This is a genomic window from Delftia acidovorans SPH-1 (assembly GCF_000018665.1).
In the GTDB taxonomy this organism is placed as follows: Bacteria; Pseudomonadota; Gammaproteobacteria; order Burkholderiales; family Burkholderiaceae_C; genus Comamonas; species Comamonas acidovorans.
Genome location: NC_010002.1, coordinates 4,909,338 through 4,967,008, shown reverse-complemented (window position 1 = coordinate 4,967,008; position 57,671 = coordinate 4,909,338). Strand labels below are relative to the sequence as shown.

Here is a 57,671-nt window from a genome sequence, read left to right as displayed (position 1 = left end):
GGATGGCGCTGCATGCGCGTAAATGGGTCCGGTCATGTGCATGGGCTGTTGGGATTTATCGAAGGGTTTCGAGGGATGGATTCTTGAGCCAAGGGCTCAAGTGGTGCGCTGCTGTGCAAGAAGCTTTGACAGCGCACATCAAAGAAATTTAACGACTGTCAGGTTTTTTGATTAGCAAGCTAGCCAAAAACAAGGGCGCCGGGGAGGAGAGGATGGGAAATATCAAGAGAGGCATTCCAGCCATTTTTTCGCTGGCAATGCCTGGGCCATTGTGGGCCCGTGGAGATGTGTGGCTAGGCATGGCTGCAGTAGTCAGGGGTATTGCAGTCACGGCTGCGCAGATGCTGATCGCGCTCGCAGTATTTGCCCTGCCGCTGATCTCCACGGCCCAGACCGGGCAGCAAGATGGGTCTGCCGCCGCCCGGGATCGTTGGCGCTGGGCGACAGCAGATCAGGCCGAGTTGCAGGTGGTTGCGCTGGATGCGCGGCGCCAGCAGGTCGTGGTCAAGGCAGCTGGAGCGGAACTGGCCATACTCCGGCAAGGCGCCCAGGTTCCCCGTCTGTCTGTGTCGCTGGAGTCCGTATCCGGCAACACAGCCGTGTTCCGTCCCATGAACGTGCCCGGGCGGGAGTCTGTCGAGCGCATCGAGATCACTTCAACCGATGGCCGCCAGATGACCCGGAAAATCCAATCGGCGGCCCCTGCGCGGTCCATGACAAGTGGATGGATGGTTGTGTCGCCATGATGCGGGCGGCAGTGGAGAGCCTCCTGGCTGCAATGGCCCCCTGCGGGCAAATGGACCAACGGTTGATGCAGTGGCTGCGCAATGCAGCGGCACTGCTCCTCCTGGTACTGCTGGCAGGCTTTTTACAGACCGCAGCCGCGTCGTCGCAGCATCAGCAGGCTTCTGCCACTGCCCGGAAATCTTCGACCGATGAGCCGGGCATTGCGCGCTTCCTGCGCGATGACAAGGGTGTCAGCATCATCGAATTTTCCGGCAAATACGGTATTGACCTGCCTGCACCCGCCGAAACGGTGGGAAAGGAATTCTTTCGCACGCATGCCGATGTCTATGACTTCCTTGTGGTGTTTTCGAGCTTCGAATACCCCACTGCCTCAGCCGACGGAGAGAACGCGCTGGCTTTTCACCGGGGCGTGCGCAACGACACCGCTGGCATAGGCATCAAGCAATTTGACAACTCACAGGCGTATGGCAGCAAGGGCGTGTTGCAAAGCTATATCGACATGGCAGCGACCTCCCGCTGGACAAGCGCAACGTCCAGTGCCGACTATGAATCCATGTTGTCCACATTCGCGCACGAGATGCAGCACCGATGGGCAAGCCATGTCAAATTCCGGGACTGGAATGGGCAGATCAGTTCGGGGCTGCTCGGCAAGGATGGCTCCCATTGGAGCTACCTGTTGGAAAGCCATGGCTCGGTTCTTTACGGTGCGAGTTGGCGTGACAACGGCGATGGCTCTTTCACGGCGACGGATGCCGAAAGCACCTTCAGCCCGCTGGATCTGTACCTGGCCGGATTGATCGACAAGACGAAGGTGCCTCCCTTTTTTCTCATCGAGGCTCCCGACATCGATGCCAATGCACTGCCCCCTCCAGTGGGAACCACCATCCGGGGCATCAAGCGCATCGTCACGATAGACGACATCATCGCGGCCGAAGGGCCGCGCGTTCCCTCTGCCGATGTTTCACAAAAGACGTTCCGGTTCGGCTTCATCTATCTGGTCAGGCCCGGTGAAACCATCAATCCCGCAGACCTGGACGTGGTGGTGCAGGCCCGCAGGCAAGTCGGCCTGCGCTACAACGCGCTTACCCATGGCCTGGGAGCCGCCAACGTCTTTGCTGAACCGCCGAACACCACCTCGCCAGGCGTGCCCGGCACCACCTTGCCTCCGGGTGTTCCGGGAACAGGCAATCCCGGCAACAATGCGGCCGGCCTGTCCTGGCTGAAAGCCCAGCAACGGTCCGATGGATCTTTCATGGACGCAGCGGGACTTGCGCCGCGTGACACGCTGCTGGCCCGCGCGTACCTGCGAACCGCCGACCCCGCTCACAGCGGACTGGGGCCGGCCGGAGCCTGGATAGCGGCCCGCCAACTGGGCAACACCGATTTTCTGGCCCGAAGGCTGATAGAGAGCACCGCCGGCGAGCGCCGGGCCGAGGATGTCTCTGCCCTGCTGGCAGCGCGCAATGGCGATGGCGGATGGGGTCTGGGCGAACGCCTTCGCAGCAACCCGCTGGACACGGCGCTGGCCATACAGGCCCTGCGCCTGGCCAACGCCGATGAGGGCGTGATCCGGCCTGCCGTGGACCTTTTGCTGTCATGGCAGAACCTGGACGGCGGCTGGGGCAATGCGGCCGCAAGCCCCAGCCGTGTCCATGTCTCGGCGCAGGCGCTCAAGGCCCTGGCCGGCCTGGCCAATGCCCAGCCGTCCATCGCCAAGGTCCGTCCTTTTCTCAAAAGCCGGCAGAACGCCGACGGCGGCTTTGGCGACGGCGCCAGCTCCATTCACGACACGGCCCATGCCTCCATGGCCATGGGCGCCGCCGGCTTCGGCTCGGAGATCGACCTGTCCGCAGCGCAGCGCTTCGTTGCCGAGAACCAGCGGATGGATGGAAGCTGGCAGGGCAGCGTCTACAACACCGTGCTGGCACTGCAAATGCTGCGCAGCGCGGCCACCGCCAACCTGGCGATCGGAAACCTGCAGGCTTCTCCGCTGCCGATTTTCGATGGACAGCGGGTCACCCTGTCCGCCAGGGTCGTCAACGCGGGCTCCCTGCAGTCCCAGGCCAGCACGGTGCGCTTCTTTGATGGCGACCCCGCCGCAGGCGGTGTGGCCATCAGCGCACCCATCCCCATTGCGGCCCTGGTCGGTGGAGATGGCACCACTGTGCAAGCCACCTGGAACACGACATCGCGTGCCGGACCGCGCACAGTCTTCGCTGTCGTGGATTTCGAGCAGCTGACCGCCGACCTGAGCCGGCAGGACAACATCACCTCCTTGCAGCTGATGGTGGAAAGCGCCAACCCACTCGCGGACCTGCTGCTGGGTGATGGCGATGTGCTGGCCACTCCTTCGACGGTGACCACCCTGCCGGCTACGATCCAGATCGATGCGCTGGTCAGCAACGCCGGCATGGCCGCCGTGAGACAGGCCAAGGCCGTGCTGTGGAGCGGTACCGGGGCCACCCGCGTGCGTGTTGCCGAAACCACTTTCGATCTGGCCGCACGCGCCACGACGGCACTGCAGTTCAAACCCACGCTGTCCGAGCCCGGCACCACGGTCTATACCGTGGAGCTGGACCCCGATGGGCTGCTCAAGGAAGCCTCGCGCGCCAACAACAGCAGTTCCGCCACGGTCAGGACGGCAGGCGGCGTCTCGCTCGCCGTGAGCAAGGCGGACATCTCGCTGAACCCGGTCGCACCACGGCCCGGCGCAGACGCCATGTTTGCCGTGCGCCTGCGCAATGCCGGCACGCTGGACTCGGCGTCCTTCAATGTGCGCTACAGCATCAGGTCCGGTGCAGGCACCACGGCGCTGATGACCAATGTGGTGCAGATCGCCGCAGGCAGCGCCGTGGAGCAGCAGATCCCCTGGCGCGCAGGTCCGGGCGGCGACTACAGCTTCATCGTCGAAATGGATTCCGAGAAGAAGAGCGGCGACAGCGATGCCTCGGACAACACCGCAGTGCTGGACTTCAAGGTGGCCGCGAAGGCCGGCCTGAATCTGGCGGTCAGCTACAGGGACCTGGCGTTTTCGCCGAGCCCGGCGCTGGAAGGCTCGGTCATGGCGCTCAATGCGCTGGTGCGCAACGTGGGCGACGTGGATGCCTCCGGATTTGACGTGGAGTTCTTCGACGGCGATCCAGCCGCTGGAGGTATTTCCGTCGGCGCCACGCGGGTGGCATCTCTTGCTGCCGGTGCCAGCACCACGGCGACCGTGAACTGGGAAGTCCCCACGGCCAGCGAACGCCTGATTTTTGCCGTGGTCGATCCGAAGCGCTTGCAGCCCGAGGAGATCACGCTCGAAGACAACGTGGCCTTCGCGTCGCTGAAGGTGTTGACGCTGCCGGACTTTGCGGTTTCGCAGGGCGCGTTGAGCCTGGCGCCGCCATTGCCCAAGCCGGGCGAGGCCGCCACCCTTGCCGTCACGGTCGCCAATCTGGGCGACCAGGGCGCCCGAAATCTGGTAGTGAGTGCCTTCAACGGAAGCCCTGTCGCAGGTATCCGGCTGGCACCCGATGTGACCGTGCCCACATTGGCCGGAAAGGCTGGCGCCACGGTGCATTTCTCCTTCGACGCCCCGGCCGATGCGGGCCTGGCCTCGATCACGGTGGTCGTGAACTCCGACGCGGCCATCAAGGAACGTGTGAAGGACAACAATACGGCGACCATTTCTCTGGCCACCCAGGTTGGCGACTATGCAGTGTCGGAGGCGTTCATCTCGCCCAATGGGGATGGCGTCAAGGACAGCACGGTGTTCAGCTACCGCCTGCCAGAGGCTATGCCCGTGACCATCCAGGTATCGGACGAACAGTCCCGGTTGTTACGCACTGGCCGACCGGCCGGCACTGCAGCCTCGGGTGCATGGTCCTGGGATGGGCTCGACGATGAGGGCCGGCTGGTACCGGATGGTCGATACGAATTGGTGGTGCGCAATGCAGACGGCCTGGTCCTGGGAGGCGCCACGGTCGAAATCGACACCAACCGAAGTTCCCTGCTTTCGGCCATGGGGACACCGTTGGGCATCAACGCCGGCCTGACCTGCTCCCTGCCCAGAAATGTTCCCGTGGAGTCGATACGCGAAGGCTCGGGTTTCTATCTGAATGTGCCCACCGCGCAGGATGTCGCCATCGACCTGCCTGCCGGCATTTACCGCCAGGACGACTGGGGCCGGGGAATGCACCTGGTGCTTGGTGGCCTATCCCGGCCGGGCGATGTTTCCAGCGTTCCCTCCGGGTGGCGCTCCTTTGTCGCGGACGAGCAGGGTACGCGCCTTGTGGCATACAACTCGGACTTGGATCATTTGGTTGCGTCCGGCGGGGAGGGGGAGGGGCGCAAACTCATTTCCACCAAGGCTCTGCGCTCCCTGATCAGTCTGTCCCATGACGGCAGCGAGGTGTTCGTCCATTTGGGCGACGGCAACCTGGGCGCAATCCACATCGGCACGGGAGCCGTGCGTGCACTGGGGGCGGAATCTGTTTACGACGTACGACTTTCGCCCGACAGGACACGATTGCTTGCCGAGGCCAGCGCTATCGGCACGCTGTTGGTCAACCTGGTGAACGGCCATGTGAGGGCATTGCCGAATGACCACCGATACTATTGGTCGCCCGATGGGCGCCTGGTGGTGGGCCAGACGCAGACCGAACTGCTGGTGCTGAATGCCGACGGCAACGAATTGCGTCAGGTCAGCCTGGAAAACGTGGTTGGGCAGGAGGCATGGTCCGAGGATTCTGCAGAGCTCTACCTTCCCGTCGCGCCGGACTGCACTGTCTCGGAAGATGGCGCTTCCAGGCGCTGTGCCATCACGATCCGCCGCATTGAAATCGTGTCCGGCCGCGTGACCGATATCCCGCCGTTCGTCGAAACCTTTGACACGGCCAATGGCCGCCCGGGCTCGCTGATCGTGCATTTGGTGGCTGTACCGGGTCGCCATGAAGTGCTTGCCAGCGTGAGCATGGGGGGTGACATCGGCGTGTCTCGAAGTGTTGTACCAGTCACCGCCAGTGGGGCCGTCGTGCGTGCGCAAAGCGGCCAGGACGCTCCCCGTTACCGCCTGATCGATCTGCGAAGCCCCCATGCGGTTTCCTCCCTGGCTTTCGGCGAAGCGCCGCCCTTCGTCCAGCCTGGATATGAGGGACTCGACCGCAGTGGCGTGAGCCGATTCATCGAATATGGCCGCGGGATACAGTACGAAGCTTGGGACAACCCGGGGCAGTTGTCCTCGTGTGTTCCCTTTGGTGATCGCCAGCCGCGGGACACCTATGTTTTCCGTACCCTTGCCAACCTGCAGACCGACCTCGTTTTGTCGCGGCGCGCCGATGGTGTGTCTGTCAAGGTGCACGGGGGCGTGGCGGACAGGAACTTCGCTCGCTATTGGCTTGACTATGCCAGCGATGATGCGCCTGAGACTTGGCATCCCATCGCCCCGCCCAGCTCCACGCCTCTGTGGGACAAGGATCTCGCCATGTGGGTTTCGCCAGGCGTGGGCCGCTATACCGTGCGGCTGATGGCGGAGGACCGTGCCGGCAACCGCCGACAGAAGCTGCGCCGTGTTGCCATTGCCCAGGCAGGTCCGCCGATTACCAATGTGGTGCGCGAGCCGTCCCATTTCTCGCCCAATGGCGATGGCACCAAGGACGTGATGAGTCTCAGCTACCGGGTCCTGGAGCCCGTGAACCTGGAGTTCAGTGTCTTCAATCGACAGGGTGGCCTGGTTCGGACGTTTTCACGCAACCATCCGGCCGGCAATGTGGATGCCTCCATTGTCTGGGATGGCCGCGACGACAACGGGCAGATCGTGGTGGATGGCGAATACAGAATCCACGTGGTGGGCTTTGATTTCTTTGTCCATCTGGACAACTCGGCACCTGTCATCAATGAATTGAAGAACGAGACACCGTTCTCTGACTGTCTTGGAAGCCGCTGCCGGAGGACGCAATTGAGTTGGGACGTATCTGACGCCTATTTCGACTCGGTGCAGTTGGAGGTGAGTGATAGCATCAATCCCGGACGCTGGAGTCCCTATGTATTGGGCGGCGATAAGCACAAGAAGCAACGCTATGTGCACCTTCTGTCGCTGGCGGAATATGTAGGAAAGCGTTATCGGCTGACTGTCGCCGATCTGGCTGGCAATCGTACGGTTGCGCAGTTTGCGCCTGCCCAGCAGGAATTGCGGTTGATTCTGGCCGGACAGATTCTTGCCAGGGATTTGCAGGAGGGGGAGGTGCCTGCGCCCCCGAATATCCACGGACCAATGTTTGGCGAGCGGGAGTTGACGTTGCGTCCTGCTTCGGGCATTGCACTGATTTTTGCGGAAACACTTGATGATCCGGTGGTGTCCGTGTCTTTGCAGTTCAATGAGGTACAGATCGCGCAAAAGGGAGAGTGGCTTGAGCAGCCCCATCTGCAGGTGTATCCCATAAAGGATGGTCAGAATGTGCTGGTGGAGACGCGGGGCCCGGAAAACCAAGTCAATCCGATACTGATGCAAGAACGCTCGTCCTTCGAGTCTGACGGGCCCATTCCTCAGAATTATGGTCTTGTAGGTTTTTACAACTCCAGCATCGCTGTGGACAACGGGATGAGCATGCGTCTGAAACTCACCGGAAAAAGCGGGGCGCAGTACATCACGAATGAGATCGTTACGAAATCCGGCAACAAGCTTTCAATCAAGGCCACCGGCCTGGATGAGAACATGCTGGGTGGGATTGTCGATCTGACAACAAGCCGGGCGGCCAAAAGGCTGGAGGTCTTTGTCTCCAGCCCGACTGACGCCTATCACGCCATCGAGCGGCGCATCCTGCTGCAGGAACTCAACTCCATTGTTCCGCCCGATACCATCTTTGGATTCCAGCAAAGCGGCCGTTACCTGTCCTGTACTGTTTATAGGGTGCGGGCGCTTGTCACCTTTGACAATGGCAGCACGATGCAGAAGGAAGACCGCATCCAGAATTGTGGTGGTGTCGACTTCCAGATCAGACCGAATTTCGCCTCCTCCTGCGAGGCTGATGCCTCGCACCAGCTGCATGGTGTGGTAAGACCAGTTCCGGCGGGAATTGTCATGACCCCGCTGCTGTCACTGGAGGTCTTTGCCGAAGTTCCCAATGGCGGGCGGCGACTGGTTTTCAATGTGGTCAATCCACGGTACCAGGACTATGAATTCACCTTTGACCACGGCGGCCTGCCGGGGGGTCCGGCGGTCTTTACGGGAATCACGACGGACCGCGATGGTGTGAAACGGTCTGGTTCGTTCAGAGCCCCCGTGGACCACTCTCCCGCTGCATTGCGCATTACCTATCCGCAGGAAAACCAGCGTGTCTGCGCGGTTCCTGAATTGCACCCAGCCGGCCCGGACAGGGAAGACAAGATAGTCAACGCCCTGCGGCCCCAAGTGGAAATCGATGATGCCGCCGGTTTTGACTACCTGCAGGAGTTCCGCCTGGGTGATGATGAAAATGCACCCTGGCAGCCTGTTGACGGAGCATTGCCCAGCATTTATGGGCCGGACCCCCGTGATTGGAAAGGGGAGGGGGCAAAAATGCCGTATGTCTCGCAGGAATTTGCCACTTCATCCAAGAAATCGCGTCCATACATGAGCGGCAAGCGCCTCGCCGGCGCACTGGGGCCGATCGTGAATATTTCCGGTCAGGTGACAAGCCGAGTGACGGTCTTTGACTGGTCTGGCGCACAGTCTTGCCGGCAGGTCAGGTTCTATCTGGACGGAACGCTGGAGGCCGGTCCGGCATCCGTGGACAAGCGGCTGTTTGCGCCAGGCACGGCCAGCACTCTCGATTCGATGATCCTGACCATCCAGCCTCTGGAGCCCATGGCTGTGACTGTCGTGGTGCGCCGTGTGGTGCAGGGCAAGCTGGTGCCCGTGGGGAGCGGCGGGCTGGTACGGCACCTGACCAACAGGCTGTCGGTGTCCGCCGGTGCCCGTGACATTGTCTGGGATGGGCGCAACGATGCGGGCCAGTACGTGGAAGATGGCTACTACACCTTCGACGTCACTTACGAGGATGGCTGTGGCAACCTGAAAGCACCGAATCCCGACAACGAATTGAATCCGGTGCGCCGCAGCCTGCAGGTCGAGGTGGACAGGACAGCGCCCGCGCTGCTGCTGGACAAGCCATTGGCCGGGGAGGTCACGCAGTCGTTCCTGGACATTGTCGGCAGTGCCACGGACAAGAACCTGCAGCAGTGGATTCTGGACTACAGCCAGGGCGACGTGTGGACCGCGCTGGCCTCGCAGACCTCGGGAGTCGATCTGCGCAAGCTCGCAGCGCTGGATGCCAGTTCGCTGGAGGGCGTGGTCACGCTGCGCCTGCGGGCTTTCGACCGGGCGGAACTGAGCTCTGAACTCACCCGAGACCTGAGGCTCAAGGCCCCCGTGGCACTGATCCGCAAGTTCGCAGTGACACCCAGCACTTTCTCCCCCAATGGAGATGGCCGGCTGGATAGCGTGCGCGTGACCTATGACGTGCTGCAGCCGGCGTTTGTCGATCTGACAATCCGGCGAGGTGCTTTGGTCGTGCGCCGTCTGGTGTCCCAGTCCCTGGCATCTCCCGGCGAAACCGTGGTGATCTGGGATGGTCTCAATGACGCGCTCGCACCCGCTCCCGACGCGGAGTACACGGTGGAGATCCGGGCCACTTCCCGCGCCGACCAGACCAACGTCCAGAAGGAGGAAAGTGCGGTGCTGCTGGACGCCACGCCACCGCTGTTCACGCTGGATTCGGTACTGGGCGAATTCATGCCTGGAAATGCTGGACTTGTGGGCTCCGTGTCCGACAGGATGCTGCGTGACTATCAGATCTTCGTCGAGGGCCCGCTGCCATCGACCAAGCGGGCATTGATGGCCGAGGGGTCTGAGGTCCTGGTCAAGTCTGCGCTGGGCAGCCTTCAGCAACTGGGCCTGGATGACGCCCGCTATCGCCTCAAGGTCATCGCCAGCGACGAGGCAGAGAATGCCTCCAGCTACCAGTCTGCAGAATTCGAGCTGGACTCGAAGCTCCCCGAGGTCTCGTTTTCCAGTCCGGCACCGGGCACCTTTGTCAGCCGGGTGCGGCCGGCAGATGTGGCCGGCCTGGTGGCCGACCACAATCTGGCGAGTGCGCAACTGATGATCAATGGACACGCCGTTCAAGCGGTGCCCGTCGTGTCCTCGCCGGCAGCCCTGTCCCTGGCCTTCGATGGTGCGGCCCTGCAGGACGGCCGCTACAGCATGCAGCTGGTAGGCACCGACAAGGCCGGCAATGTGGGCCAGGCCACCGTCAGTATCAATGTCGACCAAACGCCGCCTGTGGCGCAGATCACCGCGCCCGTGGCCCATGCCGCCATCGGCACGATGGTGCCGGTGGTGGGTACGGCCAGCGATGAGCATATGGACTCGTGGACGCTGGAGCTGGGCAGCGGTGTTGGCGAGACGCTGGACGCTCTTACAGTCATAGGCCGCGGGACGGCCAATGTGGTCAATGGGGAACTCGCCAGATTGGTGGGCCTGCCGCCCGATGGACCGGCCACTTTGCGTCTGACGGTGCTGGACAAGGCCGGCAATGCCTCCAGGTTCGATGTGCCGCTGCAGATTGATGCCATGCCGCCCCGGCCGCCGATATTGTCGGGGCGGCGCGAGCAGCGCAGCGATGTCCGTCTGGGCTGGCTGCCGAACAACGATGTGGCGCGCATCGTGGGCTACCGCATCTATCGCAACGGCCAGAAGCTCAATGAGCAACCCTGGACGGGCACCGAGTATCTGGATGCCGGCCTGATCGACGGAGACCATGCCTACACCGTGACCGCGCTTTCCCGCAGCGGCGTTGAAAGCACGCACTCCAATGTCTTCCAGGTCCGTATCAAGGCTTCGGGGCCCCTGGCGCACATCAGCAAGCCTGCGAACGAATCGGCGGTGGGTGGCCTGCTTTCCATCGAAGGCAGCGCCTATGCGCTGACCAATTTCCTGGCCTACCGGGTCTCGATCGGGGAAGGGATCTCGCCCAAGGAATGGAAAGTACTGCGCACCTCCGCACTGCCGGTGCAAGGCGATGTGCTGGCTACCTGGCCCACTGCCGGTTTGCCGGAGGGCTCCGTCTACACCATCCGGCTCGAGGCCCAGGACACCGAAGGCGGCCTGTCAAGCGCCCAGGTGCGGGTGCTCGTGGACAACCTGCCGCCGGCCAAGCCCTTGGGGCTGCGCGCGCAGCTGTCCGGCACGCAGGATGTAAGCCTGACCTGGACGGCCAGCACGGAGCCCGATCTTGCCGGCTACCTGCTGTACCGCAACGGGCAGCTGGTTAATCAGTCCGACCCTGGCGACAACGCCATCCGCCCCTATCTGATCAATGGAACAAGCTATCTGGACAAGGCCTTGCCTGACGGCACCTTCGTCTACACCGTGGTGGCAGCCGACAAGGCGGACAACCTGAGCAGCCGCTCCGATCCGGCCAGCGTGACGGTGGACAACCGGCCGCCCAAGGCAGTCATCGTTCAGCCTTCCAATGGCGCAAACGTCGATGGCGTGACCTATGTGCGCGCAGAAAGCCCGGATTCGGACATCGCCTCCGTGCGGTTCGAGTACAAGGCCGACGCCGATGCCAGCTGGACATTGATTGGCACCTCCAGCACCAAGGCCCCCTACAGCCTGAACTGGGACACCAAGGCGCTGAAGCCTGGCCGCTACCAGTTGCGTGCCGTGGCCACGGACCTTGGCGGCCGCACCGATCCCGCGCCTGCAGCCATCAGCGTGGTCCGCAAGAATCTGCAAAGACCCATGCCGGCCACCGACCTCATCGCGCAAGTGGATGGTGGCGATGTGTCCTTGCACTGGACAGCCAGCCCGAGCAGCAGCGTGCGGGGCTACCATGTCCAGCGCATCGATGCGGTAGGTGACGTCACCCGTGTGACGACCGCTCCCGTCGTAGCCACGCAGCTGGTGGACGCAGGCCGACCCGATGGCCGCCATGGCTACCAGGTGTTGGCCGTGGATCAGGACGACAACGAGTCCGATCCCTCGTCCGAAGCGAAGGCCTGGGTCTATACCACCGCGCTCAAGCAGCCATACACCCCCCTGGCATTGGCGGCGACCCCTCTGCGGGGCCAGGGACCTGATGCCGTGCGCGCCGTCGCGGTGACAAGCATGCCGGAGACCGGCACACCCGCGACGCTGTCTCTTTCCCCGGATGCCGGGGGCGCATTCCAGGCGGATGCCGTGTCATTGGCCATGGGCGCCAACATCATCACGGCGCGCCAGACCGACGAAGCCGGCAATCGCAGCCGGGCTGGCCAGGTGCGTGTGGCGCGAGGAGAACTGCCGGCAGCCCCCGGACAGTTGCAGGCCGTGGCGTCCGGCGGCGTGCTGCGCGCCACCTGGTCCGCCAGCAGCAGCGCTGACGTGACGGGCTATGTGGTTCGTGTGGACGGCAAGCCCGATCCCAGGCCGTTTGATTTCGTTGCCGCTGTGGCCAGTACCGAGGAAGGCAGCTACGCCCGGGCCGGCCGGGCCATCGATGGCAATGACGACACGGCCTGGCTGCCCGACGAGCAAGACCCGGCACCCTGGATTGAGCTTTCGGCTGCACGCAAGGAGCTTGTGCACGAGCTGTCCATTGTGTGGAGTACCTACATGGCGCCTCCGGCCAGCTATGCCGTCGAGGCCTGGGATGGATTTGTCTGGGTGCCGCTCAAACAGGACAACACCAATCAAGAGAAGAGTCTGCAGCTCGTGCTGGATCCGCCCTATCTCACGGAGCGCATTCGCATATCTCTGGGTGCGGCTGCCGATGGCGTTGCGGCGCGGCGGGTCGGCGAGGTGCGAGGCAGGTCGCTGGCCGTGCTGGGCGGCACCGAGGCCGATGTCGCGGTGCCAGGCGGTCGCCACACGGTTTCCGTGCAGGCATTGAGCCAGCTGGGCCTGCTGGGGATGGCGGCCAACGCCAGCCCTGCAGGTATCGGCGACGTCACGCCACCGCCTCCCGTGCAAGCCCGTGTCGAAGTGGACGGGGCCATGGCCACGGTGGGCTGGACCGAAAGCGCCGCGGATGACCTGGCCTCCTATGAGGTGCTGCGCGACGGCGTGGTGATTGCCACTGTGGCCGCCACCAAGCCAAGGTTGCATGTGGATGGCCCTCTGGCCAATGGCTCCTATGCCTATGCCGTGCGTCCGGTGGATGTCGTCGGCAATGTGGGCGATCTGTCCAATGAGGCCGTGGCGCAGATTGCTTCCGTGCGTCCAGGCGCACCCCTGCAACTTGCGCTGGTGGCGCCTGCTGCCGGTGCTGAACTGCGGCTGTCCTGGCAGGCGCCAGCGCCTGCGGGCGGCACGGCATCCTATGTGCTGTACCGCGCCGCTGTAGCGGGAGGACCCTACAGCGCGATCGCCAGGACGGATGCCCGGACCCTGGCCTATTCCGACCATGAGGTGGTCAACGGAGTGCGGTACTACTACGTGGTCCGATCGCGGGATGCGGCTGGCAACGAGGGGGATTCTTCCAACGAAGTGGATGGCGTGGCGCTTGATCGCATGGGGCCTTCTGCTCCCCTGATCTTTCATCCCACCGACAGCGCCCATCCTCTTGTGGTGTCGCAGTCGAGCACGGCCGTGCGTGTCTTCAGCGAGCCTGGGGCAAGGGTGCAACTGAGCCGCGATGGTGTCGTCCTGGCATCGGCCAGTGCCCTCGCAGGCCTGCGCAAGACACGGGTGTTCGATCGCCCGCAGTCCATGGCGCTGGCTTCCAGTGCGGACCTTGTGGCAAAGACATCCTTCGACGGACTGAGCATCTTCCATGTACAGCCATTGCTTGATGGCAGTGCAACACCAGCCACCCTGTACAAGTTGCCGGGCGTTGGCATGGGAGGCATCCCCGTGTGGTCACCTGATGCCTCCCAGTTGCTTGTACAGGGCGCTGGCGGCACGGTCCATCTTGTGCAAGTGGCTGATGGCAGTGTTTCGGACCCAGGGCTGGATGGCTCTGTCCGCATGCTGGACTGGCATCCTGATGGCAAGCGCTGGCTTGGTATGACGAACGGTGGTCGAGAACTGGTGGAGGTGCCGATGGGCGCTGGAGCCAGCCGTACCGTGGCGCGTGCATCCCGATGGTTCAGCAACTTCGCGATTGCTCCCGACGGGCAGCATGTGGCGGCCGTCGATGGCGGGCAACTCGTCCTGCTGTCACTGCCGGACGGGCATGTCCTTGCGCAGTCCCAGCCGGGAGCAGACGACTACGAGCCGCTGCAATGGTCGTCGGATGGGCAGTCTGTCTATTTCCTTGCCAGGCAAGGCGATGCGCAGGCCTACCAGGTGCATCTCCAGCAGGTGGGCCAGGCGGCGCCTGTCGTGGTGACGGCCCATGAAGAGGGTGTGGACCACTTCTCCTTGTCTCCCACCGATGTGCTTGCCTTTGTGCGTGGCACTCAGCTTCATATCGTGGACGCCGCCGGTGCGGCACCGCGGTCCATCGACATGGGCATCCATCCCGAAAGCATGGCGTGGGCCCGCTCGGGGCTGCTGTTCGTCACGGACTCGGATGGCGTCACATCCCTGGCATTGCCTGGAACGGCCCTGTTCCCGCCCATCGCACTGCGAGCCGGCAGAAATCTGCTGGTCGCGCAGGCTACGGACCTTGAGGGAAATGCCGGAGCGCAGTCCGCTGCCATCAGCGTGACATATGACGCCCAGGCGTCCGCCTTGCCCGATTTTTCCGTGCAGGGCGCCGATGTCACGATACTGCCCCAGATCCCCCGGGCTGGCGAGGCAAGCCGTGTCACTGTGGTGGTGAACAACGTGGGCATCGCCGACGCCCCAGGCGCCCGTGTGCGCATGCTGGCCACCTCGCCTGGCGGAACGCGTGTCGAACTGCTGAACACTCGCACCACGGCCATGGCGGCGGGCGGCAGCCAGATATTGCGAGCCGATGCCATTTTCGATACGGCAGGCAATTGGTCGCTGAGCATCGCGGTTGACGCTGATGACGAGGTGCAGGAAGTCTCCGAGGACAACAACGTGCTGGTGCTGCCAGTGCGCGTCGTGGGTGCGACTGCCGCACGTACCGTAGCGGTGGGTGTCTTCAGTCCTGCCTATTCCGTGGGGGCTGTGCTGAACGGCAGCGTCACACTCTTCAACGGCGGTGCGGACATCTCGGGACAACTTCAGCTGGGCATCGAAGACGCCCAGGGGCATGCCGTTGCCACGCTGCCGGCGCAAGCCCAGTCCCTGCTGCCTTACGGACAAGGCCGGAGCGTGGACTTCAACTGGAGCGTTCCAGCCATCTTCGACGGCCCGTACAAGGTGCGCGCATCCTGGATGGATGGCCCGGTCGTGCTGGCCCAGGCAACAGCGCCTTTCTTGGTCAAGCCCCATGTTCGGATCGAGGCCAAAGTCCGCAGTGACAGCGTCACCTATACGCCCGGCACCGTGGCGCGCATCGTGGCGCAGGTCGATCCTGCGGGTTCCTCCCCGACCCTTGGCAAGGCGCAGTCCTTCGTCCGCGTGCTCGACCCTGCTGGCAAGGCCGTGTTGGAGACCTCGGACGAAGTCGGTCTTGTCGCGGTCACCCAGATGGCCAGTACGCTGGATACGGCCGGCCTTGCCCAAGGCGCCTACACGGCCGATCTGTGGGTCGTGTTCGAGGGGAGGGAAGTCGCGCGCAGCAACACCACATTCGACATCGTGGCGGTCACCCATCCGGTGGCCTCGCTGACTGGCAACATCGTGCTGGACCGTGACAGGCTGCCGTACACGGGCAGCATTGCCGGCACGGCCATCCTGACCAACAGCGGGCAGACCGATCTGGGCGACCTGCAGTACGAGGTGGTTGTGCTGGAGCCCCGCTCGAACACGGTGCTTGCGCGCTCGTCGCACGGCGTTGCCTCTTTGGCGCGTGGTGCCGAAACGCGCTCGGCTTTCAGCTTTTCCGCGCAGGGCATGCCTATCGGCGCGCTGTGGATCCAGTTGCGCACCTCGTTGGCACCTGCGCCTGGAGCGGGGCGGATGTCCCTTGCCAGCGCACCGCAGCCGCATTTGCTCAGGCAGCGTGAAGTGGCGGTGTTCGAACTCGATCCACCGACGGTCCTGATCAGGCAGCCTGTGCAGGGCGCCCATCTGCGCGCGGCGCAATCGGTGCAGGTCGCGGCAACGGACCTCCTGTCTGGTGTGCGCACGGTCGAGCTCCAGGTCAATGGCGGCAACTGGCAGGCAACCACCCTGTCGGACCCGGTCAGCTCCAGCTATGTGGGGGTATTGCCGTCCCTGGCCGACGGCACGCATCAGCTCGCAGCGCGTGCCACCGACCATTCCGGCAACGTATCGCAGCCCGTGCAGCGCAGCTTTGTGCTGGACAGCCAGCCTCCGGTGATCGCCATCTCAGGTGTCGCCGAAAACGTGTACGCGAACCCCGTGACGCCCACCATCGTGGTGACAGATCCGAATCTGTCCGTGGCGCAGATCCGACTCGATGGTTCGACCTTTGCATCGGGCACGCGCATCAGCGACACGGGCTCCCACGTGCTCCAGGTGGATGCCATCGACCTGGCGGGCAACACCGCCAGCCGGACGGTGCGCTTCAGCATTCAGTCCACTACCGTTGACACCACGGCACCTGTGATCGACATCAGGACACCGCTGGCCGGTGCCTACCTGCGCCGCGCCACCACCGGCCTGACCGCCGCCATCGTGGACGCCGAATCCGCTGTGGCAGAGGCGCAGTTCAGCATCGACGGCGGAGCCTTCGTGCCCCTGGCCGTCGACACCAGCCAGAGCGATGCCAACCTGTATGCGGCCTCGCTGGACGCGCTGGCCGATGGTGTTCACAGCGTCGTCGTTCGCGCCCGGGATACGCAGGGCAACGAGGCCGCCACCGATGCACGCAGCTTCACCGTGGACAACACGCCTCCCGTGATCACCATCTCCGGAGTCGCCGCAGGGCAGTACGCTGCGGCGGTGACGCCTGTGATCGGCATCACCGATCTGGCACTGCTGGGCAGCTCCATCACCCTCAACGGTTCTGCCTATGCCAGCGGCACGCCTGTGGCCGCCAATGGCGACTACACCCTGAGTGTCGAGGCCGTGGACAAGGCGGGCAACGGCGCCACGGCCTCGCTGCAGTTCTCCATCCGCCTGCCCGTGGCTGACACCACGCCGCCTGCCGTCTTCATCGATCAGCCGGCCGAGGGTGCGCATGTGCGCCGTGCGGCGATACTGAGCGTTGCGGCCACGGACAGCGGCTCCGGCGTGGCTTCGGTAGAGCACAGGCTCGATGGACAGCCGCAGTGGAGCAGCCTGGCCCTGTCGCCCACCACCGGCAAGCACACACTGGACGTGGGCGACCTGCCCGATGGCGCACACGCCGCATCGGTGCGTGCCACCGACAACGCCGGCAACGTCTCGGACGTGCAGGTCCGACGCTTCACCGTGGACAACACGGCGCCCCAGGTGGTTGTCAAGGGCGTGGCTGAAGACGGCCGGTATACCGGCTCCGCCAGCGCCGCTATCGCGATCAGCGATACCCATCTGGCCAGCAGCTCCATCATGCTCAATGGGCAGCCCTACGTATCCGGCAGCCCCGTCGGCACGCCCGGCACCTATGTCCTGACCGCTGCAGCGCGCGATATCGCGGGGAATGAAACCGTCGTGACGGTCAGATTCCAGGTGACTGCAGGCAGTGGGGGCACGCCTGCTGTCACCATCACGGCGCCAGCGGCCAATGCCGTGGTCCGATCCGGCGTGCCTGTGCTGGCCAGGGTTGTGCCTGCCGCGAATATCAGCCGCCTGGAGATGGCCATTGCTGCTGATGCTTCCTACACCGCAATGGCATCGCGTGGCGGTGGTGCCCATGAGACGGTTCTTGCCCAACTGGCCGATGGCCCTGTCCTGTTGCGCGTGCGTGCTGTCGACAGCCAGGGCGTCAGCCATCCCGACGTGGTCCGCACGGTGACGGTGGACAACACGCCGCCTGCCATCGAGCAACTCAGCGTGGCCGATGGCGGCCGCTATCCCGCCGGCCAGACCATCTCGTTCAAGGTCGTGGACGCGCACCTGGAAAGCGTTGCCAGCACCCTGGACGGGCAGCCGTTCAGCCAGGGCCAGCGCGTGGGCCGTCCGGGCTCCCATGTGCTGCAGATCACCGCCCGCGACCGTGCAGGCAACCAGGCACAGCGGACCGTCGTTTTCACGGTCCTCGGCACCGCAGTGCAGGAGCCTGTTGCAGTGCCTGCTTGGCCCTCGGACCGGGCCATGCTGGTACTGATGTGCCTGGCCATGGCATTCGTTGCCCATCGCGCTCTCGGAAAAACACGAAAAAAATGATGTCTTCAGCTTCCTTCTGCACCCGTGTCAAGACCTCGGCCTGGCTGCGCCACCTGTGTGTCGTCATGGCTCTGGCCACTTTGTTCCCGGAGAGCGCGCCGGCCCGGGCTGCGGAGCCATCGACCCCTGCGCCCGTGACGCAGGAGGACGTGATCAACGCCATCTCGGCAGGCCGCGATGCCTCGGCCCTGCTGCGCAGCGTGGACAACCGGTCAGGCGGCGGCATTGCCGCGCGCAACACCACGGGCAAGCAACTGGCCCAGGCCTTTGAGGCCATGGCCGAAGCCGTGGCCACCGGGGATGTGGCCCGCATCCGGCAGGCCCATGAGCGCGTTCGTGCGAGTGCCATGCTGGCTCAGGAAGACAGCTTGGATCTCAAGGGCCGGCTTGCCGATCCGTCGCTGCCCGCAGCCTTTGAAGCGCGCCGTGCTTCCGTGCAGACGCAGATCGACCAACTGCTGCAGAAACTGGCCGCCGCCATGCCAGGGCTGGATGGCGACAGGCAGCAAAAGGCACAGGCCATGGGGGCGCTGCGCGAGGCGCTTCAGGCGACCAGCCACGCCCAAGTCAATGCTCCGGTACTTCGCGCCGCGATGCTGCCCGTACGGCCGCTGGGCCTGGCTGTGCGTGCGCCGGTGAACGCCCCGGCCATCCTGCCCAGCTACGAGGCGGGGCAGGAGGTTTCCGCCACGCCGGAGGACGTAGCCGATGCACCGGAAGCACCGCTGAGCGAGGAAATACTCGCCAAGGCCAAGGAACTCGGCTACGACTATGTGCGCATCTACGAGTACGTGCGCAACGGCATCCGCAGCGAGTGGTATGCCGGCAGCATCAAGGGCGCCCTGGGCACCTTGCGTACGGGCGCGGGCAATGCAGTGGACCAGGCCTCGCTGCTCATCGCTCTGCTGCGTGCTGCGGGCGCACCAGCCCGCTACGTGCAGGGCGTGGCGGAGATCGGCGTGGACGGCATTGCCAGCGCTGCTGGCCTTAGCGATCCCGGCCAGGTGCCCGAAATGCTGGCTAAGGCCGGCATTGCCTACTCGCCCGTTGTGCAGGGTGGGCGCGTTGCAATGGTTCGCATCGAACACACCTGGGTGGCCGTGCAGGTCCCCTACACCAACTATCGCGGCATCGTGCTCGATGCCTCCGGCAAGACCTGGTTGCCGCTGGATGTGTTCCACAAGACCCTGCAGCCCAAATCCGCCAGCGCGGGCCTGGCAGGTCTGGGCCTGGATCTCCAGGAGCTTGCCAGCCAGTACCGCTCCAAGGTGCAGGCGGTGGACTTCGGCACCTTCATGCGCGAGCGCGTCGATGCGGCACTGCAACTCAAATCCTTCAGCTACGAGGCCGCCGTGGCGCCTGCGCCCATCAGGGCTCAAACACTGGGCTTGCTGCCCAACACCCTGGCGTTCACGGTGGTGGCCGCCACGGCGGAATCCTCTGCGTTGCCAAGCGCAGTTCGATCCACGGCCCGCCTGCGCCTGTTCAACGACGCTGCGGGAGCCGGTGAGGCCGGCCTGGATATCAGCCTGCCCGTACACGACCTGTTCAACCAGCGTGCCACCATCAACTACATCCCGGCAGAGCTTGCCGACCATCGCGCCATTTTGTTGGCAGGCGGTCTGGACCTGGCGCCGGTCTACCTCTATCAACTGCGCCCGGAACTGCGCCTGGACGGCTACCAGCACAAGGTGGGCCTGACACCCCTGGCGGGCGGCAGTCAGGTCAAGTTCCGCCTGGATATCCAGACACCGGCGAACACGCAGACCGTGGAGCAGAACTTCCTTGTCGGTGCCTATCACGCCATCGGCGTGGGGCAGTCCGGCGTGGCCCGCAGCCCCACACCTTCGGCGCGCGATGGCGAATATGACGCCGCCCGCCTGCTGGATGGCATCGTCCAGCGCTACGAATCGCAGTGGAGCGCCTTCGAGGCAGGCGCCGCTGCGCTGAGCGGCGCCGCCGTCGTGCACCCGGCGCCGTCGGTGACCATTGTCAGCAATGCCTTGAACGCCTACAGCATCAATGGTGTGCCGTACACGCTGGAGTGGAAGGGCGTCACCATGGACGCTGCAGCACACCCCACCGAGGTCATCGCCGCCGATGCGGCAGGTGCGCGCAGGTTGCAGGCGGCCATCGGGCTGGCTGGTTCTTCGCTGGAGCACAGCGTTTTCCAGTCGCAGTTCGGCGCCGAGTCCGTGTCCGCGGACAAGCTCATTACCCTGGCACGGGCCCAGAACGCCACCGTGCTCACGCTCACCTCGCCCAATGCGCCTGAGCTGGCCGCGCTGCCGGTGGCACAGGCCACCCGGGCCGAACTGCGCTCCTGGCTGCAGTCGGGCTACAGCGTCGAGATTCCCGCGCAGAGCATCGCCCATGCCGCATGGCGCGGCATGGGCTGGGTCGTCAGTGATCCAGCCACGGGCGCCAGTGGCTACTTCCTCTCGGGCGGCATTGCCGGCGGGGCCACGGTGCAGAGCCCCTGGACGCTCCAGTTCCTGACCGATGCCCTGGCAGGCGCCCATACCGATGCGGCCAACAACGACCCGTCTTCGGGTGCCAGCGTCGAGATGCTCAATGCCGGAACAGACCTTGAAGGCACGGTCGGTCAGTCGCTGGCGGGGCAGTCGATGAGCGTGCGCGTACGTGACCGCGACGGGCGGCCAGTGAAGGGGGCCAGCGTCAGCTTCATGGCTGTTCGCGGCGGCGGAAGTGTCAGCCCGGCGACCGGCACGACGAACGCATTGGGCATTGCCAGCACCACGGTCACGCTTGGCCAGTCCACCCTCGCGTCGTCGGTCTATGTCCTGGTCAAGCCTGGAGACAAGCATGTCACGCAGGCTGGCCTGAACATCTTCGATGTCTCCGTAGCCTCTGCGGCGGGAACTCTCAAGCCCCCGCAGCCTTTGCGGGTGCTGGCGCTTCCGGGCGTTGCGGCCACCCTCACCACCAAGCGGCTTGGGCAAGGCAGTCCAGTGCCTGGACTGGCCAGTTTGCAAAGCAGCTTTTCCGTCGAGGTCCTGGACAAATTCGCCAATCCTGTGGCCAACGTCCGCGTCACGGGCACGGGCCTCGCACCCTCCGCAAATTGCGACCCTGCTGTCAGACCTGTACCCGCCACGGCGGATGGTCCCCATGACACCAACACCGACGGAGTGGCGTTCCTGGAAATCACTCCAGGACCGACCAATGCCACCCGGTCACCGGTACAGATATCCGCAGGCGGCCTGTCCACCACGGTCGAGGTCCAGGTGGAAACGAGCTGTTCGGCATGGCCCAGATTGCTCAGTCTGGCAAAGGCCTACTGGGACAAGGATGGCCGGCCCAGTGCCGCGACGGGTGCGGGCAAGCGCTTTGCAAGGCCCTTCGGACTGACGCTTTTTCAGGAGCGCGCCAGCACGGGTACGGACTCCAGCGGCCGTTGTGTCTTCACCGGAACACGCACTTTCGAGCCCACCGTGGGCGCCACGGCCTCACTGCAAGTGTCCGCCGGTGGTCGGGCGGTGAATTTTTCACAGGTGGGCGCTGCCGAGTGGCAAAGCCATGTCATCACGGGTGCCAGTCCCGCCAGCAACGATTTGCTCTGGAATCTGGGGGGAACTTACACCCTTGATGTGATGGGGACGGGCTGTAACCCCGTGTCGAGGAGCGAGCCATTGACCATGGCCTCGGCAGGCGGGGCCGTATTCGGCGTACGGACCGCCATCAGCGTGATTACGTCTGCCAATACCGATCAAGGTGTGGACCCCGGGCGCCTTTATCTGTCGGATGCGGGCCTGAACGTCTACCCCATACAGGTCGGCTTCCAGGTGGAGCCTGACGACTATGTTGCCCCAGCGGTTCAGGTGCGCGTGTTCGAGGACGGGCAGCTTGTGGCTGTTCGCCCTTCCGAGAGCCGGCAGAAACAAGGCAATGCACAGATCGAGCGCGGCAACCGCTTCGACATCGCCAAAACCTACCAGGCCGACGCCTACATTGACGACGACATCATCTCCGAGAAGATGGAGCTGCCCTTCAGGCAGCGCATCGTCACCAGCTACGACCGCGTGCTGCGCTTGATGCGCGACGTGGATATTGCCAATGACCGCTTCTGCGCTCAGGGCAGTGCGCTCAACTTCATCCTGAGCCAGAACGCCAGGATCACGCTGGAGGCCACCCGCCTCAGCGATGACGACAATCCGGTGCCCACGGGCAGCCCCGTGCGCCTGGTCGATGGCCAGGCATTTGCCACGGGCGCCAACAGCATCACGCTGGCGCCCGATGCCCTGCTGCCTGCCAGGAACGGCTATGCCTTCACCCTCACGGCCGTCAGTGAAAAGGATGGATCGGTCGAGCCCAACCAGGGTTTGGTCATCTCCAAACTGATGCTCAACGACGCACTGCCGGTGGGCAACATCCTCATCCAGGGCGTCAATGTCAAATCCGGCCGCATCAATTTGTCTGGCATGGGAATGGGCGTGGCCGCACGCGGGCCGCAGCTGGCGCTGCGCCCGTCCTACTCGTCCGGAGGATCGGGCAGTGTCGGCGTACTGGGCGTGAACTGGGGGCACAACTTCGATGCCTCCCTGTCCACCACGGCCTGCGGCGACATCCTGGTCAATGCCGGAGACGGCGGCTTCATCCGCTTCCTGCCCCAGGGCAACGGCTCGCTCACACCGGCCAAGGGCTACCACGGCACTCTGATCGCCAACAACGGCGACCGCAGCTACGACTTCTATTCCAAGGATGGCACGCGCTATCACTTCGGCTTCATCGGCGGCAAGCGCCAGTGGGCCCTGCAGTCCATCACCGACACCAACGGCAACGCGCTGACCCTCACCTATGACATCGGCGTGGATGCGCCCTTGTTGCAGGTACAGAACGCCTATGGGCAGTCCCTGCAATTCTTCTACCAGACCCGGGCCTTCGTGGGCTCGGGCGCTGCGGTCAACGTCCTGCAAAAAGTGCAGGGCCCCGAGGACATGGGGCTGGCGTTCGAGTACGACGCCGCAGGCAACCTTGTCAAGATCACCCGCACCGACGCGCCGGAGGCCACCGAGAGCTATAGCTACAGCGACCACACCGGCCCGCTGGGCATGTCCAACCTGCTGCTCAGCCACACCAACGCGCTGGGCCAGGCCACGCAGTTCAAATACCACTCCGGTCCCGTCCTGCGCCAATTCGGCAATGGCCAGATTCCTTCGTTCGAATCCACCGTCATCGGCGTCACCGCCGCCGATGGTGCCCACACCGCCTTCGCCTACAACGCCAAGCCGGAGGAGCCGGCCACCGATGTCACCGACGCCCGTGGCAAGCTGACGCGCTACGCCTTCAACAAATACGGCAACCCGCTCACCATTGCCGGCCCAGCGGGCACCACGTCCATGACCTGGGCTGTGAACGACGTGCTCATGCTGAGCAAGACCGATGCCAACGGCGTCGTCACCAGCTACACCTATGACGCCAACGGCAACCAGACCAGCGAGCAGGTGAGCGGTGGCGGCGGCACCCAGGCCGTCTCCACATCGCAGACCTGGCTGGCTCAGACCGCGCCGCCCTTCATCAAGAACAAGCGCCTGAGCTTCACAGACCGCCGTGGACTGACCTCCACAGCCAGCTTCGATGCGCGCGGCAACCTGACCGGCGAGCAAATGCCCGATGGCAGCCGCATCAGCCACAGCGTAGCCGCCAACGGAGACCGACAAAGCACCACCGATGTGCGCGGCAATGTCACCCACATGCGCTACGACGCACGCGGCATGCGCAACGCCGTCATTGATGCCCTGGGCGGCACCACCGCCGTGCGCCACGACAACCGGGGCCGGCAGATCGCCGTGGTCGATGCCGAAGGTCGCACCAGCGAAATGCAATACAACACCCTGGACCAGCTGACCCATATCACGCTGGCCGCAGGCACGGCCGATGCAGGCCAGCGCATCCAGACCTGGGATGCGGCGGGCAACAAGCTCAGCGAAACCGACGAAGAAGGCCGCACCACCAGCTACCAGTACGACGCCATGGGCCGCGTGCTGCGCAAGAGCCTGCCCTCGGGCGCCATCGTCACCACCTACGATCTGCTGGGCAACAAGACCAGCGAAACCAATCTGCGTGGAGACAAGACCACCTACGCCTACGACGACGCCAACCGCCTGGTCCTGCGCACCGAGCCTGCAACCCCGCCCAAGACCACCGGCTACGCCTATGACGGCGTGGGCAACATCACCACGGAAACCGACGCGCTCGGCCGGCAGACCACCCATACCTACAACCATCTCAACCAGCGCACGGCAACCAAATTTGCCGACGGCACCACCAGCACTGCCGTCCATGACGGCAACGGCAACAAGACCAGCGAGACTGATGCGCTGGGCCGCGTCACCACCTATGTCCATGACGCGCTGAACCGGCTGCTCAGCCAGACCATCGCGGGCCGCAGCAAGCGCAGCATGGTCTATGACGCAAGCGGCAACCTCATCAGCCGCACGGATGCCAACGGCAACACCAGTGCCTTCGCCTACGACGCCCTCAACCGTGTGGTGGCGGAGACCGATGCCCTGGGCCGTGTCACCCACACCGACTACGACAAGGTCGGCAACAAGCTGCAGGTCACCAACCCGCTGCGCCAGACACAGAAATGGCAGTACAACGCGCGCAACTGGATCGTGGCGCAGCAGGACGGCGAAGGCCACCAGACCCGGTACGGCCACGACAAGGTCGGCAACCGCGTGACGGAAACCTGGCCCAACGGCAACATCGTCAACTTCGAGTACGACGCGCTCAACCGGCTCATCCGCAGCGAGGACTCCATCGGCCTGCTCGGCACCACGGCCTATGACGCCGACGGCCACATCACCAGCCAGAGCGATGCGCGCGGCAACGCCACCAGCTTCACCTGGGACGCCATCGGCCGGCAGCTCAGCCGCAGCAAGCCCACGGCAGCGGGCAATGCCGTCACCTCCACCGTTTATGACGCAGCCGGCAACATCGTCAGCGTGACCACGCCCGGCGGCAACGTCATCACTACGAAATACGACAGCCGCAACCGCCCCATCGAAGTCCGCGACAGTCTGGGCATCGCCAGCGCCACCACCTATGACGCGGTTGGCAACCCCCTGACCCAGACCGATGGGCGGGGCAGGGTGCTGACCCACCAGTACAACGACTTCAACCTGCGCACGGCCACCAGCGACGGGCTGGGCCAGGTCGGCACGGTCGAATATGACCTGCACGGCAACAAGACCAGCGAAACCGACGCCAACGGCCACGCCACCAACTACCAATACGACGCGTTCCACCGCGTCATCGCCACCACCCGCGCCGGCATCCAGCTGCAAAAGACCGAATACGACGAAGCCGGTCGCATCCAGTTTGAAACCGATGCGCGTGGCAACAAGGTCGGCTACGAATACGACAAGCGCGGCCTGCTCGTCAAAACCAACCGCAGCCTGGGCGCCATCGACCTGTTGCAGCGCGACAGCATGGGCGACGTCACCCTGGCCACCGACCCCGAAGGCCGCACCACGGCCACCGGCTACGACAAGCGCCGCCGCGCCATCAGCGTGGCAGACGGCCTGGGCAACACCACCCAAAGCACGTTCGACCTGGCAGGCAACCTCACCGAGGCCAAGGCCCCCAACGGTGCCACCGTCAGCTACGCCTACGACTCGGCCAACCGCCTGGCCACCATCACCCAGTCCCTGGACAGCGGCCAGGCGCAGGCCACCATCACCTACGACACCAGCGGCAACCTGCTTGAACAACGCGATCTCAACGGCCAAAGCACACGCCATGCCTACGACGCGCGCAACCGCCGCATCCGCACCACACTGCCCGCTACCCAGGCCGGCGAAGCCGTACAGACCAATGGCTACGACAACGCAGACGGCCTGACCGAACACACGGACGCCAATGGCAACCGTTTCGTCCACACCCTGGACATCCGCGGGCGGCGCACTCAGACCGTCACCACGGCCAGCCAGGGCAACGGCCCGGGCAGCGTGCTGCAGACCACCTTCGGCTATGACGCCAACGGCAACCTGACCAGCACCGCCCAGACCGACAGCCAGGGCACGCGTACCGAAACCACCACCTACGACGCCTTCAACCGGCCCGTCAAGGCCACCGACGCCTGGGGCAACAGTCTCACGCACAGCTACGACCCCCAGGGCAACCGCATCGGCACCACGGCCGCCACGGCATCCGCCCCGGGCGGCAGCGTCACCACCATCGAGTACGACGCCCTCAACCGCCGCAGCAGCCAGAGCGGGGCAGGCGGCACCACCCGCATCAGCTACGACAAATCCAGCCGTGTCACCCAGCTGCTGCACCCCGATGGCAGCAGCACCAGCACCCGCTACGACAAGGCCGGTCGCGTGGCTGGCGAAACCAGCAGCACCCAGGCCACGGCAGGCGCAGGCAACACCCTGCTGGACGTTGCCTACACCTATGACGTCAACGGCAACCGCATCGGCAGCAGCAGAACGGAATCCCTGTCTGCCGCCAACCGCAGCGCGGCCCTCAGCGCCCACCTGCCCGGTGGCAGCAACAGCGCCAGCCACAACCGCACCCGCGTGGAAAGCTGGACCTACGACGCCCAGGACCGCCTGACCAGCCACACCACGCCCGAGCGCCGCACCACCTGGCAGCTGGATGCGGGAGGCCGGCGCATCCAGCAGACCGTGGTCGCCACCGTCGGCGCCACGGGTCCGCCTGTCGGCAGCCCCAACGGCCTGGAAACTGGTGCCTCGGCACCTGAAGGCACGCTGGACTACCACTACAACGGCCGTGACCAGCTCGTGCAGATCAGCGGCGTGGCCAGCGCCAGCTACACCTACGACGCCAACGGCAACCGCCTCACGCAGGCGCAGACCAAGGGTGCCGTCACCTCCACCACCAGCTACCACTGGAACGCCCAGGACCAGCTCGTCCGCGTGGAGCAGGACCAAGGCAGCGGCGCACAGACCCTGGCCCAGTACCGCTACAACGCAGGCAACCTGCGTGCAGAAAAATTCCTCAGCAACGCGGGCCTGAACAAAGCCACGCAAGGCAGCGCGGCTACCTACAGCCCGCTGGCCTACGAACGCATCCAGTGGGATGGCCTGCACGCCCGCCGCAGCTTCGAGATCAGCGGCGCCGACAACAGGCAGACTCTGCATAGCGACACCGACGCAGCCATGCTGGCCGGCAACACCGCCCCCTGGCTGTTCAACCGCACGCAATACGCCAACGGCCTGGGCAGCACCAGCAGCACCACGCAACTGCATGCCGACAGCAACGGCAACCTGGTGGCCACCGTTGCCAGCGAAGGCGGCACGGCCAAGGCCGACAGCCTGCTGCTGTACGGCGCCTACGGCAGCGTGGACAGCGAAGCCAGCGGCAACGCGGGCATAGGCCTCAAGAGCAACGGCAACAGCTTCGGCAGCTACTACGCGGACCCGGAAACGGGCCTGCTGTACGCCAGGGCACGCTACTACGACCCGGCCAGCGGCCAGTTCATCAGCCGTGACCCGGTGGAGGGTGAGGCGAGGCTTCCGATCACCTGGGGTGCGTACCAGTACGGCAGGTACAACCCGTATCGGTATGTGGATCCGAATGGGGAGCAGTCGACCTCCACCCTGATCGACAACGCTGCAGAAGGATGTGGCCGCTTCACCTGCGCCCTCTACGCCCTGGGCAAAGGCCTATACGTGGCCTCCACGCTGGGCTTTGCCAGCGTGCACGACCCCATGCGAGATGCCTACAACGAGGGCAAGATCAGCCAAGGTCAGTATTGGGGCGCAGGCGTGGGCGGCGGCCTGGCCGTGGCTGGACTGAACGTGGCTACTGGAGCTGCTGGAGGTGCCTTGGTGGGCGCAGCCAGCAGCACCGCAGGACGAGTAGCAGTGGCTGCTGTTGTAGGAGCCAGCAGCGGCGCGGCAGGCGATGCTGCCACGCAGGCGGCGCACATGGGTGGTGGCATCCAGAGTGGCTATGACCTGCAGCAAACGGCAACGTCGGCGGCCGTGGGTGGTGCGTTGGGGGCCGGATCGGTACCTCTGGCAAATGCCATCAAAAGCAGCCTGGATCGGAGGACCGTAGCAAGAGCACTGGCAAAGGAGCTCCAAACCACAGAGCCTGTGCTGGCAGCTAAGACGCCGACCATAGAAGCGGCAAAAGTCCGGCCAGAGGTGAGCGATACAACGCCGACACTGGTGGCCGAAGGGCCCAGGCTCCGAGCGACAGGAGAAGGGCAGTCGGCCACCAGGACAGCGAGGGCTGTACCCAGCGAAGGTCCCTGCTGCTTTGCGCCGGGCACGCTGGTCTCCACGGAGGAGGGCGACCGATCTATCGAAACCATCCAGGTGGGCGAGCGTGTCTGGACGCGCATGGAGGACGGTTCAGGCGAAGCCTTCCTGGCGCCGGTGACCGCAACGCATATCCGTGATGACCGTCCAATTCTGCGCCTGACAGTCGAGCAGGTTGCACTGCCGGGCGAGGAGACCGCACAGACTCGCACGGAAGATCTTCTGGTCACTCCCGGCCATCCCTTCTATGTTTCGGGGCGCGGCTTCGTCAGCGTGGAAGAACTGCAGGTGGGGGATGAACTGGTATCCCTCGCCACGCAAACCCACTTGCGCATGCGCGCTCTGCGCCTGGAATCGCGTCAGGGGACGACATACAACCTGACGGTTGAGACGGGGCACACGTTCTTTGTGGGGGGGCTGGGGACTTGGGTGCATAACGTGGGGCCGTGCAATACTTGTGTAAATGGGACGTGCGGCGTGGATTTGGAAGGCGCCTCTACAAATAAGCTGACGGGTGGAGTAGATGTAAGTGGTGTGCCTAGTTTCCCTATCAGAAGTGTTGAAAGCTCTTTGGGAAAAATTGATCAATTACGGCGGTCCTTGGAAGTTGGAGGGAGGCGGAATATAGCATTCGCAGAATACAATATTAATGGAGAGATTGGAGAATTAGTGGGGATTAGTGGTGGCGCCTCACGATTGGGGACTGTTGGAGTTCCTGAAAAGCGTTTATTTGAAACTATTGCGACAGGTAACAATTCTAGAATGATGGATTCTGAGGTAAAAATACTTGAGCATCTCGGTGGCAATATTCCATTTGATGCAACGGGTACATTGCATTTGTTCTCGGAACTGCCACTTTGTATTTCTTGCTCCGGTGTGGTTTCTCAATTTCATGAATTATTTCCAGGGATTAGAGTAATTGTTAATCATGGGCCTAAAAGATGATGCTGAATAAAGAAGCTATTATCTCCTGTTTGATTGATAAAAAAATCTGCACAAAAGAAGAGATGGAGGGTTGTTCTTTGGAGAATGTTGAGATGCTGGAGAAAAATGCGTCACTTAGTCTACCGCTGCAATATAGAGAATTTTTGCTTGGAATAGGGAGGGGGGCTGGCATCCTTTTTCAAGGAACAGATATTTTTTTTCCTAGTATTATTGGATTAAAAACTGATGCCGTTAATTTATTGAAAGAAAATGGTGAAAACTTTACTCTTTCGAGTGTTGATTTCGTATTTTCGATGCATCAAGGGTATGAGTTTTGTTATTTCAATACTTCTGAAGGAGATGACCCTCCGGTCTATCAGTATATTGAGGGCAGTGGGTCGCCTATGATTGTCTGGAAATCATTTAGTGATTTCTTAATGGATTCGATAGATATCTATTCTCGTTCGCGGAATATGTAGATTATCATGAAGATAGATAATTATTTAATTCGTGCATCTCAGGGGGAAAGCTAATTGGTGTCAATATTAAGGTCCACTCATCCTTATGCCATTATCAGCTTGCTTTGCATCCATAAATTGCCCAGCGCAAACAGCGTATGCAACTGCGTGGTGAAGCGATACAGCTCCATGGTTAAGACAACGCTGATGGCCTGACCGTGTATTGACCCAGTGAATTCCTGCTCAGGTGTTAACGTTGAAGGAAACGACGATGAGCACCCTGATAAGACGGTTCAGGTGAGGCGTTCCTGGCGGCAGTAACCGCAACGCATATCCGTGATGACCAGCCGATCCTGCGACTGACCGTCGAGCAGGTTGCACTGCCTGGCGAGGAGACCGCACCGACTCGCACGGAAGATCTTCTGGTCACTCCCGGCCATCCCTTCTATGTTTCGGGGCACGGCTTCGTGAGCGTGGAAGAACTGCAGGTGGGGGATGAACTGGTATCCCTCGCCACGCAAACCCGCTTGCGCATGCGCGCTCCGCGCCTGGAATCGCGTCAGGGGACGACATACAACCTGACGGTTGAGACGGGGCACACGTTCTTTGTGGGGGGGGGCTGGGGACCTGGGTGCATAACGTGGGGCCGTGCAATACTTGTGCGGATGGGGTATGCGGGGTTCAATCCGTAGGTGAGACGGGCCTGCTGTACGCCAGGGCACGCTACTACGACCCGGCCAGCGGCCAGTTCATCAGCCGTGACCCGGTGGAGGGAGAGGCGAGGCTGCCGATTACCTGGGGTGCTTACCAGTACTGCAGGTACAACCCGTATCGGTATGTGGATCCGAATGGGGAGCAATCGACCTCCACCATGATGACAACGCTGCAGAAGGATGTGGCCGCTTCACCTGCACCCTCTACGCCCTGGGCAACGGCGACGTCTGCGGCCGTGGGTGGCGCGTTGGGGGCCGGATCGGTACCTCTGGCAAATGCCATCAAAAGCAGCCTGGATCGGAGGACCGTAGCAAGAGCACTGGCAAAGGAGCTCCAAACCACGGAGCCTGTGCTGGCGGCGAAGACGCCGAGTGCCGATGTCGAGGCGGTACTGCCTAAATTAAACGATGCGACGCCCAAGCTGGTAGCAGAAAAGGACGCGCTTGTAGCTTCACCACAGACGCAGCCAGCCGTTAAGACTGTGCAGGCTAGGAGGGGTGAAGTAAATGGCAGTACTTCATTGGTGGAAAATAATACCGTCAGAATTCTTGGTGCGAAGGGCCCAAATAGTGGTAGAAATTTTGAACCGGAAAATGTCGGCGGTATTGTTCGTGAGCTGAATACAAATCGAGTAAAGGTAACAGAGCGCGGAATTGGTGTGGTTGAGGGGCATCTTGCGAGGTTTGGTCAAGATGATTCCAATAATTTTATTATTTCCAGACTAAAAAGTATTTCTAATGGCAAAATGCCTGCTGAACAAGTCGATTTAAATTTCTATACTCATGAATTGAGGGAGTATGTTCGATACAGAATGTTGGGTTGGGAAAAGGGAGTTCCATCCTCTTCGGATGAGGCATATCGACTATGGAACAATACCCACACGGCAACGCTTAAATATTATGGGCTTAACGAAAAGATGATACCAAATCCGCTATATCATAAGGATGCGCCATGATCTCTCGAGATATAAAAATTTTTATACTTGGTTTTTTCGAAAAACGGCCAAAAGGTGTAACTTGGTATAACTTGGAAGTGGCATTGTCTAGAGCAGGCTTTGGAGGTGAAGTAAATGCACTTGAATTAATGACGCAGTTGGTTTCTGAGGATATGTTGAGTGTTTCTGCTAGTGATATAGAAGCTCTTCCTTGGTATAGACTGACAGAAGGTGGGCGAAGATTTCTAAAAGAATGTTGCTTCAAGTGAGCGTTTTCGTCGAAGCAAGTTGCTTGATATGACGCGCTGTCACTGACAGCTACAACGCAGGCAACCTGCGCGCAGAAGAATTCCTCAGCAACGCAGGCCTGAACAAGGCCACGCAAGGCCGCACGGCCACCTACAGCCCGCTGGCGTATGAGCGCATCCAGTTGGACGGCCTGCACGCCCGCCGCAGCTTCGAGATTCGCGGGATCGACAGCACCCAAACCCTGCACAGCGACACCGACGCAGCGGTATTGCCCGGCAACACGGCCCCCTGGCTGTTCAGCCGCACGCAATACGCCAACGGCCTGGGCAGCGCCGTCAGAATCAGCCCCTGTCGGTTAACTGCGCTGGCCTTGGTGCGAGGTGTTATCCGGGCCTCGGCGCAGTCGGACCTCGCCATGAGAGAGTTGGTTCTCTTGACCCACGCAATTCAACGCCGCTCTTCAGCAGGCGCCGACTGTTCCTGGCCAGCCTTGGATGCGCGAGGAGGTGCACCGGTATGGGAAACCCCACAAGCGCAAGCGCCACCGCAAAGGGCAGCAGGCAGTAGAAAAGCACGCGCCTGGGCTTCACTCGCCAGACATCGGGAGCTGGGCCGGTCTTCAAGTGCCCCGTATTCCTGGCTGCAAATCAGTGCGCGGCGGCTGAACCAGAAGTGGCCAATGAATGGACCATGGCGGGTGCTACTGCGGATCGGCCTGGTGCCTATGCACCGCTTCAGCGTTGCGGTGCGCAAAGTAGATGCTGGAGCCCCTGGTGAACACCGCCCAGATGAGCAACGCATAAACGATCAGCTTGGAGACAATCCCCTGGGCAGCTTCCAACCCTGACAGCGCGGGGGCGGCAATCATCGCGACCAGCCCCACCACCAACAGCGGGCGTGCCCGGGCGTCGCCCCTCAGGATGCCGATGCCCACCACGGTCAGCACCACCCACAGTACATGCATCCAGGCCAGGAAAAGCAGCGGGATGCCCAGGGGCGCGACGCCCGACAGGAGAGCCTTCACCGTACCCGGAAGGAAATAGCAGGACATGCCTGCGCCCCACAACAGAAGTACGGCAGCGACAACTGTCAGATACCAGGGGCGTCGGATTGCGCTGGACTGTTCGTTGGAAGAAGGCATGTGACTGGCTACATTGAGCAGTTGATGGGAAGGAATGCCGTGGCATTTTGCCCAGGCTTTCGTGCCGCACAAGGCGGGATTGGCAGGCGCAAAGCCGCGCCGCCCTGCCTACATGAAATTGCGCGTATGCAGCGAAGCCAGCCGCTCGGCATGCCCGCGCTCGAAGCCCAGCCGCAGCAGCTTGGAAAACCGGCCGTCGGCCATGTCGCGCATGAGCTGCTGCACGCGGGCGGCGCCCCGGGCCAGGGCTTCGGGGGTGAGGGCGCCGGCGGCGATGAGGATCAGGGCGTCGAAGACTTCCTCGTTCAGGCCCGAGGTGCCGGCCAGGTTGTCGAAGCGCTGCTCCACGGCCTGGGCCAGCTGGTGCTGGAAGCCGGGCTCGTGCTGCAGGCGGTACAGCAGGTGGGACATGCCCAGGGCCACATGGCGCGCCTCGTCGCGCGCGGCCAGGCGGCAGATCTGGCGTGTTAGGGGGTCGGGCGCCTCGGTCTGCAGGAACTGCAGCAGGTGCACGAATGTGCCTTCGCCCAGCACCGACAGCAAAAAGCCTGCCACGGAAAAATCCGTCTCGTCCAGCAGGCTCTTGAGCGAGGCCTGGCCGCCCGCCGTGGACAGCGCAGGCTCGCGGCCGTGACGGCGGATGCGGCGCGTGAAGACATCGATGTGCCGCGCCTCGTCGGCCACCTGGATGGCCAGCGCCGCCTGCAGCTCGCGGTAGTGCGGGTGCAGCTGGCCCAGAAAGCGCGCAGGCACCAGCAGGGCCGCGTTCTCGTTCTCCACCATGTAGGTCATGAGCTGCACGATGGCGTCCTCCACGGGCGCGGGCAGCTCGGGTGCATCACACCAGTCGATGTCGGTGTCGGCGTTCCACTGCGCGGCCACGGCCTGGGCGTAGAGGTCGGCGGCGCTGTCGGTCCAGACCTGCAGCTTGTTGCTGAGCCGGAAATGGAAGGCCGGCGCTCCGGCTTCCACCTGTGCGCCACGCGCGGCCAGGCCCCAGGAAGGCTGGGCCTGCGCGGCCACGGCATCGCCGCCCGAGCGCGCATCGCTGCGGCCCGTCTGCGCCGCGCCCCGCCAGCGCCCGGCCTGGGCGCCGCCGCGCGCCACGATGGCCATGGCCTGTGCTGCACCCGCGCCATCCTCCCAGCGCAGGCCGTGGCCCTGGTCGCTGCACCAGCCCGACAGCTGGGCCTGCCAGCCCGGCGCGCTGCCGGTCACGCGCAGCTGCCCGCCCACGGGCAGGGCGGCCAGCGCGTGCTTGACCAGAAGATGGGCACCGGCATCGAAGCCCAGGCCCTGCAGGTCGATGACAGGCAGGGTGGAGGCGGGCAGGGCGCGGGCGTGCAGGGCGCCGCTGTCGGAATCAGGCATGGCCATGGCGCGTATCAGTAACGGTAGTCCTGCACGGTGATGCGGCCTTTGGCGTCGTAGAAGGCCTCGTCCGTCACCGCGCGCTCCAGCAGGCCGTAGCCCGTGCCGCGGCCCGGGTGCCAGACCTTCAGGCCTTCCAGTTCCAGCAGCGGGCGCACGGCCGCGTCGTCCCAGGACATGGCAAGCAGGATGTCGCGGAAGGCGGCGGCGCGTTCGGCATCGATGTGCGGGCCGGCCGTCATGTTGCAGTGGTCGAAGGCGCCCGAGGTGGCCAGCACGCGCGTGCCGCCGGCCGGCAGCGTGCCTTCGCGCGCAAAGGCCTGGTAGTTCTTGCCCACCATCCATGAAGCCTGTATCTCGCCGGCCACCATGGCGGCGGCGGCCAGGCGCTCGCCGCCGATGTGGTCGCCGTGCTTGCCGCCCAGCACGTCAAAGCGGCGCGCCGTGTAGTCGCGCCCGGCCAGCAGCCCTTCCTGGCGCAGATGGTCCAGCGGGATCAGCGTGGCCTGGGGCGAGTCCACCGCACCGAAGCCCACGGTCTTGCCGCGCAGGTCCTGCACGCTCTGGATGGGGCTGTCGGCGGGCACGACCAGCAGCGAATGCAGGTCCAGGTCGGTATCGCGCATGGCGATGGACTCCACGCGCAGGCCGCGTGCGCGGGCCATGCGGTCGGCGCGGACAAAGGCCAGCGGCGAGTTCCAGGCCAGGTGCACATCGCCTGCGATCAGCGCCTCGGTCAGCGACTCGTAGTTGGAATAGAGCACGTAGTCGAAGTAGTAGCCGCGCTCGATGAAATACGCCTTGAAGCCTTCCCAGATGGTGATCACCTTGGGGGCGTAGGCCACGGCGCCGAGCTTGATCACGGGGGCGGTTGTCGTCATGCGGAAGTCCTTTGCTGGATGGGGAAGGGGATTGAGGCTATCGGCAGGATCTGCGGCGCAGGTTCAGGCAGCGGCTTCGCACATGGCCTTGCCGAGCATGTCGTAGATCACGTCGGTGGTGGGCGCCATGACCGAGGCGGCACGCGCATCGCGGAACAGGCGCTCTATGCCCAGCTCCTTGCGGAAGGCGGCGCCGCCGCACACGCGCATGGCAATGTCGGTCACCTCCAGCGCGGCTTCGGCGGCGGCGGCCTTGGTCTGCAGCAGGCGCGTGCGCGTGTCGGGGCGGGCGGCCTGCACGGCGGCCACGGTGTCGTCGCGCAGCAGGCGCGCCTGCTCCAGGCGCAGCTGGGCGCGGGCCAGGTAGGCGCGGATGGTGGGCAGGTCGGCCAGCGAGCTGCCGCTTTCCGCAAAGCGCGTGCCGGCCACATGGGCCACGGCGCGGCGCAGTGCGCCCTGCATCAGGCCGATGGAGGTGGTGGCGATCAGCGTGGGGAAAAAGGGCATCAGGTGGCGGCCCTTCACGGCCTCGCCCTCGCCATCTGCGCCCAGCATGCGGGCGCGTGGCACGCCCACATCGCGCGCCTCGATGGGCGACGACGCATTTCCGCGCAGCCCCATGCCGTTGAAGCGCCCGGGAATGGACAGCCCCGGCAGGCGGCTGTCCACCAGCCACAGCGTATTGCCCTCGCCCTGCGTGGCGCGCGAGATCCAGACATAGGAATCGGCCTCGCCGGCCGAGGTGATCATGCTCTTGAGCGCATTCAGGTGGATGACATCTTCAGCGGCGGTGGCCGTGCCCGTGGGCGCCCAGATATGGCTGCGCGATCCCGCCTCGGACACGGCCAGCGTGGTGATGTGGCGGCCGGCGGCAATGTCGCGGCGCACCTCGTCATCGGCAAAGGGCTCGATCAGTGCCACGCCGCAGTAGTGCATGGTCAGCACCATGGCCGTGCAGGGGCAGTCCTGGGCAATGCGCTCGATGACCTGTACCGCCTCGGCCAGGCCCTTGCCCCGGCCGCCCACCTCGCTGGCGCTGATCAGGCCCAGCAGGCCGGCTGCGGCCAGCGCATCCAGCGCAGCGCGCGGGTAGCGCGCCTGCTCGTCAATCTGGGCGGCCTGGGGCGCGATGATCTCGCGCATGAGGGGTTCGAGTTGCTGCAAAACTTCCATCTGGGTTCACCGTAGGCATGCCCATGGCCGCCTGCCGAGAGGCACTTGCTGGAAGTCTGGGGAAATGCTGGAGCGCCGCGATGGCCGCTGGGCGCGCCTGCCGCATGCAGACCTGCAATGGCGGATGGGCTGGGGGAAAGAATGCGAAAGATTATGCGCCGGGTGCGCGACGGCCGGGCGCAATTGCCGGTGGCGCTTGATTTCGGTCAATTGGTGGCTGGGTACTGCCTTCGGCGGTTTCGGCCAACAGGCGGCGGGCAGCCAGGCGAGGATGCCTGCAGGAAGATCGTGGTCTATATTGCAGCGCCCATTGCCAGCGCCTCTTGCGGCCCTATCGGCTTGGCAAAAAAGTAGCCCTGGGCCAAATCCACGCCCAGGCTCGCCAGAGTGTTGAATTCCTCGGCTGTCTCCACACCCTCGGCAACCACCACGCTTCCTATCTCGTGCGCGAAGCTCGTGAGGCCCTTGGCCAGCGCACGGCGGCTGCGGTCGGTATCGACATCGTGCGTGATGCTCATGTCCAGCTTGATCATGTCTGGTTGCAGATGCAGGATGTGCCGCATGCTGGAGTAGCCGGCCCCCGCATCGTCGACTGCCAAGGTCGCGCCCCGGCGCCGCAGCGGCGCCAGTGCATCGGCCAAAGCCCTGTAGTCATCCACGGCGGCATGCTCCGTGATTTCCAGCGTCACGCGTGAGAGATCCCGGTCCGAACCCAGAAGCCTGGGCAACTGCCCTGACTGAATCAACTGCGGCGAGCAGTTGACGGCGAGCAGCCAGTCGGTGGGCAGGCTGCCAAGTGCGCCAAGCGCTGTGTCGATCGCATGGCGCTCCAGCTCCAGCCCCAGCCCCACCTCGTGCGCTGCCTTGAACCACTGGTCGGGCGGGCGACGTGGCTCCAGGTCAAAGCGTGACAGACATTCGAAGCCGTGCAGCTTTCCGGTCGCGACGGTGTATACGGGCTGAAATACAGGGCGCAGCGCATTGCCTTGCATTGCAAGCCGAATTTCGTGCGTCACTTTGTCTCTTGCATGCCGAACGGCAGAAGTCGCACTGAAATGAAGTCCCAATAAATCGGAGAATGCCCGCAGCAGCGACATATCGTGCACATTCAGCGCAGGATTGGGCTGGTGGCTGAAGCAGCACAAGGTGCCGAACAATTGGTTGTCATTCAGTCGGATGGGAACGCTCAGGTGCGAGCCGATAGGAATGGTGTGCGTTTCCGGTATCTCCTGGGCAGCGGCCAACAGGGAGGTGTCGGGAATCAACTCCGGCAATTCGCCATTGACCACTTTCTGGCAATAGCCCTCGCTCAATGGAATCTTCTGATGCTGGAAAATCACCCCGGCAGTGCTCTCGTCCACATGCTCCAGCACCCGATCCTCTTCCCGGAATCGGGCCACGAAGGCGACATCCATGCCGAGATGCCGACGAACGACAGACAGAACACGGTCGACTCCATCCAGTTCAATGGCAAAAGCGAAAATTCTGCTCAAAGGTGCGAATGTGGATTTACGAAGGGTCATTTCGTTGATCTGCTCTATCAGATGTGTACGCACATTGAATTCACACGCTGCCTGCGGGCTGGCTATCCTAGGTTCCGAGTGCGATGGCCAAGCGGTACGATATGAGTTGATAAAAGGAATGAATTATCATTAACCCGCTCCATTGACCGATACGAGGCACATCGTGGCTGCCACGCGATAGAGAATCCCAATCGCACCTCCAGTTGCAACCTCAGTGGCAACCTCGTTTGCAACCCAAAGCAGTAGTGAGAAGAACAGGCATAAGTATGCGCGGTTGAAGTGCGCAGGTCGAGTCCGTCTGTTCGGATTGACAATAGTTATGAAAATCCAACACGGGCAGCTGAAAGGGCCCGGCACTCCCTGGAAAGCCCCTCAAGCGCGTCAAGCCCTATGCCCTGGCTGTGGCTGTCTCAGGTGCTCCATCGGCCATTGCTTGCCCGTGTGACGAATGCGAGCCGGGTACTGGCGGGGAGTCAGCCCCAGAGTCTTGCGGAAAGCGACGCCCATGTGCGACTGATGGCTGAAGCCGCAATCGTGGGCGATACCCGCCAGGGAATGGGTGTCTGCCCGCATCATGGAGCGGGCCGCCTGTACGCGGGTTTCCACAAGAAAGGCATGCGGCGTCATGCCCAGCAGTTGGGAAAACTCGCGCAGAAACTGCAGCGGCGTGCGATGGATCATCCGTGCCAGCCGGGCAATGCTCAACGGCCGTGCAAATTCGGCCGCCATGCGCTCCAGGACAGGGCGGTACACCGGGCGCAAGGCCTCGACGCGGGCGGTGGGCGCATGGCATTCCATGAAGCACACTGCGGGCATGAACTCAAACCACACGGAAATTCACCGCGTCATCGGTCTCATCGGTGGCATGAGCTGGGAGTCCAGCGCCGAGTACTACCGGCTCATCAATCAGGGCGTGCGTGACAGGCTGGGTCCGCTGCGCTCCGCAAAACTGCTCATGTACAGCGTGGATTTTGGCCCCATCGAGCAGGCCCAGCATGAAGGCCGATGGGACGACGCCGCCGCCTTGCTGGAAGATGCCGCGCGGCGGCTGCAGCAGGGCGGGGCGGACGGCGTGCTGCTGTGCACCAACACCATGCACAAGCTGGCAGACCGCATTGCGGCAGCGGTGCGCATCCCTTTTCTTCACATTGCCGACCCGGTAGCCGACGCAGCCCGCACACGCGGCTACCGGAAGCTGGGGCTGCTGGGCACACGCTTCACCATGGAGCAGCCCTTCATGCGCGAGCGGCTGCAGCAGCAGGGTCTGGAGGTGCTGGTGCCGCAGGAGGCAGACCGCGCCGAGGTGCACCGCATCATCTACGAGGAACTGTGCACGGGTCGGATTCTTGAAGAGTCGCGGCGCACGTATCAGCGCATCATGGCGCAGCTGGCCGGGCAGGGTGCGCAGGCCATGGTGCTGGGCTGCACGGAAATCAGCCTGCTGGTGCAGCAGGAGCATTGCCCTGTGCCCGTGCTGGATACCACCGCCCTGCATGCGCAGGCGGCGGTGGACTTCGCTCTGGAGCCTTGAGCGGCCAGCGGGCCATGTCCAGGCCTGCTTTCAAAGGCGTGCACCCCCGGATTGCCGGGGCGCCTTGAGCCGTTGTGGCAACCCATCGGCACAACGCCTCGCGCCTCACGCCTCGATGCGCGCTGAACCACTAGACCACGGCGGCGCTGAACGACTCGGGCAGGCGCGCAAGCAGATGCGACAGCCGTTGAAGGCCCGCCTGCAGGCGTCCACGGTCCTTGATGCTGCCCAGGGAGATGCGGATGGCATTCACGGATTCGCCGCCGGTGGCGAAGGCCTGTGCCGGCGTGACGGCGATGCCCTCGCTGTCGGCGGCACGCGCAAGCTGCGAGGGGCTCCAGTAACTCGGCAGCTCCAGCCATACATGCAGGCCGTCTCCCGCGCCGCTGTACCGGCCGGCCAGCACATCCCTGGCCATCCGGTGGCGCAGGCGCGCCTCCTTGCGCACGCCTTCCATCAATTTTCCGGCCGAGCCGTCGAGGATCCACTGCGTGGCCAGGGCGGCCGTCAGCGGCGTGGCCATCAGCGCAAACGATCTCAGCGCGACCAGGAAACGCTGGCGCTCGTGCGGGTCAGGCAGGAGCACGAAGGCCACCCGCAAACCGGGCGTCAGGCATTTCGAGAGGGTGGAGATGTAGTACACCTGCTCCGGGGCAAACCTGGCGATCGGCGGCGGCGGGGCATCGGCCAGCAGCCAGTAGGGATCGTCCTCGACGATGCGCACATGGCAGCGCTTTGCGATGCTGGCGATCTCTTGGCGCCGGTCCTCGGCAAGCGTGATGGCGGTCGGGTTCTGCAGCGTGGGGTTCAGGTAGACCAGCCCGGGCCTGTGCTGTCGGCATGCCTGCTCAAGCCGCTCGGGCATGATCCCCTGGCTGTCCGCTTGCACCGCAATGATGCGCCGGCCGAACTGGGCCGCTGCGGCACGCAGGCCGGGATAGCTGGTGGGCTCGGTCAGGATCACATCGCCCGGCTCCGTCAGCGCAAGCACCAGGGCGGCAATCGCCGCCTGCGCGCCCGGGCAGACCACCAGCTGCCGGGCATCCACATCTCCGAACATGGGCTGCAGCCACCTGGCGCCCGCCTTGCGGTCGGAGTCGCTTCCCCCGCCCAGGTGGTAGGTCATCAGCAACTGGGCATCCGCACCCATCAGCACTTGCGCCAGGCCCTGCTTCAACATGTCGTCCAGGTCCACGCCAGCCGGCGGTGGCGGGGTGTTCATGCTCAGGTCCAGCACGGCGTTCAGCTCCACCTTGGGCGCCGCGACATAGGTGCCTCTGGCGCCGCGTCCCTCCAGCAGCTGGCGGCGCCTGGCTTCGTCGTAGGCGCGCGTGACCGTCGTCAGGTCCACATCCAGCTGGGCAGCCAGCCGGCGTTGTGGGGGCAGGCGGTCACCGGGCTTCAGCGATCCGTCTGCCACCGCTGCCTGCAAGGCATCGGCGATCTGCAGGAATCGGGGGCCGCCCTGCACGGCCAGTTGCGGCAACCAGAGGGGCAAAGGCTCATCTTGCATGGATTTAAGCGGCGACGTATGGGCTCATGTATGGAAATTGCTTTTGGGTAGTATGCGCCAGAAGGTGTGGCAGCACCGTGCTTGCATGGCCGTCGCTGACGCTCTCGCCTCCCATGTCCGGGAGGGAGGCTCCCCACCATGGACAGTGCCAAGTCATTGGCTGGAAGCTCTCAAAATGATCGATTGGGTCCCCATAGTCTTCGTCACCTTCAAGGTGCTCGTGTTCGGCACGGCCATGTTCTTCGCCATCAAGTGGCACTACGACCAGGGCAAGAAGAAGGGGGCGAGCCGGCGCGAGCTGCTCATTGCCAGCGGCAAGATCGTTGCCGTCTTCACGCTGCTGCTGCTGTGCGTGCTGCTCTTCACCTTCGGCCTGGCCACCATGCTGGGCATGGACCTGAGCCTTTGATGGCAGGTGGCGCTGCCAGCGCCGGGCCTGTGCCCCCAGGCCGTGCCCAGCGCGCGGCAACCATCCCCCAGCTGCCTATTTCGGTGTGAGCCGATACAGACCGCCCTTGCGGTCGTCCTCGATCAGCCACAGCGCACCATCCGGCGCCTGCGCCACGTCGCGGACGCGAAAGCCTACCGTCCAGTGCTCGGCAGGCGTGGCGCTCGCGCCGTTCACCTCGATCCGGTGCAGGGCGCGGGTCAACAGGCCGGACGCAAACGCCGAGCCCTTCCACTGCGGAAACATCTCGCCGCTGTAGAACATCAGGCTGCCCGGCGCGAAGACAGGCGTCCAGTAGATCACGGGCTTGGTGAGGTCCCCTCGCGTATCCGGGCTGGCAATGGGCACGCCGTTGTAGTTCACCGCATAGGAAACCAGCGGCCAGCCATAGTTCTTGCCCGGCTCGATCAGGTTGAGCTCATCGCCGCCGCGCGGCCCATGCTCAAGCTCCCAAAGACGCCCATCCGGCGCGAACGCCAGGCCGTAGGGCGTGCGATGCCCCGTGGACCAGGTCTCGGACGGCGTCAGATTCGGACCGTCAAAGACAAACGTGCGCAACACCGGCGCGGTCTTGGCGGCTTCGGTGTCCTTGGGCGGATCGATCACAGGAACCGACGTTGCGCCGGTCTGCCCCTGCATCGGATTGCCGGGCGCGGGCTTGCCGTCCAAGGTCAGCCGCAGGATCTTGCCGGCCGGCTGATTCGGGTCCTGGGCAGGCGTGAAGCGCTGCCGGTCCCCGGCCGTGAGGAACAGAAACTTCTGGTCCGGCGAAAAAGCCACGGCGGCACCCACCTGCCCGCCCTTGCCCTTGACCGGGTCGCGCCAGATGACCTTGAGGTCTTCCAGCGCAGCGGTGCCGGCACCGATCCTGAGCGTGGCGCTCGCAAGCGCCAGGCTCGACGTGCCGCGGATTTCTCCGGGCTCCGAATAGGTCAGGTAGATGGCCCCGTCGCTCGTATACGAAGGGGCCAGGTAGACACCCAGCAGGCCGTTCTGGTTTTCATGCAGCACGGGCGGCACGCCGGTGACTTCGAGCTTTTGCCCGTCCTGGGCCGCGAGAAGCAGCTTGCCAACCTTCTCGGTGACCAGCATGCGCCCGTCCGGCAGGAAGGCGATGCGCCAGGGCAGATCGAATTGCGCGACCTTGCTGACCTTGAACGGGGGCGATGCGGTGGCAGGCAGGGTTCCCGCATTGATCTGCGCCAACACAGGGGTTGCAGCCATGAGCAACCAGGGGATGAGTCCAGACTTCGGCAATCGCATGCTTTGCTCCGCAGTGGGGGACGGGACAGTATCCGCGCATCACCGCCGCACCGCAGAATGCACCGCCGAATTCCGGGCTATCTGCGCGGCAAGCCTGAAGTTGCGTCCAGCCGCGTTCAGCCTCGCTCACCCAGCGGATGCAGGCATGGCCGCCGGGTCCATCCACAGTGCCGCCCACATGTGTCCATCAGGATCGGCCAGATCGCGCGTGTACATGAAGCCGTGGTCCTCCATCGGATTCACGTCGGCCTGCCCGCCATGGGCCGCGGCGGCCTCGTTCATGGCATCGACGGCGGCGCGGCTCTCAAGGGCCAGTGACAGCATCAACCCGCAGGAGCCGGCCGGCGGCAACGGGCGCTGCGTGAAGGTGCGCCACTTGGCATGCGTGACCAGAATGACCTGGATCGCCTCGCTCCAGACCATGGCTGAACCATCCTCACTGCTGAACTGCGGGTTCTGGCTGAAGCCCAGGGCTTTGTAGAAGGCGGTGGAGGCGGCGAGGTCGGTCACGGGGAGGCTGATGAAGAGGGACTTGGTCATGCTTGGCTCCGTAGGTTGGGCTGCAGTTCTGGTGGGTGCAGGACTGCTCGGTCAGAACATCCATCATGCAGCACCTGCACTCCGGATGCTGCCCCATTAATTGGAGGAGCCATTGAGCTGCTGAAGCTCAAGTTGCCTGGCCGCACTGGCTTCAAGGTTTGCGCGCTCCGCGTCCAAGTACCGATAAATGCTTTTGAGGTCAGTTATTTTCTTTCTGATTTCCGCCATCTTCTTTTCAATCAGTCTTGCACCCCCGGCGCAATCTATTGAATTATTTCTCTGAGCATTCAGAATTTCGCCTATTTCCCCAAGAGAAAATCCCATGCTTTGTGCTCGCTGGATAAAGTCCAGGTCTTGCAGGGTTTGCGGTGTGTAAACGCGATAATTGTTGGTTCGCCGCAAGGGTGAAATAAGGCCGATTTTCTCGTAATAGCGCAAGGTATGGCGCGTGGCGCCGCTGCGGACCTCAAGTTCCCCGATATTCATGGAAAAAATCGCTTGACTGTAGAGTTGAGTCGACAGTCTACACTTGGTTTTTTCATCGTGCCAAGGAGCAGAAAAATGAGCGTGGAGTGCTTTGTTACGGGAGGGACGGGCTTCATCGGCCAGCATTTGCTGTCGTACCTGAGCGCGAAAGGTCACACCATTCGGGTGCTGATGCGTCGCCCGGAGCGCCTCGCTGAACTGCGCCAGCAGGTCGATGGTTTGGGTGGCGTTGCAGCCCGCGTCTTTGCCGTGGCCGGCGATCTGGAGCAAGAAGACCTCGGTCTGAGCCTTGCGGATAGAGAGGTCCTGCGGCAGGCCAAGGTCGTATTCCATCTGGGAGCCCACTTCGCCTGGGGCCTTTCGATGGAGCATGCACGTGCAGTGAATGTGGAAGGGGCAAGGCGCGTGGCGCAGTTGGCGGCCGAGCAAGAGAGCCGGTTGGTGATGATCGGTGGCTACATGCTGAAAAACAATGAACATCTGCAACGCATCGGGATTGATCCCGGCCATCCGGAGCTGACGGATTGGCCTGCCATCTATCGCCAAGTCGGTGCTTACGAGGCGAGCAAACTGGAGGCGCATTTCGCGACCCTCGGCTTCATGAATGCCAAGGGTGGAGAGATGACCGTTGTACACCCCGCCACGGTTTGCGGTCATAGCCGCACGGGGCATATCGCGGACGGCCAGCCGCTGGTGGATCTGATACGCAATCTGGTGCAGGGAAAGCTGGCGGCAGTACCCGGTACTGCCGCGCACTGGTTGCCACTGGTCACTGTGGATTATCTGGTCGAGTTGGTGGCGGCTTGCGCCTTTGATCCTTCCATGGTGGGCCAGGAACTGCTGGCCCTCGATGCCCAGAGCCCTGGCTTGCAGGAACTTCTCACGCAGGTGACACAACCTCTTGGGCTGAAGGCGCCCGGGCGTCATATCCCGCTGCGATTGCTGAAATGGCTTTTGGGTATTCGTCCCATTGCGAGGTTTTTGAATACCAGCGCCGAGGCCCTGGATTTTATCCAGACAACCCGTTTTGACACGACGGAAGTGGAGCAATTTGCCCGAAGACACGGAATCACAAAGCCGGATATGCGCCAGTCGTTGAGGAATACTGCAATATATGTCAGCTCATATTGCATTACAAAAGGCAAGGCCCGCCGACTTGCCCCTCCACTGCGCAGAACATCATAATCACCGCTTTCAATGGTGCCCGAGTTGCCGCTGCGCACCAAAATCAAGGAGCTCGTTTCGGTGAATCAACCAACCCATCCACGCATCGCGGTGCTGGGGCCCGGGGCAATCGGGACAACGGTTGCTGCTGCGCTGCATGAAGTCGGTCGCACGCCGTTGCTGTGCGGTCGTACGCCGCGCGACAGCCTGACGCTGCACGGCAGCGGTCTTCGCATCGTGGTTCCCGGCCCGGTCAGAACGGATCCGGCCCAGGTCGAAGGTCCGGTGGACCTTGTTTTTCTCGCGGTCAAGGCGACTCAAACTGCTGCGGTTGCGCATTGGCTGGCGGCGTTGAGCGGTCCGCAAACCGTGGTGTGTGTCCTGCAAAACGGGGTTGAGCAGGTGGAGAGTGTCACCCCGCTGTGCCCGCAGGGGCGAATCGTTCCCGCAGTCGTGTGGTTCCCTGCACAGGCGCAACCCGACGGGTCGGTGCTCTTGCGCAGCGACGCCCGGATCAGCCTGCCTGACGAGGCTGCGGCCCTCGTGGTCGCGCAGGCGCTGCAAGGCACCCGATGCTCGGTAGACCTGGTTTCGAATTTCAAATCCCTGGCGTGGCAAAAGCTGCTGCAGAACGCAGCGGCCGGGCTCATGGCTCTCACGCATCGCCGCTCAGGCATGTTCGGCCGGCACGACATCTCTAAGCTCACTCTGGACTATTTGAGGGAGTGCCTGGCCGTGGCACGCGCCGAAGGTGTTGAACTGGGCGATGAGGTCCCCCAGGCGATCCTCGACAAGTTCCAGGCATTTCCGGCCGACCTGGGCACGTCCATACTGGCGGATCGTGAAGCAGGCCGGCCGCTCGAATGGGATATCCGCAACGGTGTCATCGCGCGCCGAGGCCGGGCGCGCGGAGTTCCGACACCGATTGGTGATGTCCTGGTGCCGCTTCTCGCCGCAGCGAGCGACGGCCCCGGCTGATCATTCGTGCCTTGACCACAAAGCCCGCGATCGCCAAAGCAAGGCTTCAGCCCATGAACCCCAGATCGATGGGATACGCCGAGCCGCCGAAGTTGCCGATGTGCGGCAGCACCCCCGCCAGCTCGGTATTCGACACGCCGAACCAGCGCGCCAGGGTGGCGGCGTACTGGTCCACGGCGGTGCTGGGCAACAGGCGCCCCTGGCCGACATGCCACTGGTCTTCGCTGCCGCTGCCGTTGCCCACGCTGATGGGCGGAGGCGCGCCATAGAAGGACGCGCCACGCACCGCGCCGCCCACGACGAAGTGGTGGCTGCCCCAGCCATGGTCGGAGCCGTCGCCGTTGGAAGTCAGCGTGCGGCCGAAGTCCGACGCGGTGAAGGCCGTGACCTTGTCGGCCACGCCGAGTTCGGCCGTGGCGTTGTAGAAGGCCGTCATGGCGCTGCTCACCTTGTCGAGCAGCTGCGGCTGGTTGGCGATCAGGTTGTCGTGCAGGTCGAACCCGCCCAGCGAGACGAAGAACACCTGCCGGCGCGTGCCCAGCGCGCTGCGTCCGGCGATGAGCCGGGCCACCACCTTGAGCTGGTCGGCCAGCGGGTTGCTGGCAGGGAAGGCGGTGGACAGGCTGCCGCTGGAGAGGGCCGAAGAGATCTGCCCCTCGGCACTGATGGAGCGCTGCGTGACGCGGGCGTACTCGGCCTCCATTGCGTGGCTGCCGGCCGTCTGCACCAGCTCGCTCAGCAGGCCGCGCACGGCGGTCAAACCATAGACGTTGGCGCCCTTGACGGCGTTGATGGGCACGGCGCCGCCCGGGCTGATCTGGTACTGCAGCGCCTGGTCGCCCGAGAGAAACACGGCGTTGCCCGTGGCCGAGATGCAGGTGAAGAGCGACGTGGCGTTGGACGACAGCGCCAGGTCGCCCAGGTTGCCGCCCCAGCCCACGGTGGAGCCTTCGGCGCCCTGCGACTGCCAGACCGACTGCTGGTCGTTGTGCGAGAAAAGCTTGGGCGGCAGCGGGTAGCTGCGCCGGTCGCCGGTGGCATATTGGGCCCGCGTGAGCGGCACCAGCAGCGGGCCGACGTTCAGCTGCACCGCCGCGCGGCCCGCGTTGAAGAGGCCGGCCAGGCCCGTCATGGACGGGTGCAGCGCGTACTGCATGCCACCGGCCAGCGCCGTGCGGGGTTGCAGCAGCGTATTGCCCAGCGCGGCGCGGGCCAGGGCAATGCCACCGGCCGTGCCGTCGCTGTTGCCGCCGCGGATGGCGGAGTACTGCCCGTAGCGGGTGCTGTCGTAGGGCACGACGGTGTTGGCGTAGTCGCAGCCGCCGTAGAGGAAGACGCAGACCAGCGCCTTGTAGTCGTTCGCCTCGAAGGCGGCGGCCTCGCCCAGTGCGGCGAGGTTCAGGGCGAAGGGCAGGGCGGTACCGGCGGCGGCCAGTTGCGTGCTGCGGCGCAGGAATGCGCGGCGCGTGTGGCGGGCGGGGTCGATGAAGTTCATGGCGATATCGCTTTGCTTTGCAGACGGTCGGTCACCTGTTCTGTCACTTGTTCGGTCACTTCTGCACCAGATATTCGGGACTGGCCATCACCAGCAGCACGGCGGCTGCCACGCGGTTGAGCTGGGTGGCGGTGTTGCTGGTGGCCGTCACCGGCGTGGCATTGAGCGCTGCCACGATGCGCGTCTGCGTGGCGGCCGATACCTGCCCTGCCGACAGCAGCAGCGCCACCTTGCGCACCAGCGCGGCGGCGTCGGCCACCAGGGGCAGCAGGTTGGCGTAGCTGCAGGTGATGTCGAAGCCGTTGGCCGCGCTGCTGCCGCCCTGGGGCAGGTCTGGCGCGTTCACGTAGTAGCCGAAGCGGATCACGTTCTGCATGAAGTTCAGGTAGCCGCTCACGCTGGTCTCGGTGACGATCTGGAACTCCGGCGCCACCTGGCCCGTCGTGGCCAGGGGCGTGGAGGGAGGCACGTAGCCCGGGCGGAAGAAGTTGAACACCGAGCCCGAGCGCAGCGGGCTCTGGCCCAGGCGCGTGGCCGGGTCGCTCAGGTTGTCGATCTTCCAGGTGCCGCGTGCCGACCGCAGCCCGAAGGTGCGGCCCCACTGCACGAAGCGCACCATGGGCTCGCGCAGGCGGCCGTACTGGGGGCTGGCAAGCCCTGCCGCGCCCCGCGCCTCCGGGTCCAGCAGCACGGTGGCGATCACGGCGCGCAGGTCGCCCCGCGTGCCGCTGCCGTTGTCGGCGAAGGCGGCGGCCACGCGCCCCACATAGGCGGGGCTGGGGTTGCTGGTGACCAGGCGCTGGATCAGCTGGCGCCCGATGAAGGGCCCGACGTTGGGGTGGTTGAACAGCGTGTCCAGCGCCGCCTTCAGCGCCGCTGGCCCTGACGTGCCCGCAGCCACGGTGGTGCCCAGGAAAGTGGCGGCCAGCGTGGAATGGCGCGCTGCGTTGAATGCCATGGGCAGCAGCGCCTGCTGCAGCCCCGTCACCGTGCTGCCGCTCAGGTTGGTGGGCTGGTTCTTGCTGGTGTCGTAGTCGTAGCCGGTGAAGACGCGCGCCAGGTTGCTCACGTCGGCTGCCGAATAGGTATCGATGCGGTTGCCGCTGCCGTCGCGCTGCTCGGTGCCGTCGGGGTTGAGGCGGTAGAGGCCGATGGTGAACAGCTGCATCACCTCGCGGGCGTAGTTCTCGTCGGGCTGGCGGCCGCTGCGGGCGTCTTCCTTCTGGTTGCCGCGCGTGCTCAGGTAGATGCCCATGGCCGGGCTGAGCGTGACGGCCTCCAGCAGCGTGCGGAAGTTGCCGAAGGCATGCTGGTTCAGCAGATCCCAGTAGCCGGAGGCCAGGAAGATGCTCCAGGGCTGCTCCAGCCCCGTGGTGGAGACCACCATGATCTCCGACAGCGCCAATGCCACACGCTTGCGCACGGCGTCGCGCTCCGTGAAAAGCTGGCTCCAGAGCATGAAGTCGGAGGGATACGAAACGTTGTCGTAGCGCGTGCCGGCCTCTGCCACGCCGTAGCCGCGCTGCATCAGCCAGGCCGTGCCCGTGGTGTCCACGGGCAGCGCGAACTGCTCGGCCAGCCAGGGGCCGTAGCCCTTGGCGCGCAGCGCTGCGATCTCCTCGTCGGTGGCCGAGAACTGCGCCTGCAGCAGGAAACGCGCGGCTTCTTCGTCGCTGGCAGGGGTGGCCGTGGTGCCGGTACCCGTTCCGCCACCAGGGCCGGTGCCCGTGCCCCCAGTGCCGCCGTTGCCTCCATTGCCGGTACCGGGTGCCGTATCGCCCCCACCGCCCCCGCAGGCCACCAGCAGCGCGGCCGCCAGGGAGGCGGCCATGGCGGGGGGCATCAAGGAATTCTTGGCTTCGTGGCCGAGATGGCCGGGCTCTGCGCAGGCAGGCAAGGAGTCCGCGGGCGCGCGGTCGGGCGGCTGCAGCGTGGAGGCTGCAGCCTGTGGGGTGGGGTGCATTGCGGGCTTTCAGGCAGTGGCCGGGGCGTGGCAATGAACTGCCTCGCTCTTCGGCGCGTGGCGCAGAGTGTTCCAAGGTTTTCGGATGTGAGCGGACACTTTGCAGCCCTAAAGCGTGTCAAGATGTTATGCGATGCAGGGGCGGCATGCAGAAACACGGCGTTGGGCCAAGACGCATGGGTCTCGCCCGGGGCCGTCGCCGGTTGACGCGTCTTTTGCCATCCATGGCTTCAACCTCCCGCTGGCCGTCCTCTCGCACATGCTGGCAATTGGCCAGCATGCCTCCTGTTCTTTTTCAGTGACCAGCGTGTGCGCTTCGGTCTTGGAATCGCCAACTTTAAAATGCCCCCCCATGACTCCTCCCTCGGCTTCCCCCCATTCCTTCGACAAACTTGCGCTTTCGCCGGCAACGCTCGCCAATCTTGAGCGGCTCGGCTACCTTGAAATGACGGCGATCCAGCTCGCCAGCCTGCCCCCTGCGCTTGAAGGCAAGGATGTGATCGCTCAGGCGAAGACCGGCAGCGGCAAGACCGCAGCCTTTGCCCTGGCGCTGCTGGCCAAGCTGGATACGCGCAATTTCTCGGTGCAAGGCCTGGTGCTCTGCCCCACCCGCGAGCTGGCCGATCAGGTGACGACCGAGATCCGCCGCCTGGCGCGTGCGGAAGACAACGTCAAGGTGGTGACCCTGTCCGGCGGCGTTCCGCTGCGCGGCCAGAACGCGAGCCTGGAGAACGGCGCGCACGTGATCGTGGGCACGCCCGGCCGTGTGATCGATCACCTGGACCGGGGCAATCTGAACCTTGATTCGCTGAACACCTTGGTGCTCGACGAAGCGGATCGCATGCTCGACATGGGTTTCGTCGATGACATCGCGAAAGTCGCCAAGCAGTGCCCCCCGCAGCGCCAGACCTTGCTGTTCTCCGCAACCTACCCTGAAGGCATCGCCAAGCTGGCCGCGCGATTCATGCGTGACCCGGTCACGGTCAAAGTTGCCGCGCAGCACAGCGGCGAGCAGATCGAGCAGCGCTGGTACGAGGTGGACAAGGAAGAGCGCTTGCCTTCGGTGGCTCGCCTGCTGGAGCATTTCCGGCCCGAGAGCACGCTGGCCTTCTGCAATACCAAGGCGCGCTGCCGGGCCCTTGCCGAGCTGCTGCAGGCCCAGGGCTACAGCGCGCTGGAGCTGCACGGCGATCTGGAGCAGCGTGACCGTGACCAGGTGCTGGTGCGTTTCGTGAACGGCAGTTGCTCCGTGCTGGTCGCCACCGATGTGGCGGCTCGCGGGCTGGATGTGACCAATCTGGGCGCCGTCATCAACGTGGACATCACGCCCGACCCTGAAGTGCACGTGCACCGCATCGGCCGCACAGGCCGCGCCGGCCAGAAAGGTTTGGCCCTGAGTCTCGCGACGATGGACGAAATGGGCGCGGTCGGAAACATCGAGCAGATGCAGGGCAGCCCATCCGTCTGGTACCCGCTGGACGAGCTGACACCGGCTCCCGGCGGCCGGCTCCTGCCATCCAAGGCCACCATCCACATCAATGCCAGCCGCAAGGACAAGATCCGCCCGGGCGACGTGCTGGGCGCGCTCACCGCAGACCTGGGCTACACCCGCGAGCAAGTGGGCAAGATCGACATCAACGAGTTCGCAACCTATGTGGCCGTGGACCGCAAGATTGCGCATGACGTGGTTGCCCGGCTCAATAGCGGGAAGATCAAGGGGCGAACGGTGAAGGCGCGCTTGCTCAAGGATTGAGGGGTTTCAGGCGCATCAGTCGGCGTGCGAATGTATGCACTTGGCTGAACGCGCTCCGCCCCTTCAAGCGGCCCTGCCTAACCCGCAGGCCCCCTCATGACCTCCCTGGCCTGCACTGCCTCAACAGCCCCCTGCAGCGCCTCCCGCTGTGCAATCAGGAAGCTCAGCAACGCTTCAGTCCCGACCGTGGTCTGCACGGCAGAAATCCCGGAGCCCAGGTCCACAAGCAGCGATATCTGCTGCATGCAATCCTGAACCACTTGCAGCTCTTCCTCGGCAATCGGGTAGTACATGCCTGCCCCTTTCAGCGATGAGCCAGCACGGCCTGCTGGTGCCTTGAGACAGGAATGAGAACTGGCGCGCCAGCATGCGCTGTGCGGGGGAGGGTGGTGTCGGTCAATGGCGGCTCCTGTGCATGGATGTTTCGCATGGCTGCGTTGAAATGAAGCCATGTCCAGCGCAGCACTGGGAAAACTGAAAGCTGCACACCATCAAGAGGGGGGCGGCTGCTGCGCCTGTGTCCGGGCCGCCAAGCCCGTGTCCGCTGAGGGACGGCGAAATGTTATCGCAAATGCGTTGCCTACCCGGCCGGCAGCCCCCCAATCCCAACCCGTCGGGCCGATTTTTCCGAAGCCGGGGACAATACCGGGTTCGCGGGTTTTTCCGGCTTGACTTGGATCAAGGTCGGAAACGCCCGCGCAAAGACGCTGCCCAGGTGCTGAGCCGGATGCAGAAAACCCAAGATCGGACGGCAGCAGGACTGCCGAGATGGCGCAGGTGCATGTGATGGAGAGGGATTGGTGGACAAAGGCCTGGTGCGGGGGCAGAGGCCGGCCCGTGAAGCGTGATGCCCGCCTGGTGGCCTGGTTGCTGGCGGTGGTGTTCGTATCGGTTTCTGCGGCCACGGTCTGGCAATTGGTGGCGGCGCGCCAGCGCACGCTGGCCGAGGTCGATACCAGCAACCGCAACCTGGCCCAGACACTGAACACCTATGCCGAGGGCGTGATCACCCAAAGCTCCATGCTGCTGCTGGGCATTGCCGAGCGGCTGGAGGTGGATGGCACCAGCCCCGTGCTCCTGGAGCGGGTGCTGTATCTGGTCAACCGGCAGGAGCAGCTGCTGAACCAGCTCAACGAGCTGCTGATCGTGGATGCGCAGGGCCATTGGCTGATGTCGTCCAAGGGCGTGTTTCCCGAAGGATCGGAAAGCTCCGGCCTGGACTACTTCACGCACCACCGTGACGACGCATCGTCAGGCATCTACATCGGGCCGCCGATCCGCAGCCGCTCCACGGGCGAATGGGTGATCACCATCAGCCGGCGCTATACGGACGCCGAGGGCCAGTTTGCAGGCGCGGTGGTGGTGGCGCTGGGTGTGGAGAATTTCCTGCGGCTGTTCGGCAAGATCGATATCGGCGAGAAGGGGGCCATTGCACTGAGCACGCCGGGCGGGCAGTTGCTGGTGCGCCACCCGTTCCGCGAGCAGGACCTGGGGCGGGACTTCTCGCAGTCGCCCAATTTTCTGCGCCACTACGTGGGGGCGATGTCGGGCACGGCGTCGTTCCGCTCGGCCCTGGATGGCACGGAAAGAATCTATGCCTTCCTGCGCAGCGAGCGCTATCCCCTGGTGACCACGGTGGCCCTGGGCCGCGATGAGGCGTTGAGCTCCTGGCGGCGCCAGGCGCTGCTGACGCTGGCCGTGGTGCTGGGGCTGTTTCTGGCGATTGCGTTGATCGGCTGGCGCCTGACGGCCGCGATGCGGCTGCGTTCGCGCGCCGAATGCTCCCTGGTCAGCGCGCGCGAGGAATTGCTGGACGCCAATCGCCGGCTGGAAGTGCTGGCTGCCCAGGACCAGCTGACGGGCCTGGCCAACCGCCGCCGCTTTGACGAGGTGCTGGAGCGCGAGGCCCGTCGCGCTGCGCGCGAGGGCACGCCGCTGTCGCTGCTGCTGATCGACCTGGACTACTTCAAGGGCTACAACGATGCCTACGGCCATGTGGCGGGCGATGCCTGCCTGCAGGCCGTGTGCAGCGCGCTGGCCCAGGCGGTGCAGCGGCCCGGCGACATGGCGGCGCGCTATGGCGGGGAGGAGCTGGCCGTGGTGCTGCCCAATACCGACAAGGCCGGCGCGCAGCAGGTGGCCGAGCGGCTGCGCGCGCGCATCGAGGGCCTGGCCCTGGAGCACCGCATCAGCCGCTTTGGCCATGTGACGGCCAGCATTGGCGTGGCCACGGCGCAGGGCGATGAGGCTGGCGCGACCCAAGGCGCTACACAAGGCACCACGCAAGGCTCCACCCAAGGTGCCGCCGTGGCGCTGGTGGAAGCGGCCGACCGTGCGCTGTACCGCGCCAAGGCCGCAGGGCGCAACTGCGTGCAGGGCTGAATGGGCTTGGGTCTGTGCGCGCTCAGTCCGTGGGCGAGCGGTGGGCCACCACCTGCTGCTTGAGGTCGCCCAGCGCCTGGTACAGGTCGTTGCGGCTGGCCTGCGGCATGTCGCCGAACATGCCCATGACCCAGGACTCATGCGCCTTGGCCATGCGCGCAAAGGTCTTGCGGCCCAGCGGGGTGAGGTGCAGCACGGAGCTGCGCCGGTCGGACTCCACCTTGGTGCGCACCACCAGGCCCTCTTTCTCCAACTGGTCGGTGATGCCGGTGATGTTGCCGTTGGTCACCATCATGTGGCGCGACAGCTCGCCCATCTTCATGCCCTCGGGCGCGCGCTGCAGCTGGGCCATGAGGTCGAAGCGGGGCAGGGTGGTGTCGAATTCGCTGCGCAGGCGGTTGCGGATCTCGCCTTCGATGAGGTTGCAGCAGGTGAGCATGCGCAGCCACAGGCGCAGCGCATGGTGGTCGTCGGGCGCGGCGCGCGACTCCAGGTCGGGAGCGTGGGTCATGGCTGGTTCTGCGGTGTGGGGGCGCTCAGGCCCATCTGCGCGAGGATGGCGCGCGTCAGCGGGCTGGCCGGGTCGTTCAGGGTGAGCACGATGTCGAAATGGTTGGTGCCGGGCATGGCCACGTACTGGCCTGACGATGGACCGGGGCCACGGCGCTGGTTCCAGGCGGCCAGGTAGTCGTCGCTCTGGCGCTTGAATTCATCGGTCTCGCTCTCGCCGTAGCTGACGATGAGCGGGCAGGCCGCGCCGTGCGGCAGGAGGGCGGGGCTGTTGCGAATGGCGTCCTGCTCGCTCAGGCGCATCCATTCGTTGATGTGGGTGTGCACCAGCGGGCGCAGGTCGAACAGGCCCGACAGCGGTGCGGCGCCGCGCACCACGTCCTCGGGCACGCCGTAGTCCGCATGCCAGCCACCGGTCAGCAGCATGCCCGCCAGGTGGCCGCCGGCCGAGCTGCCGCAGACATGGATGCGGCCCGGGTCGCCGCCGTAGCGGGCGATGTGGGCATGCACCCAGGCCAGTGCGCGGCGTGTCTGGTCCACGATGCGGTCCAGCGTGACGGCGGGCGCCAGCGAGTAGTTCAGGGCCACCACCACGGCGCCGGCGCGCGTGAAGGTGGGCGCCATGCTGCTGGAGTCGTCCTTGGACAGCAGCCGCCAGTAGCCGCCGTGGATGAAGAAGAGAACAGGGGCGCCTGCCGCCCCGGTTGCTGCCGGGAAAATGTCCAGCAGCTCGTCGGCATGCTCGCCATAGGCCACGTTCAGCGCGCAGGGCAGGCTCTGGCGCGCGGCCCGGCTGTCGTCGGCATAGGCCTTGATGATGGGGGTGATGTCAGGTACCGTCGCGCGGGCGTTGTACTGGACATCGAGTCCGGCGCGGTCGTAGTGACGGTAGAGTGCGGGCATTGGAACGGAGATGGCGCGAAATGGTTTGTATGGCAGGTATTGGTACAAGTCCCAGACTTGTTCTGCAAAATACTTTAAACCTAAACTAAGACCCGCGCCAACCGTTCCAGCCCTTACAGAGTTTCCCGTCCAGCGTGACGGAAGACTGCCTCACCACCGATTGCCATCCGCGCGGCCCGCGCAAGGAGCACAGCAGCATGCGTTTCCTCACCCCCTTCCTGGCCGCAGCGGCCCTGGCCCCTGCCTTTGTTCCCCCGCTCGCGCAGGCGGACACCATCAAGGTCGGTATCGCCAACGATATTTCCGGGCCGTTTGCCGCGCTGGGCGCCGAGGCGCGTGACGGCTTCAACCTCGCCATCAAGCAGCTGGGCAGCAAGCTGGGCGGCCAGCCGGCCGAGTTCCTGCAGACCGACATGGGCGGCAACCCCGACCAGGCGCGACAGCTGGTCACGCGCTACATACAGCGCGACAAGGTGGATTTCTTCACCGGCCCCATCGGCTCCAACGTGGCCCTGGCCGTGGGCCCGGCGCTGTTCGGCGCCAAGGTGCCCTACCTGTCCAACAACCCCGGCCCCAGTCAGTTCGCGGGCGCGCAGTGCAATGCGTTCTGGTTCGGCACGTCCTACCAGAACGATGCCTTCCACGAGGCAGCCGGCAAGCTGGCCGCCGACCGTGGCTTCAAGAAGATGTTCATCATGGCGCCCGACTATCCGGCGGGCAAGGATGCGCTGGTCGGCTTCAAGCGCGGCTACAAGACCGCGCCCGGCGAGGAGGTCTACACCAAGCTGGGCCAGATCGACTACGCGGCCGAGCTGGCCCAGATCCGTGCGGCCAAGCCCGATGCGGTCTACATCTTCCTGCCGGGCGGCATGGGCATCAACTTCGTCAAGCAGTTCGTGTCCACGGGGCTGTCGCAAAGCGTCAAGCTGATCGGCCCGGGCTTCTCGGCCGACGAGGACGTGATCCAGGCCGTGGGCGAGCCCATGCTGGGCATGGTCAACACCGCGCAGTGGGCGCATGACCTGGACGTGCCGCAGAACAAGGCCTTCGTCGAGGCTTTCCGCAAGGAGTACAAGGGCCGCAACCCCTCGGTTTATGCGGCCCAGGCGTATGACGTGATCATGGCCATGGATGCGGCGGTCAAGCAGGCCGGCGGCAAGGCCTCGGACCGCCAGGCCATTGTCAAGGCGCTGGAGAAGGCCGACTACGCCTCGGTGCGCGGCCCCTTCACGTACGGCAAGAACCACTATCCCATCCAGGCCTACTACCAGCGCGTGATCGAGAAGGACGGCAGCGGCCGCATCACCAACAAGCTGGTGGGCAAGGTGTTCGACAAGTACCAGGACGTCTACGTCAACGACTGCAAGATGTGACCCCGCCGCCGCGCCCCCGTCGGGCGCGGCGTGCCTTGATCTTGATTTTCAAAGCCGGATGATTTGTTGACCGCGCGCGGGCCACTGCGCCTGCGGCAGGGGGCGTGTGGATGACGTGGACGCTGCTCTTGGAGCAATTGCTGAATGGCCTGCAGTTCGGGCTGATGCTGTTTCTGATCGCGGCCGGGCTGACCCTGGTGTTCGGCATCATGGACATCATGAACCTGGCCCATGGCTCGCTGTACATGGCGGGCGCCTATGTGGCGGCCGAGACCATGCAGCGCACGGGCTCGTTCACCGCGGCCGTGCTGGTGGCGGCCGTGGCCACGGGCGTGGCGGGTGTGGTGCTGGAGCTGGTGCTGATACGGCGCCTTGCCGTGCGTGACCATCTGGCCCAGGTGCTGGGCAGCTATGCCGTCATCCTCATTGCCAATGACCTGGTCAAGATGGTCTGGGGCCCGGCTCCGGTGATGCTCAACATGCCGGCTGCGCTGTCGGGCCCGGTGCAGTTGCTGCCCGAACTCATGTACCCGGCCTACCGGCTGATGATCATCGTCTTCGGCCTGGCCGCCGCGCTGGGCCTGTACTGGTTCGTGACGCGCACGCGCGCCGGCGTGCTGGTGCGGGCAGGCGCCTCCAACCGCCAGATGGCCACGCTGATGGGCGTGCGCGTGCCGCTGCTGTTCCTGGGCGTGTTCACGCTGGGCGCCATGCTGGCGGCGGTGGCGGGGGCGCTGCTGGGGCCCATCACCTCGGTGCAGGTGGGCATGGGCGAGGACATCCTGATCCTGGTGCTGGTGTGCATCGTCATCGGCGGCATAGGCTCCATACGCGGCGCCCTGGTGGGCGCCCTGCTGGTGGGCATGGTGGATACGGCGGGGCGGGCCTTTTTGCCCATGCTGCTGCGCCAGGTGTTCTCCCCGGCCGTGGCATCCAGCGTGGGGCCTACGCTGGCGGCGATTTCCATCTACGTGCTGATGGCGGTGGTGCTGGTGTACCGTCCTTCCGGCCTTTTCCCTGCGCGAGGCTGAGCATGGAACACAGCACATTGCAAGGCAGGTTCCAGGCCCGGTTCTTCTGGACCGTGCTCGCGCTGCTGGCGCTGGCGGTGTTCCCGCTGGTGGCTCCGGCGCTGGGGCTGGACTTCTACATCTCCTTCGTGCGCCGCGTATTGATCTACGCGCTGGCCGCCACCAGCCTGAACCTCATTCTGGGCTATGGCGGCATGGTGGCGCTGGGGCATGCGGCCTTCTTCGGTGCGGGGGCCTATGCGGTGGGCATCCTGGCGATGAACGGCGTGACCTCGGCCCTGGTGGCCTGGCCGGCAGCCGCGCTGCTGGCCGGGCTGCTGGCCGCCGCCACGGGTGCCGTGTCGCTGCGCACGCGCGGCGTGTACTTCATCATGATCACGCTGGCCTTTGCGCAGATGCTGTTCTACATCTTCATCTCCCTGCGCCAGTACGGCGGCGAGGACGGGCTCAACCTGCCCGGCCATTCCGTACTGCCCGGGCTGGACCTGGGCCACGATGTCTCCTTCTACTACGTGGTGCTGGCGCTGTTCGCGGTGCTGATGGCCGTGTTCGGGCGGCTGGTGGATTCGCGCTTCGGCAAGGCGCTGCAGGGCGTGCGCGAGAACGAGTCGCGCATGGAGTCGCTGGGCTACCCGGTCTATCGCATCAAGCTGGCAGCCTTTGTGCTCAGC

General features: G+C 64.3%; 31 protein-coding genes and 1 pseudogene (1 of these 32 only partly in view). 17 read left to right on the top strand and 15 right to left on the bottom strand.

Going from position 1 to position 57,671, the window contains the following annotated elements:
- Positions 1-299 precede the first annotated feature (299 nt).
- The 8 genes and pseudogenes from DACI_RS22725 to DACI_RS32230 all read left to right on the top strand — a co-directional run bounded on the left by DACI_RS22725 (position 300) and on the right by DACI_RS32230 (position 31,598).
- Positions 300-746, top strand: a complete 447-nt coding sequence (locus tag DACI_RS22725) for a hypothetical protein (protein ID WP_157059697.1) — start codon at positions 300-302, stop codon at positions 744-746.
- Between the two features lie 65 nt (positions 747-811).
- A complete protein-coding gene (locus DACI_RS22720; protein WP_043782313.1) occupies positions 812-18,040 on the top strand; it encodes a CARDB domain-containing protein in 17,229 nt (5,742 codons plus the stop codon).
- Positions 18,040-29,244, top strand: coding sequence for a polymorphic toxin-type HINT domain-containing protein (locus DACI_RS22715; RefSeq protein WP_192812297.1), 11,205 nt, complete (start codon positions 18,040-18,042; stop codon positions 29,242-29,244). The genes DACI_RS22720 and DACI_RS22715 overlap by 1 nt, the downstream gene beginning before the upstream one ends.
- Complete coding sequence (locus tag DACI_RS31635) at positions 29,241-29,702, top strand: SMI1/KNR4 family protein (RefSeq protein ID WP_157059696.1); 462 nt, start codon at positions 29,241-29,243, stop codon at positions 29,700-29,702. The genes DACI_RS22715 and DACI_RS31635 overlap by 4 nt, the downstream gene beginning before the upstream one ends.
- 287 nt (positions 29,703-29,989) lie before the next feature.
- The gene (locus DACI_RS32845; protein WP_080518219.1) at positions 29,990-30,373 is read left to right on the top strand and encodes a polymorphic toxin-type HINT domain-containing protein; all 384 of its coding nucleotides are present in this window, start codon (positions 29,990-29,992) and stop codon (positions 30,371-30,373) included.
- Positions 30,313-30,522, top strand: a pseudogene (locus DACI_RS32840) (RHS repeat-associated core domain-containing protein); the annotation flags it as partial. The gene DACI_RS32845 and the pseudogene DACI_RS32840, both read left to right, overlap by 61 nt.
- Before the next feature lie 30 nt (positions 30,523-30,552).
- The gene (locus DACI_RS32420) at positions 30,553-31,350 is read left to right on the top strand and encodes a hypothetical protein (protein ID WP_225971113.1); all 798 of its coding nucleotides are present in this window, start codon (positions 30,553-30,555) and stop codon (positions 31,348-31,350) included.
- Positions 31,347-31,598, top strand: a complete 252-nt coding sequence (locus DACI_RS32230) for a hypothetical protein (protein ID WP_012206309.1) — start codon at positions 31,347-31,349, stop codon at positions 31,596-31,598. The genes DACI_RS32420 and DACI_RS32230 overlap by 4 nt, the downstream gene beginning before the upstream one ends.
- 680 nt (positions 31,599-32,278) lie before the next feature.
- On the opposite strand, the gene DACI_RS22695 is transcribed toward DACI_RS32230, so the two are convergent.
- From DACI_RS22695 to DACI_RS22670, 6 genes are all read right to left on the bottom strand, one after another.
- The gene (locus DACI_RS22695) at positions 32,279-32,719 is read right to left on the bottom strand and encodes a hypothetical protein (RefSeq protein WP_157059695.1); all 441 of its coding nucleotides are present in this window, start codon (positions 32,717-32,719) and stop codon (positions 32,279-32,281) included.
- 108 nt (positions 32,720-32,827) lie between these two features.
- A complete protein-coding gene (locus tag DACI_RS22690) occupies positions 32,828-34,096 on the bottom strand; it encodes a ferritin-like domain-containing protein (protein WP_012206307.1) in 1,269 nt (422 codons plus the stop codon).
- An 8-nt stretch (positions 34,097-34,104) separates the two neighbouring features.
- Positions 34,105-34,971, bottom strand: a complete 867-nt coding sequence (locus DACI_RS22685) for a phosphate/phosphite/phosphonate ABC transporter substrate-binding protein (protein WP_043782304.1) — start codon at positions 34,969-34,971, stop codon at positions 34,105-34,107.
- Between the two features lie 63 nt (positions 34,972-35,034).
- Complete coding sequence (locus tag DACI_RS22680) at positions 35,035-36,144, bottom strand: acyl-CoA dehydrogenase family protein (protein WP_012206305.1); 1,110 nt, start codon at positions 36,142-36,144, stop codon at positions 35,035-35,037.
- Positions 36,145-36,437: 293 nt separating this feature from the next.
- On the bottom strand, positions 36,438-37,667 hold the full coding sequence (locus DACI_RS22675) for a sensor domain-containing phosphodiesterase (protein WP_012206304.1): 1,230 nt from the start codon (positions 37,665-37,667) through the stop codon (positions 36,438-36,440).
- A 381-nt stretch (positions 37,668-38,048) separates the two neighbouring features.
- On the bottom strand, positions 38,049-38,498 hold the full coding sequence (locus DACI_RS22670; RefSeq protein ID WP_225970985.1) for a helix-turn-helix domain-containing protein: 450 nt from the start codon (positions 38,496-38,498) through the stop codon (positions 38,049-38,051).
- On the opposite strand from DACI_RS22670, the gene DACI_RS22665 reads away from it, so the two are divergent.
- Entirely contained in the window at positions 38,482-39,198 is a 717-nt protein-coding gene (locus DACI_RS22665) for an aspartate/glutamate racemase family protein (RefSeq protein WP_012206302.1), read from the top strand. The genes DACI_RS22670 and DACI_RS22665 overlap by 17 nt on opposite strands.
- A 130-nt stretch (positions 39,199-39,328) precedes the next feature.
- Here DACI_RS22665 and DACI_RS22660 read toward each other — a convergent pair whose 3' ends face one another.
- Complete coding sequence (locus tag DACI_RS22660) at positions 39,329-40,711, bottom strand: aminotransferase-like domain-containing protein (RefSeq protein ID WP_012206301.1); 1,383 nt, start codon at positions 40,709-40,711, stop codon at positions 39,329-39,331.
- A gap of 175 nt (positions 40,712-40,886) precedes the next feature.
- On the opposite strand from DACI_RS22660, the gene DACI_RS22655 reads away from it, so the two are divergent.
- On the top strand, positions 40,887-41,120 hold the full coding sequence (locus tag DACI_RS22655) for a hypothetical protein (protein ID WP_012206300.1): 234 nt from the start codon (positions 40,887-40,889) through the stop codon (positions 41,118-41,120).
- A gap of 75 nt (positions 41,121-41,195) precedes the next feature.
- Here the strand turns inward: DACI_RS22655 and DACI_RS22650 are convergent, their stop codons facing one another.
- The 3 genes from DACI_RS22650 to DACI_RS22640 form a co-directional block, all read right to left on the bottom strand.
- Positions 41,196-42,422 (bottom strand): PQQ-dependent sugar dehydrogenase, encoded by a 1,227-nt coding sequence (locus tag DACI_RS22650; protein ID WP_012206299.1) that lies wholly within the window; start codon positions 42,420-42,422, stop codon positions 41,196-41,198.
- 126 nt (positions 42,423-42,548) lie between these two features.
- Positions 42,549-42,962 (bottom strand): VOC family protein, encoded by a 414-nt coding sequence (locus tag DACI_RS22645; protein ID WP_012206298.1) that lies wholly within the window; start codon positions 42,960-42,962, stop codon positions 42,549-42,551.
- A gap of 96 nt (positions 42,963-43,058) precedes the next feature.
- The gene (locus tag DACI_RS22640) at positions 43,059-43,448 is read right to left on the bottom strand and encodes a MerR family transcriptional regulator (RefSeq protein ID WP_012206297.1); all 390 of its coding nucleotides are present in this window, start codon (positions 43,446-43,448) and stop codon (positions 43,059-43,061) included.
- A 75-nt stretch (positions 43,449-43,523) separates the two neighbouring features.
- On the opposite strand from DACI_RS22640, the gene DACI_RS31620 reads away from it, so the two are divergent.
- Together DACI_RS31620 and DACI_RS22635 are read left to right on the top strand one after the other, a co-directional pair.
- The gene (locus tag DACI_RS31620) at positions 43,524-44,633 is read left to right on the top strand and encodes an SDR family oxidoreductase (protein WP_012206296.1); all 1,110 of its coding nucleotides are present in this window, start codon (positions 43,524-43,526) and stop codon (positions 44,631-44,633) included.
- 12 nt (positions 44,634-44,645) lie between these two features.
- Positions 44,646-45,590 carry an oxidoreductase gene (locus DACI_RS22635; RefSeq protein WP_225970984.1) on the top strand — a complete coding sequence of 315 codons (945 nt, stop codon included), beginning with the start codon at positions 44,646-44,648 and terminating at the stop codon, positions 45,588-45,590.
- A 46-nt stretch (positions 45,591-45,636) separates the two neighbouring features.
- Here the strand turns inward: DACI_RS22635 and DACI_RS22630 are convergent, their stop codons facing one another.
- Complete coding sequence (locus tag DACI_RS22630) at positions 45,637-47,085, bottom strand: DUF1501 domain-containing protein (RefSeq protein ID WP_012206294.1); 1,449 nt, start codon at positions 47,083-47,085, stop codon at positions 45,637-45,639.
- 55 nt (positions 47,086-47,140) lie between these two features.
- Complete coding sequence (locus DACI_RS22625) at positions 47,141-49,048, bottom strand: DUF1800 domain-containing protein (protein ID WP_012206293.1); 1,908 nt, start codon at positions 49,046-49,048, stop codon at positions 47,141-47,143.
- Positions 49,049-49,400: 352 nt separating this feature from the next.
- On the opposite strand from DACI_RS22625, the gene dbpA reads away from it, so the two are divergent.
- Positions 49,401-50,801, top strand: a complete 1,401-nt coding sequence (gene dbpA / locus DACI_RS22620; RefSeq protein WP_013801782.1) for an ATP-dependent RNA helicase DbpA — start codon at positions 49,401-49,403, stop codon at positions 50,799-50,801.
- Between the two features lie 77 nt (positions 50,802-50,878).
- On the opposite strand, the gene DACI_RS22615 is transcribed toward dbpA, so the two are convergent.
- Positions 50,879-51,094, bottom strand: coding sequence for a hypothetical protein (locus DACI_RS22615; protein ID WP_012206291.1), 216 nt, complete (start codon positions 51,092-51,094; stop codon positions 50,879-50,881).
- 475 nt (positions 51,095-51,569) lie between these two features.
- Between DACI_RS22615 and DACI_RS22610 the strand changes: the two genes are divergently transcribed.
- On the top strand, positions 51,570-53,183 hold the full coding sequence (locus DACI_RS22610) for a sensor domain-containing diguanylate cyclase (RefSeq protein WP_043782300.1): 1,614 nt from the start codon (positions 51,570-51,572) through the stop codon (positions 53,181-53,183).
- Between the two features lie 22 nt (positions 53,184-53,205).
- On the opposite strand, the gene DACI_RS22605 is transcribed toward DACI_RS22610, so the two are convergent.
- Both DACI_RS22605 and DACI_RS22600 read right to left on the bottom strand, forming a co-directional pair.
- Positions 53,206-53,694 carry a MarR family winged helix-turn-helix transcriptional regulator gene (locus tag DACI_RS22605; RefSeq protein WP_012206289.1) on the bottom strand — a complete coding sequence of 163 codons (489 nt, stop codon included), beginning with the start codon at positions 53,692-53,694 and terminating at the stop codon, positions 53,206-53,208.
- A complete protein-coding gene (locus DACI_RS22600; protein ID WP_012206288.1) occupies positions 53,691-54,596 on the bottom strand; it encodes an alpha/beta hydrolase in 906 nt (301 codons plus the stop codon). The genes DACI_RS22605 and DACI_RS22600 overlap by 4 nt, the downstream gene beginning before the upstream one ends.
- 197 nt (positions 54,597-54,793) lie before the next feature.
- Here DACI_RS22600 and DACI_RS22595 point away from each other — a divergent pair, with 197 nt between their 5' ends.
- The 3 genes from DACI_RS22595 to DACI_RS22585 form a co-directional block, all read left to right on the top strand.
- Positions 54,794-55,969, top strand: coding sequence for an ABC transporter substrate-binding protein (locus DACI_RS22595; RefSeq protein ID WP_012206287.1), 1,176 nt, complete (start codon positions 54,794-54,796; stop codon positions 55,967-55,969).
- 110 nt (positions 55,970-56,079) lie between these two features.
- Positions 56,080-57,000, top strand: a complete 921-nt coding sequence (locus DACI_RS22590; protein ID WP_012206286.1) for a branched-chain amino acid ABC transporter permease — start codon at positions 56,080-56,082, stop codon at positions 56,998-57,000.
- 2 nt (positions 57,001-57,002) lie between these two features.
- A protein-coding gene (locus DACI_RS22585; RefSeq protein ID WP_012206285.1) for a branched-chain amino acid ABC transporter permease crosses the window boundary here: on the top strand, positions 57,003-57,671 show its 5' portion. It continues 294 nt past the right edge of the window; only the first 669 of its 963 coding nucleotides appear in the window; its start codon is at positions 57,003-57,005; its stop codon lies beyond the right edge, outside the window.

Excerpts from the sequence above, each read along its gene's own strand:
- DACI_RS31620 (WP_012206296.1), top strand. The coding sequence starts at position 43,524 with ATGAGCGTGGAGTGCTTTGTTACGGGAGGGACGGGCTTCATCGGCCAG.
- DACI_RS22650 (WP_012206299.1), bottom strand. The coding sequence starts at position 42,422 with ATGCGATTGCCGAAGTCTGGACTCATCCCCTGGTTGCTCATGGCTGCA.
- DACI_RS22675 (WP_012206304.1), bottom strand. The coding sequence starts at position 37,667 with ATGACCCTTCGTAAATCCACATTCGCACCTTTGAGCAGAATTTTCGCT.
- DACI_RS22655 (WP_012206300.1), top strand. The coding sequence starts at position 40,887 with ATGATCGATTGGGTCCCCATAGTCTTCGTCACCTTCAAGGTGCTCGTG.
- DACI_RS22605 (WP_012206289.1), bottom strand. The coding sequence starts at position 53,694 with ATGACCCACGCTCCCGACCTGGAGTCGCGCGCCGCGCCCGACGACCAC.
- DACI_RS22630 (WP_012206294.1), bottom strand. The coding sequence starts at position 47,085 with ATGAACTTCATCGACCCCGCCCGCCACACGCGCCGCGCATTCCTGCGC.
- DACI_RS22720 (WP_043782313.1), top strand. The coding sequence starts at position 812 with ATGCAGTGGCTGCGCAATGCAGCGGCACTGCTCCTCCTGGTACTGCTG.
- DACI_RS22665 (WP_012206302.1), top strand. The coding sequence starts at position 38,482 with ATGAACTCAAACCACACGGAAATTCACCGCGTCATCGGTCTCATCGGT.
- DACI_RS22695 (WP_157059695.1), bottom strand. The coding sequence starts at position 32,719 with ATGCCTTCTTCCAACGAACAGTCCAGCGCAATCCGACGCCCCTGGTAT.
- DACI_RS22660 (WP_012206301.1), bottom strand. The coding sequence starts at position 40,711 with ATGCAAGATGAGCCTTTGCCCCTCTGGTTGCCGCAACTGGCCGTGCAG.
- DACI_RS32230 (WP_012206309.1), top strand. The coding sequence starts at position 31,347 with ATGATCTCTCGAGATATAAAAATTTTTATACTTGGTTTTTTCGAAAAA.
- DACI_RS22635 (WP_225970984.1), top strand. The coding sequence starts at position 44,646 with ATGGTGCCCGAGTTGCCGCTGCGCACCAAAATCAAGGAGCTCGTTTCG.
- DACI_RS22725 (WP_157059697.1), top strand. The coding sequence starts at position 300 with ATGGCTGCAGTAGTCAGGGGTATTGCAGTCACGGCTGCGCAGATGCTG.
- DACI_RS31635 (WP_157059696.1), top strand. The coding sequence starts at position 29,241 with ATGATGCTGAATAAAGAAGCTATTATCTCCTGTTTGATTGATAAAAAA.
- DACI_RS22595 (WP_012206287.1), top strand. The coding sequence starts at position 54,794 with ATGCGTTTCCTCACCCCCTTCCTGGCCGCAGCGGCCCTGGCCCCTGCC.
- dbpA (WP_013801782.1), top strand. The coding sequence starts at position 49,401 with ATGACTCCTCCCTCGGCTTCCCCCCATTCCTTCGACAAACTTGCGCTT.
- DACI_RS22610 (WP_043782300.1), top strand. The coding sequence starts at position 51,570 with ATGGCGCAGGTGCATGTGATGGAGAGGGATTGGTGGACAAAGGCCTGG.
- DACI_RS22715 (WP_192812297.1), top strand. The coding sequence starts at position 18,040 with ATGTCTTCAGCTTCCTTCTGCACCCGTGTCAAGACCTCGGCCTGGCTG.
- DACI_RS22640 (WP_012206297.1), bottom strand. The coding sequence starts at position 43,448 with ATGAATATCGGGGAACTTGAGGTCCGCAGCGGCGCCACGCGCCATACC.
- DACI_RS22600 (WP_012206288.1), bottom strand. The coding sequence starts at position 54,596 with ATGCCCGCACTCTACCGTCACTACGACCGCGCCGGACTCGATGTCCAG.
- DACI_RS22590 (WP_012206286.1), top strand. The coding sequence starts at position 56,080 with ATGACGTGGACGCTGCTCTTGGAGCAATTGCTGAATGGCCTGCAGTTC.
- DACI_RS22615 (WP_012206291.1), bottom strand. The coding sequence starts at position 51,094 with ATGTACTACCCGATTGCCGAGGAAGAGCTGCAAGTGGTTCAGGATTGC.
- DACI_RS32420 (WP_225971113.1), top strand. The coding sequence starts at position 30,553 with ATGATGACAACGCTGCAGAAGGATGTGGCCGCTTCACCTGCACCCTCT.
- DACI_RS22690 (WP_012206307.1), bottom strand. The coding sequence starts at position 34,096 with ATGGCCATGCCTGATTCCGACAGCGGCGCCCTGCACGCCCGCGCCCTG.
- DACI_RS22685 (WP_043782304.1), bottom strand. The coding sequence starts at position 34,971 with ATGACGACAACCGCCCCCGTGATCAAGCTCGGCGCCGTGGCCTACGCC.
- DACI_RS22645 (WP_012206298.1), bottom strand. The coding sequence starts at position 42,962 with ATGACCAAGTCCCTCTTCATCAGCCTCCCCGTGACCGACCTCGCCGCC.
- DACI_RS22625 (WP_012206293.1), bottom strand. The coding sequence starts at position 49,048 with ATGCACCCCACCCCACAGGCTGCAGCCTCCACGCTGCAGCCGCCCGAC.
- DACI_RS22680 (WP_012206305.1), bottom strand. The coding sequence starts at position 36,144 with ATGGAAGTTTTGCAGCAACTCGAACCCCTCATGCGCGAGATCATCGCG.